The organism is Thioalkalivibrio sp. ALMg9 (assembly GCF_000380625.1).
Classification (GTDB): domain Bacteria; phylum Pseudomonadota; class Gammaproteobacteria; order Ectothiorhodospirales; family Ectothiorhodospiraceae; genus Thioalkalivibrio; species Thioalkalivibrio versutus.
This window is the reverse complement of the sequence record NZ_AQYC01000008.1, coordinates 1-55899: the sequence shown is the minus strand read 5'-3', so window position 1 is coordinate 55899 and position 55899 is coordinate 1. Positions and strand designations below refer to the sequence as shown.

The following is a 55899-nucleotide window of genomic DNA, read 5'->3' as shown; positions in this document are numbered from 1 at the left end:
CCTGTGTCAGTTCAGCGCCGTGGCTGGCTTCGGCGGGGCCAGTGAACTGTGCTAGCAGTTTGCCGATGGTGGAGGTTTTCTTGGCTTTGGTAGCGTCTTCGGCGGCATCCTCCATGGCACCGACGGTGATTGGTTCCGGAAAGAGATTCTTCAGGGCCTCAGGAATCCCGCCAGGATGGTCCCTCCACGAAGAAACGCTTCCATCGGCTTCGATTTTATCCGGCACCTGAAGCTTTATCTGCCTGGTCGAAACGTTCGGTTCGTACTGGATGCGACGAAGTACAAGTTCACCCTCACCAATCAGAGGCTCGATTCTGCGGCGATGTTCGTCCTCGAGTTGGTTTAGGATTCCGCCATCAAGCCCCGCTATGATGCCGTCCACGGTTACAGGTTGGCTCGAGTCGTGGAAATCGGTTTCCCGGAGTGACGATGGCGCTACAAACCACTCAATAGCAGTTAGAAGATTGGACTTTCCGGCATTGTTATAGCCCACGATGGGGGTGCAGTCGCCCAGCGAAAGTCCTACATCGCGGCACGAGCGGAAGTTCCGTATGTGTACTGAGCTCAAACGATGCATGACCTATTCCTTGTCGTTCACGAATTGATGCTCCTCAAGGGGCCGCTTCGGCCAACTGTCGAAACAACGCGTTTAGCTGAGATTCCGGTGCGCCGCCGCGCCCGCTGCGACTGATTGGTGACGACTCATCGCTGTCTTCCGGCTCCTGTTGCAGGAGTTCCTCCAGCCGCTCTGTAAGGATCTGATGGGAGTCCCTTAGGTCATGCTTCGTCAGGTGTTCCATGGCACTCAGGTTCTCCAAGGCTTCATCCAATTGCCCAGGTTCGTCGGCGCTCTCGAGCTCGCTATCGACAGCCTCATCGATAGCCTGAAGAAGGAGTGCTTTCTCCTCCTGCAGGTAGTGCGCAAGCTCCGAGCAATGCTCCATGGCTTCGGCCACCGCCAATACGTCATCGGTAAATACAGCCGTTTCTAGAGCAGCCTTCCACACACCGTACCGCTGAGCTCGATCCGGAAACCCACATGTGAGGCCCAACAATGGTCGATGCGAATTGTTGGAGAAAGCATTTAGCCAAGCCTCCTCGTCGGGGAGGTATGTCGCGGCCAAGGCGGACAGCGTTTCACCGAATGTGGAGGACGACTGCTTAGATTTAGCAGTTGGATATTGCGCTTGTGTTCCCTTCGCGTTCCACGCATGCCATAGACGGATAATTCTACTGGACATTTTAGGGATGGTGATCTTACTACGGAGTCCCTGATGATCACGAAAACTTTGCCTTTCTAGAGCTGGCTGCTCCAGGCAGGCACGATGTTGTTCAAAAAGTTGCGTTCGCAACTGGGCGTCCGTCTTGACCGGCCGCACATCGCCTTCGAAAAGCTGGAACAAGCGAAGGCCATGCTGAAAGCGCCGCAGGTGCGCGATCAATCTTCCTTTGAGGTGAGCATCTCGGTTGATGAGGGCCTGAATGAGGTCTCCGATTGCCGGTGTCGTATAGCGTAGCCATATCTTGTCTTCGATGCGTTTGGTAATGGCAAAGTTGGGTTCAAGCTCCTGCAACGCATCGTGTAGTGCATTGGCCTGTGCCCGTCCGAGCGCAAGATCATGGTGCAGAGCGTGGAATGTTTCTGTGAGGTCATCCACCGCGCCGTCTCCACCGGCAACAGCGAGAACGTAGAGCAGGTGTTGTGCGGCTGGGCTCAGATGGCGAAACGCCTTGCCCCAGTATTCCGTCGGATCGTCGAATTGCGCCTTCAGCCATTCTGGGTAGCCGGTTTCCGGTTGCTGATGGGCATCTTCGGCGGTCTCGGCGGCCAGGCGGGGCGTGAAATTGTCGTGCTTGACGATGTGCAGGTGGGTGCTATTTCTCATGAGGGACCGGATATGACCGCTGCTAACGCCGGCATAGTCGAGCTGCGCAACAAGAATGTGGGCCCTCTCCCATTCGTCGAGTGCTTCCACCTCCAAAGTAACTCGATCGAGGCGATCAGCGTCGCGATGGAAGCGTTCAAGACGCTGACGGGCTTGCTGGAGGATGTAATCGCGGGTTGTCATCAGGAGCTTGTGCTCGCCATCGCCGTTTTGGATGCGCCGGATAAGGCTAAGGAGTGAACCTTCCATGGCCAGGCCCCGCTCCGACTCCAGAAATTGAGCCCCCAGGAAGTCGTCGAGGATCAGGACCTGGCGGCGACCTTCTTGAAGCAGGCAGCGGGCACTTTGGATTTCTCGATCTCGAACAAAGAGTGCCTCGTAGCCTTCTTCAGCGGCCCATTGGAGGGCCAGATATCCCGCCAAGGCCGTTTTCCCGGCCCCTGGGGCGCCGGTAATCAGGCAACAGTGACTTTTTTCTAGTAACCGTGCTGCATCGTCGGCTCGGCGGTGGCGAACAAAGGCGCGGGCGCGCTCGCAAAGGTCATCCATGGCGTCACGGGAAGTGCTCTCCTCTGCACGGTGCAGGATCGTCCGCAACTGCTCTCCGTCTTGTAGCCAGAGTTTGACATGGCTGCGAACCAGATCTGGATTTTCCCGGAGTGTGGCGTCGAGTTCGTCGCGGCCGATTATGTCCGAGGGGTTCTGGGCCCAGGGCTGCAATTCGTTTTGAAGCTTTCGTTTTCGCTCAGGATTCAGGCGAGCGCACGTAATCAGCCTATAACCGGAAGGCTGTAGCCGATCGAGATTATCGCGCTCAGCCACAACCGCTCGCTTCAGCCTGGAGAAATCGGCAATCCGCTTTGCCTGGCCAATGATGGTGGTGCCGTCCGCTGCAACATGGCGCAGGTCGATGCCGCCGTCCGGGCCCTCGGAGAACTGTTCGAAGGTCGCGCGTTCTCGCGATTTCAGAACATCCGCGGCGAGTCTTTCGAAATCCTGAGGACCAAGGCGCTCGTAGTCAAAAGTCATGACTGGAGTTTCTGCTGGAAAGCGCGCTGTGGGGGCCTGAGGCGATCGGCTGCTGGTGTTGTGTTGTCGCCTGCTTGGGGTGTCGATCGAGAATCCATCCGAATGCAATCATGCGCGTCATTGTAGCGGTTGTCCCTTAACTACAGGGATCGGTTGTACTCAGGGGGCGATCGCCCGCGTAGTGGGTTGAATTTATGGATAAATCGGTGCAAGTAGGCTCTTTTCTTCTGTACGGAAAGTCTTGCTGGCGCCTCGATGCTTCTTACTGAAGGGAATGCTGACTGCCTAGAACCGGACGGCCGGCGACCGGCTCGAGGAAGACGGCCCCGTAGGGCCCCGGGAGACGCCTAGAAGGATTCCAGGGCGTGATACGCGAATACCGCTGGCCCCTGGCAGAGGATGAGTCGGCCGGAGTCTGTGGTCAGGGCGTAGAGCCCGTGATCCATCAGTGAGATGTCGCCGAGGATTGAATGGTTTCGTTGTTCCATGATCGGTCTCCTGGTGGGGCGGGACCGCCCCATGGGGAACGGTTGTCCCCGTGGTGGGTAAAGGAAATGGATCGACCGGAGAAGCCGGCACACTTCTGCCCGATCCGGGGGTGCTTCAGGGGCCTGATACGCTCAGGCGGGCGGTAAAGCCGTCATTCCCCAGGATCGCGCGCGACCCTGGGGAATGACGCCCCCGAAGGGGGGCGTGTGGTCAAGCGGCTTGCTTGCCGGTCGCAACCGCCAAAGCCAGCGATTCGATCGGCTCGATTTCGGCGAGAAACGCCAGGTGTTCGAGTGCCTGAGCGCGTAGGGCGCCGGGCGACGTGTCCATCGGCTCCAGTGCGTGCGAGTTGAGCAGGAATACGCCCGGGCCATGGCAGACCATGATCCGGGTCGCGTCCGAGCCAAGGGCGTACAGCCCTCGGTCCATGGGGACCAGGTCCCCAAGAATGGAGTGATGTCGAGATTCCACGGTCAGTCTCCTGTGCCGAGGGGCGACCGACCCCCAAAGGGGCCGGCGCCCCTTTAGGGAATGGAATGCCGTTGGCTAGTCGATCGCGCGAAGGATCTCGCCGGACTCGTCGTGGTCCAGGGCGTAATCCCTCAACCAGTGGTACAGGTTGACGTGCCGATCTTCGCGAAAGCGCCAGGCCATCGCGTTGAAGGCGAACAGACAGGCAACAATGCCCGCCGCGTCCGCACTCAATTCGCCCTCGTAGCCGTTACCGGGCACCACGATCCGCAGGTTCCGTTCCTGTTCGGGTGCCATGTAGAAACCGCCGTTGGAAAGCTCGTAGAACTCCCAAAAGCCGCCCCTGTAGGCTTCCGCCAGGGTTCCCAGCGAATCGAAGACGCTATTTTCAAATGCCAGGGCATGTGCCCCGAGATACCTCGGCAGGATCCGGATCCGTTCGAGGTCGGGGACGCGGTGGCGGTGAATCGCAAGATCCGTCTCAGTGCAAAACGTCATGGTCTATCTCCTGCAAGGAGGGGACAGACCGCCCCCACGGGGGACGGTGTCCCCGTGGTGGGTGAAGGAATGGATCGACCGGCGGAGCCGGCGCACCCCTGCCCGATCCGGGGGTGCTTTCAGGGGCCTGATACGCTCAGGCGGGCGGTAAAGCCGTCATTCCCCAGGGCCGCCCGCGACCCTCGGGAATGACGGCCTGAAGGCCGTCAAGGTTGAGAGTGGATTCACCCGGTTGCTTCGGACTGTACCTCGGCCTCCGGCCGCAGGTGCTCAGCGGCTTTCCGGGCCTGGCTTGCGGCCCGGAAAATGGCCCGCTTGTCCTCTTTGAGCTTCCGGACCCAGGAGCCGATGTAGCCTTCGTGACGCAGATCCCCCTGGATACCGATCTCGGCACACAGGAAGGCGGCACCCAACTCGGCGACCAGCTCCTCGAACGCATAGCGCTCGGATCCGAAGTGATCAAACTCCACGATCCCCTCGCGCGCGAGGCGGGACTCGTGTCCCGTCCAGTGCGTGAGTTCGTGGAGTGCCGTGGCGTAATAACCGGCCTCTTCCCGAAACGACGCCTTCGGGGGCAACTGGATGTAATCCGGACCGGGCGCATAGAACGCCCGGTCGCCCCCGTGTCGGATCAAAGCCCCGGAGGACTCCAACACCGATTCCGCGGCCTCGATGGGCGTGAAGCTCGGTTCCGGGGCGTCCCCGGTGGGACCCACGCGATACCGGTCCTCCAGATCATCGATCTGGTCCACGTTGAATAGCTTGAAGGCCCGAAGGATGGGCACGGTTTTCATTACCGGCTCGCCCTTCTCGTCCGTCACCGGCTTGCCATCGCGGTCGGTCTTCTGCCGCTGGATTGGCTTGAAGAACACGGCCAGCGTGCTTTTCTCGCCCTTGCGCACCGATCCGCCGGCATCCTTCGCCTGCTTGAAGGTCATCCACCGACTGGTGGAATACCCGTGTGCCACCTCCCGCATCCACAGGAGCATGACGTTGACCCCGTGGTAGGGGCGATTGGTCGCGGCATTGACGGGCATTCCACTCGCCAGCGCCGCCTTGTCGCCATCCCAGGGCTTGACCCAGGGCACGACACCGTTTTCCAGGGCCGTAACGATCTGATCGGTCACTTCCTGGTACAGGTCCTTGGAGGCTTCTTTCTTGGACATGGTCTGTCTCCTGCGCATGAAAATGGGGACAGACCGACCCCGTGGGATCCGACTGCCCCACGGGGGTTGAAATGGTATGTTGACCGTTCGCACCCGAGCAGCGAGGCGCCGGTGATGAAGGTCATTGAAGGTCAACGTTCCACCCTGGAACAGGCGCTGACGCGCGCCTTGTTCAGGGGCGAAACCGAGCGGTTCGAGCAGATCAACGATCAACTCAAACCGCGCGCGGTAAAGCTCAGTGCGATTGCGACTTCAGATCGAGACGTGCCAGCAGCTCCTCGTCGATCAGACGAAGCGCAAGATTGATGTCGGCACGTCCCTCCCGAGTGCTCACCTGAGCGTTCAATGCTTGCTGACGCCGATCCAGGATCTCCTGTTCGGTCGCCGCTTCCAGCCAGGCGATAAACGCCTTGATGGTTTCCTTGTCCATCGATGCTCTCCTGTCTGTGAACGGAGAGCGCCCCACAGGGGAGTGCTCTCCCCGTGGTGGGTGAAGGAATGGATCGACCGGCGAAGCCGGCGCACCCCTGCCCGATCCGGGGATGCTTCAGGGGCCTGATGCGCTCAGGCGGGCGGTAAAGCCGTCATTCCCGAGGGTCGCCCGCGACCCTCGGGAATGACGGCCCGCAAAACAGCCGAACCCCAGGACAATGTCCCGGGGTTCGACGCACACAGCGGTCAGCAGGGTGCTTCGAGGCACCAGTGACGCGGAGGTGGAGTCACCCGTGCCGGTTGGCGCTTGGTGTATTCGGGCTGAGTGAACCGAAGGTCCACGCGCTCGCCCGCGCGCTTGAATGCCATGCCTTCGTGTTTCCGACTGATGTGAAGTCCTCGCATGAGTCTGTCTCCGAGTATTGGGGACAGACCGCCCCCACAGGGGTCGGTTGTCCCCGTGGTGGGTGAAGGAAATGGATCGACCGGCAGTGCCGGCACCCTTCTTCCCGATCCGGAAGGGTTTTAAGGGGCCTGATACGCTCAGGCGGGCGGTAAAGCCGTCATTCCCCAGGATCGCGCGCGACCCTCGGGAATGACGCCCCCGAAGGGGCGTCGGCACGATCAACCGATCCGCATTTCCAGATGGTGAAGATCGGACGTGGAAAGCTGTTCCAGATCGGCATCCGTAATGGGCTCCAGGGTGCGGCTATCCAGTACCTGGAAACCGCACTTGAGGGCCTCGGAAACCGAGTCGAGCGAACGAAAGAGCTTGGTGATGGTGGTGCGAGCTTTCATAGGGCTTCTCCGTCAGTTGTGGGACACCCCGATCCCTCCTGCCGCAACAAGAGGGATCGGTGGTGTCCCACAACGGAGACGCCCCGCAGCCAGGGGGGGAGGACCCCCTGGCGAACGGTCGGTCGGATTCAGGCGGCCGAGCTTTCCGGTTCCTGAGTCGAGTCCGCAGATGCGGTGTAGACGGTTTCGCCATCCACCTTGACCCAGGCGATCCGGAGCAGTCGAGCCTTCAGCGAAACGCCGGTCTGACCGGCTTTCTCGCCTTTCTGATACTCGAACAGATCCGGGTACAGATCACCCAGCTTGAACCCGATGAGGACCTTCCGGTCTTCATCGACATAGGTCTTGGCGGTCTTGATCAGACGCTCGGCTTCAGCCCCGCTGACCCGGCAATCGAACCGGGTCTTGTCGGGAGCGTCGGCGGAACCATGCAGCGCGACGATGTCGCACGCATAGAAGGCCGCCCCCTTCTTGGGGCTCACCTCGCGCACCCGATTCAGGTAGCCAAGGCCGGTGATGTGCAGATCGAAGTATTTGTTCTCAGACATGGTGGCTCTCCTGTTTCAGTGAAATCCGGAGAAACCATGCCCGTCCGGGGATTGGTTTCCCCGGGAGGGTGAAGGTAGCGCGAGGCGCTACTTTTTCTTGCTGCGACGTTCCTGACGCCAGGCAATGACGTTCAGGATGACAAAGACGATGAAAATCAGAGTGGCGATCAGCGCGAACGGCTCCATCACGACTCCTCCTCGTTGAGCTGGATGTTTCCGATGACCAGGAGCATCACTCCGAGCGTGATCACGTAGAGCACGCTGGCCAGCGGCACCGCCTCCAGGAATAACGCGACGATACTGGCGACGATCATGCCGACGCCCATTTTCCGCGAATCTTCCTTGACGGTCTGGATGTAGATAAGGGGTCTTTTCACAAAGGCGCCTCCTTCGAGAATAGCCAAAGGAGACGCGCCCAACCGGGGGGAGGCTCTCCCCGGCGTGGGTGGATGGAATACAGCAGGACCGACTGGCTGGGCCAGCGCACCGCTACCCGGTCCGGGCGGTGCTTTCAGGGGCCTGATGCGCTCAGGCGGGCGGTAAAGCCGTGTGACGCTTCTAGTTTTATCCTTCCCAATAATCGTCTGTCAATTCATGCGGTTCGAGCGGGCGCTCGATCTGGCGCAGCTCCCGCACATTGGCCTCCACCCACGCGTGATCCCGCTCCCGGTAGAGCAGGCGTTGCATCGGGGCGTCGTCCGGAATATCCAGGACTTCGCAGATCCCGTGCTCGGGGTGTTCCACGGTCGCGCCGGAGGCGCAGTGATCGCGGCGCTCGATGGGGAATCGGATGATCGCCATGGGCTCTCCTGTAGTCTGGCGCAGTCAGTCGAACTGCAGCTGCACCTTGCCTTCCGTTAGTTTCGCACCGGCATCAAAGGTTTTGCCAGTACGTTTGCTCTTGAGACCCTTGAGCTGTACTAGGTCCCCCGCGAACAGCGTGAGCGCCTGGGTCTCGGTCAGCTTCTTGCCACTGACCTGCTTCCAGACAATGGCGTTGCACGCTTCGCACTGCCAGGCCTTGGGTGATTCCTTGATGCTGCCCTGCTGGGCGCAGCCGCACTGCCCGACCGGCCCCTGTTTCGGGGCCTTGCCGGGTTTCCCGCCCTGGTCGGGCAACGTGGTCGTGCAGTCCGGGTAGCGGGTACAGCCCCAAAACGCCCCGGACCCGCCCTTGCGGCGGCGCATGGGCGAACCGCATGCGGGGCAGGGGTGCTGGACCTGCGCCTCGACCTGAACCGCGTCGGCGCCCTGCTGTTGAACGTTCTGCACCAGTCGCTTGACCCATTCGGACTGCCGCTGCAGGAACCCGTCGATCTCACCTTCTCCCTTGGCGATCTGGTCCAGTGCCTGTTCCCACAGAGCCGTGGTGGACGGGTCCTTCACCGGATCCGGAAGCGCATCGATCAGTGACCGGGCGGCGGACGTGGAGGTGAGTTTCTTCTTGCGCTCCTCCAGGTAACCGCGATCCATGAGGGTCTGGATGATCCCGGCGCGCGTCGCCTCCGTGCCGATGCCCGTGTTCTCTTTCAGGACGCGCCGCAGCCGCTCGTCCGCGATCTCGCGGGCGACGTTCTTCATGGCGGCGAGCAGCGTGCCCTGGGTAAAGCGTTCCGGCGGGGTGGTTTCCTTGTCGCGGATCTGCGCGCCGGCCAGCGAGACGGGGTCGCCTTTCTGTACGTTGGGAAGGGCCTGGTCGCTTTCGGCGCGCTCCTCGGCTGAAGCGTCCGTCTGGATCAGTACACGCCAACCGGTTCGGCGCTTGACGCGTCCCTGCGTGCGGAAGGTTTCGCCTTCGGCCGCGACTTCCAGTCGCGTCTGGTCGTACTCGTAGGCGGGATAGAACTGCGCAATGAAACGGCGTCGGATCAGGTCGTAGACCGCCTGTTCCCGCGACGACATCGCGTGGACATCCGCGACGGCGGTGGTCGGGATGATGGCGTGGTGCGCCGTGATCTTCGCGTCATTCCAGCAGCGTCCCTGTACGGCGGCATCCGCGCCTTCGACCAGGTGTTCGATGGTCGAGTCGCTCTGCATCAGTCCCTGCAGGACGTCGCGTGCCTCGCCGTGCTGGCTGACGGGCAGGTAGCGGCAGTCGGTCCGGGGATAGGAGGTGGCTTTGTGCTTCTCGTACAACGACTGTGCGGTATCGAGGACCTCCTGCGCCCCCATCCCCAGCCGTTTCGATGCCTCCTGTTGCAGCGTCGAGAGATCGTAGGGCAGCGGCGCGTTCTCGCGCTTGCGCTCGGTCTGCGCCAGGGTCACGGTGCCTTGCACCCCCTGTACACGCTGCGCCACAGAGGCGGCCGCCTGTTGACTGGTACAGCGGCCTTCGGAGTCACTCACTCCCTCGGGTGGCACCCATCGGGCCTCCCAGGAGCCGTTCGTGTGGCCGCAGCGGACCGAAACCTCGTAGTACGGGACTGGCTTGAACTGTTCGATCGCGCGGTCACGATCGACCACGAGCTTGAGGGTGGGCGTCTGGACGCGCCCGACCGAGAGCACGCCGTCATACCCGCGTGCCTGCGCCGCGAGGGTGTAGGCCCGCGTGAGGTTCATGCCCACGAGCCAGTCGGCACGGGCGCGCGCCACGCCGGCGCGGTACAAGGGGAAGGTTTGATCCCCCGGTAGCAGGTTGGCGAGGGCCTTGCGCACGCTGGCCTCGTCCAGCGCGGCGAGCCAGAGCCGCTGGATGGGCCCCCGGTAGCCGCACAGATCCAGCACCTCGCGCGCAATCGTCTCGCCTTCCCGGTCGGCGTCCGTCGCGACGACGACTTCAGAGGCCTGTTTCAGCAGGGACCGGATGCTGGAAAAGTGCCCCTTCACCTTGGGTCGCACGTTCATCCGCCACTGGTCCGGCAGGATGGGAAGCGTCTCCACGCGCCACTGCTTGAGCGCCGGGTCATAGTCTTGTGGCGGGGCCATTTCCAGCAGGTGCCCGAAGCACCAGGTGACTGTCACCCCATCCCCGCGAATGCACACATTTTCCTTGCGCGATGCGCCGAGTACGCGCGCAATATCGCGGGCTTGTGAGGGCTTTTCCGCAATAAACAGTCGCACGACCGGACCTACTCGACCGTGGAGCGCACTTTCGCGCGGAAGCGGTCCATGAACGCGTCCGTGGCGGGGAAGCCGTCTACCTGGTCCGTACCTTCGTAATACTCCACGGCGATGTGACTGCCGTTGCCGTCACGGGAAATGTCCATCTGGACCACGCCGGCGTGACCGAGGATTTCGCGGTAGTCCCGCACGGAGTAGAAGGATCCGGGGTTTTCATGGAAATGGTACGCATCCGAGGCCTCCAGCCACGCCTGTCCGGCGCGATTGGTGCGCTGTTCCAGCGGCAGATACCCGAACTCGCGGCGGATGCGATTGAAGGCGGTATCGACGTCGGTCGCGGTGGCGACCTCGAAGTTGAGGACCTCGTTCGCGTACTGCTGTTGGCCGGAGGCCTGGTTGTTGGATCCAGCCGTGGAGCTGCTGGATGTCGTCGGCCGCGTCTCCTCAATCACGATGCAGCCGGACAGGGCCGCGATTGCGGCACCGGCGAGGAGGGTGCGGGTGATCGTGCCGTTCGTCATGGAGTGTCTCCTTCTTCCTTGGTTGGGTCATCGGCGGTGACGCGCGAGGCGACCGTGGGTTCTGGCTCCGTGGGTACACGGGTGACCGCCGCCCATTGCCCTCTGCGCCAGTCGGCGCTTTCGTCGGCTTCCTTCCCGGCCGCCTGGTCGCTGTGCGCCTCGAAACGGGTCGTGGCGACCACGCGACCGAGTTCCACCAGTTGGGCCTGATACAAGGGCATGCCTCAGCGGGCCTCGTCGGGATGCGTCCACTCGCCGCACCAGTGGATCGCCTTCGTCAGGGGGAACGGTCCGTCGCTCTCGCCTACGGGTTGCAGCAGTCCCGGGGGGTGGCGTCGGCAGGAGCCTTCATTGGTGCTCAGGCGGTGCCAGTAGATGCAGGCATCGCAGCGTGCACGGGCGAACGGGGTCTCAGGCATCGGTCGCTCCCGCGCTCTCGTTCCGTCGCCGGAACGTCACGTCCTCGACGCGCGCAAGGTCGAGATCGACAGCGGACGCGCGGACTTCGAGGCGGGATCGTTCCTCGCCGGTCTCGCGGTCACTCCATGTGGACTCGAACAGCTCTCCCTCGACGTGGACCCGAGCGCCCTTCGGCAGCAGGCGCGCGGCCTGCTCGGCACGGGGGCCCCACAGGGCTACGTCCAGCCAGAACCCGCCCTTGTCTTCAAAGTCGCCGTTGCCGTCGGGCTTCGGTCGATCAAAGAAGATGCGGAGGTTGGTGACGGGGGTCGATTCGCCGCTTCGCTCGGCATGGCGGAGCGTGGGCGCCGCGCCCAGGTTGCCGCGGCCGAAAAAGGTGTTGGACATGATTCGCACCTAGCGTGGGTTCGGTGTCAGAGTGCGGTGCGCCAGTCGAGGGATCTAGTGGAAATCCTCACTGATGGACAAGGGGTTTAACGCAGTCCATGCAGTGAGCCACTTAGCCCGAAAGGGCGGATTCGCTGACTGTGGAGGTGTCATTGCGGGAAGACAGGTGACCCTCCCTCTTAACGCTCCGCCCGGCGAGAAGACCCATCCCGAAGTATGACGCTGGTCAAAATGCAGTCGGTAAAGCGACGACCACAATAGCGATCTCGAAGATCCGTTCGTTCAGCGTATAGCACCCGTCGCCTAGCCTCGGGGATGCCTGATTGGTTCAGATCTCGCTTGTTGCAGCCTTAAGTTTCTGCGAGTCTCGAAGTGTCGTTTCCCGACCGCATGACCCAGGCTTGGAGTGGCACGGCGGTCATTGGCTTCGCAATGGAGGGAGATTACTCGCCCAGGGGTGGGCATCTTCGGCTGAAGTTGCCCACTCTGCACCAGGACTCTTCCACGACCCGAAGGAACCACAAGGAACCGCGATGAGTGAGCCGAGTCATTTGCCAAGGACTCCACCCTTGGTGGACCAAGTTCTTGATCATTCAAGCGTTTGGGGTGTGAGCAGCGCGGACGAGCTCTTAGAAGAGGCCCTACATGCCGTACGTACGCATATGGGGATGGAAGTGGCCTTCATATCGGAGGTCAAGGATGATCGCCGTTTCTTCCGGTACATCGAGCAGCAGAATGGTGCTCTGGAACTGAACGTTGGAGACTCGGATCCAGCGGAGGAAAGTTACTGTAAACGTGTACTCGACGGGCGGCTTCCGGAACTGATCCAGAATGCGGTGGAACTACCCGAGGCGCGCAAGATCCAGGCTACGCAAGATATACCCGTTGGCGCGCACATCAGCGTGCCGATTTGTTTTTCCGATGGCCGTGTCTTCGGCACGCTCTGCTGTTTCGATCGCGAGGCCGACGAAACCCTAAGTGAACGCGACCTGGGCCTGATGCGCACGTTCGCGAGCTTCGTGAGTAAACAGATAGAGCGAGAGGAGGCTCGTCACGAGCAGTGGCTCAAAGGACGAAAACGCATTGAGCAGGTACTGGATAGGCAGGAGTTCCACGTCGTCCTTCAACCGATCTACGACCTGAAGACCAAACAAGCCTTGGGGTTCGAAGCCCTCGCACGCTTCGGCGGTGAACCGCGGCGCGGACCAGACCAGTGGCTGGATGAGGCCCACACCGTGGGTTTAAGGGAGGAGCTCGAACTCGCTTTGATAGCGCAGGCGCTTCGCCATCTAAAGGATATCCCTGCAGAGCATTACCTTTCACTCAACGCTTCGCCGCGGGTCATCCAGTCGGGGCGATTGTACGACCTGCTGTGCCAGTACCCGCTGAATCGGATCATGCTGGAAGTCACGGAGGAAGCTGCGGTGGAGGACTATGACCTGCTCCACAAGGCGCTCTCGGGGCTGCGTGACGGTGGTGTCCGTTTGGCCATCGACGATGCCGGCGCTGGGTACGCCAGTTTTCGCCACATCGTTCGATTGCGCCCCGACATGATCAAACTCGATCGAACTCTGATCGATGGCATTGCCACCAATGCCGAACTGCGAGCACTGGCAGTGGCCATGGCTCGCTTCGCGGACGAGATAGGGGCGAAGGTTGTCGCGGAAGGGATCGAGAACGAACACGACCTGGAGGCGCTGTTATGCATTGGTGTTCATGCGGCGCAAGGCTACTACCTAGGTGAACCCGAGCGTGCCGATACCTACGATTTCTCGGCCTTCGTGCCCTAACTGTGGAGCGCGTCTTGTTCTGTGACCATAGGGGTAGGTTCGGAACCCCAAGCGAGGCGCACGCAGTTAGCTGAGGTTCGAGCGGTTCGGACTATTAGTCTGTGCCGTTCGTCGAACCTTGACCGGTTATATGGCTCCATCGGTCTTCCAGCGCGTTCAAGCCCTGTAGCTGGGTGACCAGGTCCTTGAGGCGCAGCCGCTCGTAGTTCCGCCGACGGTGCTCGAACGTGAGGGTCCGCCCTCGACGTTCGATCTTCAGCCACGCCAGACGCGTTCGCAGGGGTACGCCCTCGCGGGAAAGTGCCTCCTGCAGCATGTCCGACGTAAACATCAGCCAGGACTGGCCGATGCCGTCGAATCCACGTAGACGCCACCGGAACACGGACCCGCCTTCGCGCCGGGAGCGATGGATCGCAGGATGCGCGACCCAGGGCCGCTGGTACGTGTTCTTGAACTCCTGCACCAGCTGGTCCATCTGATGATCGATCTGCCGTAGCTCGGTTTCGAGAACCTGCATTCGCTTACGTGCGTCAGCGAGTTTCATGTATCCCTCTCCAGTGGCCCCGCGCCCCCCTTACCCTTAAAGGGCCCTTTAGGGCGTAACTACATGGCAGGCCTTCGGCTATAACTACTCTCCGTGCATCTGAGCCAGGCGATCCATCAAGGTCCATCACGTTCCGGTCTCCTGAGCCACGGGCGAGTCGTAGGACTCGGCGCGCTCGCCTGCCGGGGCATCGGTTTCATCCTCGTCCTCGTCGTCATAGAGCCCCGGGGGCGGTTCACTGCGCGCCTTCGGGTCCCGAATGTCGGGTGCCACCGGCGCTCGCAGTTTCCCCTCCAGGACTTCCTTCGGCGGCAGGCCGAGGGTCTCGATCGCCTGTCGGGCTTTCGCTGTGCCAGCGGCCACGTCGTCTCGGGTCACGCCCTGATACTGGAATCCCTGCGGTGCATTGAACGCACTGCGAACCAGCCGGCCACCCTGATACAGCATCCGCTCGCTCTTGTCCCGGCCCATGAGCCCGACGTGGCGTGCGGTCAGGATGGCGCGTGCGGTTCGATCGAAGTCGGCGATCAGGTAGGCCCCCATGAAGCCGTAGGGGTTCGAGAACTCCAACGGGACGGTACACGGGCTCTGGCTCTGAGCCACATCGATGTCGATACCGGGCATCGAGGCCAGGAGTCGCTCGGTCTGTTCCCGGAGGGCATTGATGCCCTCGCGGTTCTCTGTGAGCGACTCATAGGTCTGGAGCAGTTTCCAGTCGGCCCACGGATCATCCAGGGCGGCGGCTCGCCAGATCCGCCGCATCGTGGTCGCGAAGCGCACGAGTCCGATGATGGGTGCCTTCTTGTCGGTTGCTCCGCGTCCGTGCACCAGCCGCTGCGCCTGGCGCGTCTGGATCTCCATCGCGGCGGACCCGCGCAGGCCTCCGGGTGACGAACTGGCGGTACGCCAGTCCACGATGGGGTCGGCCTCGTTGGGCATGGGTTTCGTGTCGGCCATGGTCGCCTCCTAATGTCGTGAGTCCCGGGAGATCCCGGTCAGCGTGTTCTATCACCGCCCTCGGATTCCTGGCAGGCCAAATCCCAAATCGCCTGCCAGGGGGCTTCCGGGCGGTATTCGTACAGATCGGAGCCAGCGATATAGAGTCCGATTGCCGTGAGCGCGGACGCCTGGAGATCCGGATCGAGTCCTCGTAGATCGGACAGGTCGAGCGGCCATTCCGGCGCGTTGTAGCAGGCCAGCAGCACGCGACGGACGGAGCGCGACTGCCCGCTGCGGTTCAGTGCAACGTCCAGCAGTCGATCCAGGGCCTGATCTGCGTCTACTGTGGCAATCCTCGGCACGGCCGTTCCCCTCTGGTCTGGCTCAGGGGTGTAACGGGGTTACACCCCTCCCTGGTCTGGCTCAGCGATCCCAAACCGCGTCCACGCGCCGTTGGATCTCCTCCTTCACCTCCAGCGGTCGTCTCACGCCATGCAGCCGGATCTCGCCGGTTTCGCCGCCGCCCGCCGAGGACACTCGGACCTCGCCGATTCCGATCAGGCGATCAATGACTCCCTGTTCCAGGGTCGGGATCCGGGCATTGGCATAGCGCAACGTGCGCCGGTGGCGCGCGATGATCCCGGTCTGCACCGTCACGCGGTCGGGGTCGAGGGTGAATCGGTAGTAGTAGATCGCGAACACGATGCGGATCGCGGTGAGCACCATCCAGATACCGAGGACCATCGACAGTGCTGCCTGCACGATGGGCAGCTCGCCAATGCCCGGGATGGTCATGCGCCACTCGGCAATGCTCGCGCCTACTGGATCGGGCAACTGCCCCAGCCAAGCCACGATCTCCGGCGTCCAGGCCAGTACGGCGAGGAGCAGCACAAACTTGAGCACCGTGGGCCATACGCTGCGCAGCGCCGGCCGCAAGGTGTAGGTCGGCACCTCGGCGTCCGCGTCGGCGGGGTGGTCCCGGGGTGGCTCCCCGGCCGACGCCGGCGCGCGATACTCCCGTGCGGCCTGTCGCAGTGATTCGCTCGGTTCTTCGTCGTCAGGTGGCCGGGGCGGGGGCTCGGGTGGTGCGTCGGGATCGACCTGCTCCACGCCATAGCCCGCCTGCTGGCCGCCCCAATGCACTGGCACCAGCTCGTATCGCTTATCCGTCTCGCGATTCAGCGCGTCCCGGACCACGCGAGCGCGGCCGTGGCTGAACGGCATGTCATGTTCGTCGAGGATCATGCCCCTGGCTCCTTGGATCGGTGGGTGCTGCGGCTGCGGGCCTTCTCCAATCGCTGCACCAGTTCGTTGTTCGCGTCGGGCTCGACCGTGACCACCTGCGCCTCGGCCTGCTGGACGCTCGCCTGGTCGATCCGTCGTTCGCGCTCCGCCTGCTCGGCCTTGCGCCGGCGTCGTTCGGCCGCGTCCACGGCGTAGCTCGGCAGGAAATCGCCGCTGCGCGCCCGCTTGGCGACGGCACTCAGGTAGCGCAAGGGGTTGCGGATCGGATCCGTTTGAGCGCGATCCCGGATGGCACCGGCGACCTCGTCCAGGACCTGCTGGGCCTGGTCGGCGGGCAATCCCTGCAGACACCGATCAGCCAGTTTGCGGTGATCGGAGCCGAAGCTCTCGGGATAGTGCAGCGCGTCGGCCGACTCCTCACTGCCGCGCGCGCCCGGTTGTTCCAATACCTCAGAGGTAGGTTTTGTAGTAGTAGGTTTATATAAACTACTACTACCCTCGCGTGCGTGAGCCGAGTTAAGATTCTTTACTCGGCATGAAATTACTGTTTTTGAAGGCTTTTCTTCGGGAGGTTCCACCGAGTTAAGATTCTTTACTTGGTGATCAGCGACCGAGTTAAGATTCTTTACTTGGCTCTCACCCGAGTTAGCCTCGTTGACTTGGCCGCTCCCGGCGCGACCCCTGGGGCTCGCGGCGGCTCGCACGGCCGGTTCGGCGCTCAGGGTGGCGAGGCGGCGCTCAAAGCGATCCCCGGTGTCCACGGGATCGGTGAGGTCGCGGTCGGCATCGAGGCGATGCTGGATCGTGGACACGACCTGCTGCGCGGTCTCGCGTACCCGTCGATGGCCGTGATCGGTCAGGCTTTCGAGGTAGGTGATGTACTCCGGATCGAGGTACATCGCCTCGGTGACGGATACCGCCTCGTCGTGGATCGCGTAGACGCTCCCCCGGTATCGGCCCTGACCGTCACGGACGCGATCGCACAGCGAGATCCATCGAGTGATGCGCAGCATGGCGATCGCGGCGGCGATGGTGGGCCGGGACCCAAGCCCCGCACGCTCGAACTCGTCATACGACGGGAATCCGGCGGGGGCCTTGGGATCGGAGTTCGCCTGGATCACCATCCAGGCGAGCTTGTCCGTCGGCCCCAGCTCGTCCGCGTATAGCAGTGCCCGGGGGTGGGAGTCATGCCAGTTCCCGAAATACAGGACTGCGCCTTCCTCCTCGCCGCCGGGGTCCGGCGGCCGATCCCGTAGCTGGCGCGCGGCGTCCTCCAGGTACGCCTTGAGCCCTCGGATGCGGGGTGTGATCTCCTCAGTCATGACGAGCCCCCGGCGGAATAGAGGTGGGTCCCGAACTGGTGATGCACCAGGTCGACCACGGGCCGCGCCGTCTTGGCGGGATACGTTGGGGCCCGATCAGCGAGCGTGTGCTGACACTCCGCGACGAGCCGGTAGACCGCAGAGGCCGAGGCCCCCGTGCTGCGCGCGACGTGGAGATAGCGATCCGGATCGGGTAGGTCCTTCGGGGCGGCCCGCCATGCGTCCCACATCGCCTGAGCCTGTTCGGACGTGGGTGATCGCGGCCGACCGGGCTGCGAGGGCAGTCCGAGCACTCGCCGACGTCGGGCCACATCCGTCGTGGTCATGCCAAATAGCGCCTCCATCATCCGGGCGTCTGCCTGGTGCCTAAGCAGCTCGTCCTGGACCTGCCGCGACTGGACCTCGTCCCGCGCGCGTTCGAGGAGCTGATCGAACCGATCAGCGTCGATCTGGAGGTCGATGAACAGATGCCCGAGTCGCGAGATTTCGACCAGCTCGTCGAAGGTCATGTCAGCGAGGGTCGAGGCTTGGTCGGGTGTGAGGCCCAATACGCTGAGGGCGTTCATGTCGGCGTCCTGCAGCCGGGACATGGCGTAGCGCAGGACATGGAGGGTGAGATCCGTTGTGCTGCTCATGGCTCAGCCCTCCCACGGATCGAGATCGTCCGCGTCCGCCTGGTGCTGCAGGTCCCGGCAGGCCTGGACGAGGGCGACGAAGTCGGCGAAATCGCGCTCGCGTAGGCACGAACTGACCATCCAGCCCAGCCCGCGCCAGGGTGGCTCGGCGATGTGCCGCGCGATGACCTCCTCCTCGTCGCCTCGGTGAATGGCTGAGGCCAGGCGATGGGTGGGGGCTGTCTGCAGGACGCGGTCCGGGTGCAGGCCGATCTGCGACCAGCTGACCAGCAGCCACCAGGTCCAGTGCCGATAGTCGTTCTCCACCGCGTTCATCCGGGCATCCGCCTCCTCGGCCGTCTCGCCCGGCAGGTCGAGGACGTAGCCATAGCCGATGTCTACGGGCTGGATCTGATCGGCGTAGTGGTAGCGAGCGGCGATCTGCTCGGCCAACGTGTAGATCCGACGCCTCAGATCCGCCACGGTTGGCGCGGCTGCGGGCGTGGGCGCGGGCTCAGTCGGTGCCGCGGCCGGTGGGCTGGAAGGAGGTGGGTCACCCGCACCGGCCCCATCACCGATCACTGGATCCGTTGCGGCCCCGGAACGTCCGGGGGACGCTCCGGGTGTCCCGGTAGGTGAGGCATCGTGGGCGGGCGGTGTCTGTTGGACCATTGCGCCGGGATCGGCGTCCGAGGGCATGTCGGCTGGGTCCGTCGTCCCCTCGGGGTCCTGCGTCGGCGGCGTATCGAGTTCCATGCGCACGGTGCGCAGATCGAGGGACAGTTCTTCGGCCAGACGCCGCTCCAGTTCCTGGCGCGCTGCACCGGGGTCCCAATCGGGGGCATCGGTGGCGGCGAGGGACTCCTCAAACACCATGTCCACCGCATCCTGGGTGTGCCCATGGGACTCGCCTACGGCATGAGCCGACCGATGGAGCTTGCGGAGTTTCTCGACTCCGTCGTTGCCGAGCCCTCCGTGGAGGGCCTGCGGGATGCAGTGCAGGAGAGCCTTCGCCGCGTACTCAAACCGAATAAGCAGTGTTCGTGATGCGGTGTAGCCAATGTCCTGTAGCCGTCTTTGTAGTCCGCTGCGGCTCAGACTCTCGCCGGCCTCCGACTCGAACATTTCGCGCAGCCGATCGACCGCGAGGGCGCGATCGATCAGGGTCATCGTCCCGCGCATTTCGTTCTCGATCAGGTGCGCACCCAACACATCCTGGTCCGAGGTCCAGGGATGGAACAGCACATGGACCTTGCGGTACGCCTCGTCGCCGGTCTCTTCGTACAGCTCCTGCAGGATCTGAAGCCGCGTGTTCCCGCCGGCGCGTACCATGTAGAGGTCGTCGTCCGGCCGCCGGGTGACTTCAATGGCGTTGTTCAGACGCTTCTGCGCCCGGATGGAGGCCTTGATCTCGTCGTACTGCGGGTTGCGCTGCCGCCGGGGGTTTCCGTCATACGGCCGGATCCGGTCGATCTCCAACACCATCTGTGTGACGGTCAGAGGGTCGCCTGGCGGCAGATCCTGCGCCGCCGAATCACCGAAATGGCCGACGGTCAGGCGGCTGCGCAACTCCTCGGAACTCAGCTGTTTCTTACCCATGTTGTGCCCCTCCCCGGATCAGGTGAGGCAACAGCTCCTCGGTGAGGCGGCGCATGGTCTCGGCACCGGACAGGGTGGGCCCTTGCCGGTGGGGCTCCCATCGATGGACGGGCACCTGCTGGGTGGCCGCCTCTCGGTAGGCCACGGCGGAGGGAATGAACGTATCGAGGATGGTGATCTGGCCTCGGCTTTCGCCGCAGGCCTCGCGCCGGAGTTCGTCCGCGATCGCGCGGCCGTCTCCGGTTCGGTCTACCCGATAGAGGAGGCCGCGAAGTGGACCGACCGGTGCGCCCATGGCCGCCATCGGTCGCAGCCGATCAAGCATCGACACGGTCCCGCGCGCGAACTCGCGGGCGGAGAGGATTTCCGGGGGAATAGGGGAGAGCAGGAAGTCTGCCGCCAGGACGGCGGCATCCTGCAGGGGGCCGACAGCCCCCTGGGTATCCAGCAGGACGACGTCATAGAGGTCGTCGTAATCCGCGAGGATGTGTTTGAGTCGCACGCGGCCGTCCGGCGTGTGCAGGATCCATTGCTGCAGCCGACCCTGGGGGTCGTTGGACAGCACAATGTCGAGGGCCCCGTCGTGCTCGCCGTCGAGCGGGATGTCGATCGGAGTGACCGTGCCGTCGGTGTCGCCGTTGGTAATGAGTTCCGTGAGTCCCCCGGCGGCGATCAGGGCCGGGTCCACCGGGAAGTAGCTGGACAGGGTGGGCTGGATGTCGGCGTCGATTAGCAGGACCTTGTAGCCGAGGTCCGCGAGGTAGGCGCCGAGGTTGGCCGTGACGGTGGTCTTGCCGACACCGCCCTTGGTTGATGTGGTCGTGATTCGGACTGTCATAATGGTTCCCCGTAGTGCTGGTGTGTTTACCAGTCCTCACGGGTCACCTGACGTAACGCCCTCTACATTGTTTGGTCACCGGCACCGATTCGTAATCGATAGGTCGGAGGTTCGACTCCTCTCGCCGGCACCATCTTTTTCTGTGGTTTTCCCGCGTCCGCTTAGCCCCGGTTGCCGCTGCGCTGCGGGCGGCTGCCTCCGGGGCGGCCGCCTCCGCCGGAGCGCGGGCCACCGCGGCGATCGTCGCGCGGCTTGCGCGGGCGCGGTTTCGGCTTGACCGCATCCTGGAACAGGCGTGCCGGGTCCACGCTCGCGGTGGGGATGCGCTCGCCCAGATAGCTCTCGATATCCGGCAGGTAGAAGGCCGAGTCCTCGCAGCCGAAGCTGATCGCGTCACCTTCGGCGCCCGCACGTGCGGTACGCCCGATACGGTGCACGTAGTCCTCGCCGGACTGCGGCAGATCGAAGTTGAAGACATGCGTGACCGCCGGGATGTGCAGCCCGCGGGCGGCCACGTCGGTCGCCACCAGGTAGGTGTATTCGCCAGCGGCGAAGTGTTCCAGCAGCTGCGAGCGCTTGTTCTGCGGCACGTCGCCGGACAGCAGCGCGGCCTTCTGGTCGTTCACGTTCAGCCAGTCGCAGACCTTCTCGGCGCCGTGCTTGGTGTTCACGAACACGATGGCGCGCTCCGGCTTGAGGTCGCGTGCGAGCCCGAGGAGCAGCGGGATCTTTTCGTCGTTGGCCGGGTAGTAGATCACCTGGCGCACGCGGTCGGCAGTCAGGGTCTCGGCCTCGACCTGGACCTTTTCCGGATTGTTCATGTGCTCGTACGCCAGCTCCATCACGCGGAAGGACAGCGTGGCGGAGAACAGCATCGACAGGCGTTCGCTGGCCGGCGCGCAGCCACGCATCAGAAAGCGCACATCCTTGATGAAGCCGAGATCGAACATGCGATCCGCCTCGTCCAGCACCACCACCTCCGTATGCTTGAGGCCGAAGACCTTCTGCTTGAAGTAGTCGATGATGCGTCCGGGCGTGCCGATCAGGATGTCGGCGCCGGCCTCCAGCTGTTCGCGCTGGCTGTCGTAGCCGGTGCCGCCGTAGGCCAGCGCGAGCTTCAGCCCGGTCTCGGCGCCCAGCGATTCGGCATCCTTGTGGATCTGGATCGCCAGTTCGCGGGTCGGGGCCAGGATCAGGGCGCGCACCTCCGTGGGCCGCCGGTTGGGCGAAGGCTGCTGGCGCAGCAGGCGGTTGAAGGTCGCGATCAGGAAGGCGGCCGTCTTGCCGGTCCCGGTCTGGGCCTGGCCGGCGACGTCGTGGCCGGCCAGCGCGATCGGCAGGGTCTGTGCCTGGATCGGGGTGCAGGTTTCGAAACCGGTGGCGCGGATGCCCGCCTGGACGGGTTCGGGCAGATCGAGCTGGTCGAAGCGGGGTGTGTCCTGCACGGTTTCGGTCATGGGGTTCCTCGGTTCCTGCGTATTACTTGAACTGTCCGGCGTTGATCGTCGATAGTAAGGGCCGTGCAGCCGGCGGTGCGGGCTGCTCCCCCAACCCAAGTCATGAGGGCTCGGAGTGAGCGACAAAATTGTGTACACATCGGACGCCGGTTTCGACGAGGACGTCCTGAAGGCGGATCAGCCGGTGCTGGTGGACTACTGGGCCGAGTGGTGCGGGCCCTGCAAGATGATCGCCCCCATTCTGGACGAAATCGCCGAAGAATACGCCGGCAAGGTCAAGGTCGCCAAGCTGAACATCGACGAGAACCCGTCCACGCCGCCAAAGTACGGCATCCGCGGGATCCCGACGCTGATGCTGTTCAAGAACGGCGATGTCGAGGCCACCAAGGTCGGTGCCCTGTCCAAGTCGCAGCTGACTGCGTTCCTGGATCAGCACCTGTAACACCCGGGCCTGGCGGTTAACCGCCAGGCCTCGCAGGCGCCCGGCTTCACCGGGGTTGCCCCGCGCCGCCGCCTCGCTTACCATCGAACCAGTTCGAGTGGCCGCCAGGCCATTCCCTGCCTCCTTCCAGTCAATCCGAGTGACCACCCCCGGTCGCCGATCATCCACGTTGAACACAGCATCCCACGCATGAATCTGACCGAATTGAAGCGGATGTCCGCTGCCGATCTCGTGGCCTTTGCCGAAGAAAAAGGCATCGAGAACATGTCCCGTGCCCGCAAGCAGGAGATCATCTTCGCCCTGCTCAAGGCTCACGCGAAGAGCGGCGAAGCCATCTTTGGCGACGGTGTCCTCGAGATCCTCTCCGACGGCTTCGGCTTTCTCCGCAGTGCCGACAGCTCCTATCAGGCCGGGCCGGACGACGTCTATGTCTCGCCCAGCCAGATCCGACGCTTCGGACTGCGCACCGGCGACACCATCTCCGGCAAGATCCGCCCGCCCAAGGACAACGAGCGCTACTTCGCGTTGTTGAAGGTCTCGGAGATCAACTTCGAGCCGCCGGAGAACGCCAAGCACAAGGTGCTGTTCGAGAACCTCACCCCGCTGCATGCCAACAAGCGCATGCGCATGGAGCGCGGCAATGGCTCCACCGAGGACATCACCGCGCGGATCATCGACATCGTCTCGCCGTTCGGCAAGGGCCAGCGCGGCCTGATCGTCTCCCCGCCCAAGGCGGGCAAGACGCTGATGCTGCAGAACATTGCCCAGAGCATCGCCGGCAACTACCCCGAGTGCTATCTGATTGTCCTGTTGATCGACGAGCGCCCGGAAGAGGTCACCGAGATGGACCGCATGGTCCAGGGCGAGGTCGTCTCCTCCACCTTCGACGAGCCGGCCCAGCGCCACGTGCAGGTCGCCGAGATGGTGATCGAGAAGGCCAAGCGCCTGGTCGAGCACAAGCGCGACGTGGTGATCCTGCTGGATTCCATCACCCGCCTGGCGCGCGCCTACAACACCGTCTCGCCCAGCTCCGGCAAGGTGCTCACCGGTGGTGTGGATGCCAACGCCCTGCATCGCCCGAAGCGCTTCTTCGGTGCCGCGCGCAACGTGGAAGAGGGCGGCAGCCTGACCATCATCGCCACCGCACTGGTCGAGACCGGGTCGAAGATGGACGAGGTGATCTACGAGGAGTTCAAGGGCACCGGCAACATGGAGCTCCAGCTGGAGCGCCGCATCGCGGAGAAGCGCATTTATCCTGCGATCAACGTGAACCGTTCCGGTACCCGTCGCGAGGAACTGCTGACCGCACCCGACGAGCTGCAAAAGCTCTGGATCCTGCGCAAGTTCCTGCACGGCATGGATGACATCGAGGCCATGGAATTCCTGCTTGGCCGCATGCAGTCGTCCAAGACCAATTCCGAGTTCTTCGACCAGATGAAGCGCAGCTGACAGGGGGCGGGCTGCGCCCGCCCCCTGTCAGCGCGAGCGCCAGCGAAGCGATCGCGCCCCACGCAGCCCCGGTCCCTTCCCGGGCTGGCGCTCCGAGCCCTCCTGGTTGCCCCGCAGAGGGCACGGAGCGCATAGAGGATGAACAAGGCCCATTCTGGTCCAGCGGGATTGCAGGGCTGTTGATTCGCAGGGGATGGCAAGTTGCCGGAAGCCCGGTTACGGGCGTACCCCAAAGGGTCCACGCCTTCTGCGTTGTGCATGATCCAGCGGTGTCTACCGCCCCCGACAACCCCTGCGCCTTTCTCCGTGTCCGCTGTGCCCTATGTGGTGCGGCGATCAGACGAGCCACCTCGCCGGTCGCAGCCCGGATGGCGTTCAGCCCGGGACCGGCTCGAAGCTGATCAGCCGGTCCAGGCGCCACCATTGCCGCCGGCCCTCGGCGTCACGCAGGATCAGGTACTCCGCGCTGCGCCGGGTGCGCAAGTCCAGCGGCCGCACGATCGCGATGCGGTCCATCTCCCCGCGGCGCCAGTGCGTGCGCAGGGACTGACCGCGCAGGATGGCCAGCTCCAGCTCGGAATAGCGCTCGCAGTCGATCGGGGTATACGGTGGCGCCGCGCTCACTCGCCCTCCCGCTGGGCAGCGACGCGCGGAATCTCCTCGTCGCCGGCATCCTCGCGGCGGAACACGATGGGGGCACAGCACACCGCGCAGTCCTCGACCCATTCGCGGTCATTGCTGACCATGTCCACCGTGATCTCGCCGGGCTCGCCGCACCAGGGGCAGGCGAAACCAACAAACTCGACGGGACGCATTATCGACCCTCCTCCCGGCCCGCGGGCCAGGCTATCGGCGTGGCGATCGAGTCCTGCGGAGTCCCTTCCGGAAGAAAACGCTCCAGCACGTCATTGAGAAACGCCAGGCCCCGTTCCGTGGCCTGCAGGCGCTCCGTATCCGCCCCCAGCAGCCCGTCCGCGCGCAGTTCGGAAAGCGCCGGCTCGAGCGCCGCCAGCGGCAGGCCGCAATGCGCCTCGAAGCTCGCGGCCGGAACACCTTCCACCAGTCGCAGCGCGTTCAGCATGAACTCGAAGGGTCGCTCCGCCGTCGGCACGGTCTGATCGTTGTGCTGCTGCGGCCCGGCGAGATAGGCCTCCGGCTGGCGCGGCTTCACCCGCCGCAGGATCGTGCCATCGTGCACCTGCGTCAGCTTGCCGTGGGCCCCGGCGCCAATGCCGAGATAGTCGCCGAAGGTCCAGTAATTGCGGTTGTGGCGACATTCCTGCCCCGCGCGTGCATAGGCGGATATCTCGTATCGAGTATAGCCAGCCGCCGCCAGATGGGACTGGCCGCGGTTGAACAATTCCTCGATTGTGACGTCCTCCGGCAGTTCGGGTGGGCGCGCCGCGAACAGGGTGTTCGGCTCGAGGGTCAGCTGATACCAGGAGATGTGCCCCGGGTCCTGTTCGATGGCCGCCTGCAGGTCCGCCAGCCCGGTCGCCACCGACTGACCCGGCAGGCCGAACATCAGATCCAGATTGATCGCCTCGAAGCCGGCGGCGCGGGCGTGCGCCACCGCGTCGCGGGCCTCGGTGGCGCCGTGGATGCGGCCCAGCCGGGCGAGCATCGCATCGTCGAAGCTCTGGACACCTAGCGACAGCCGATTGACCCCGGCCTCGCGGTAGCCGCGAAAGTAGGCGCGATCGGCGGTGCCAGGGTTGGCCTCCAGGGTCACCTCGCAGTCCGGGCGCAGCGGCAGCCGGGCACGCAGACCGGACATGAGAGCGTCCAGCGCCTCCGGCGGGAACAGGCTCGGGGTCCCGCCGCCGATGAACACACTCTCCAGCCGCCGCCCCCAGACATCCGGGAGCTGGCCCTCAAGATCCCGCAGCAGCGCCGCCACGTAGTCGTCGAACGGCGCCTCGCCGCGGGGCTCGTGGGAGTTGAAGTCGCAGTACGGGCACTTGCGCACGCACCAGGGCAGGTGCACGTACAGCGCCAGTGGCGGCGGATGGATCAGGGCGGAGTTCATGTGCGGAGCATAGGCGAGCCCCCGGGTGGCGTCGAAAGCACCCAGTCCCGTCATTGCGGCCCCCGACGTCTGGGTTTTCGCGCCGATCGCCACGGCGCTGCGCGCCTCGCGATCTCCTGGGCCTGGCCCCGACGCGGGCCCGAACATGCGCCGGGGGGGGGGGGGGGGCGTCGGGCGGTTGCCATGGCCCCTACGGGCCTCGCAACGACGGGCACAAAGACACCGTCATCGCGAGGGGCGCAGCGCCGTGGCGATCTCCCTGGATACGCCCGGGAGCCAGGCAGGAGCGGGTGTCAGGCCGTCGGGTTGCCCATTCGGTTGCGCAGGCTGGCCACAAGCTGTTGCAGGGCCTGGCCGCGGTGGCTCAGGCGGTTCTTGGTCGCCGGGTCCAGTTCGGCCGAGGTGCAGCCTTCCTCCGGAACGAAGAACAACGGGTCGTAGCCGAAGCCCTCGGCGCCGCTGGCCTGCTCGGCGATGCGTCCGGGCCATACGCCCTCGGCGATGATCGGGGCCGGGTCCTCGGCGTGTTCCAGGTACACCACCACGGCGCGGAAACGCGCACCCCGCTGTTCCGGTGGCACGCCTTGCAATGCCTCCATCAGCCGCGCGTTGTTGGCGGCATCGTCGGCGTCCGTACCGGCGTAGCGCGAGGAGTAGATCCCCGGCTGGCCGTGCAGGGCCTCCACCTCCAGCCCGGAGTCGTCGGCGATCGCCGGCAGTCCGGTGTGCCGGGCGGCGTTGCGCGCCTTCAGGATGGCGTTCTCCACGAACGTCAGGCCGGTCTCCTCGGCCTCGGGCACGTCATGCTCCGATTGCGGCTCGACCGCGAGGCCCAGCGGCTCCAGCAGGGTGCGGATCTCGCGCAGCTTGCCGGGGTTGCCGGTGGCCAGCACAACGCGTTGGGGTTCGCCGACCATGGCCCAAATCAGCCTTCGGCCAGAACGGCGCGCTGGGCGTCGCAGATCTCGCGGATGCCCTTCTCGCCCAGATCCAGCATCTGGTCCAGCTCGTCGCGGCGGAAGGCGTGGCCCTCGGCCGTGCCCTGGATCTCGATCACCCCGCCGGCCTCGTTCATCACCAGGTTCAGGTCGGTCTCGGCCTGGGAGTCCTCGTCGTAATCGAGGTCCAGCACCGGCGTGCCATTGAAGATGCCCACGGAGACCGCTGCCAGGTGCCCGTGCAGCGGGTCCTTGCGGATCAGGCCCTGTTCGCGTGCCTTGCGGATGGCATCGCGCAGCGCGACGTAGGCCCCGCTAATCGCGGCCGTGCGGGTGCCGCCATCGGCCTGGATCACGTCGCAGTCGACGATGATCTGGCGTTCGCCGAGGGCCTCGAGATCGACCGCGGCACGCAGCGAGCGCCCGATCAGGCGCTGGATCTCCATGGTGCGACCGCCCAGCTTGCCCCGGGCGGCCTCGCGCACCATGCGCTCGTGGGTGGAGCGCGGCAGCATGCTGTATTCGGCGGTGACCCAGCCGCGGCCCTTGTTCTTCAACCACGGCGGCACGCGCGACTCCACCGTGGCGTTGCACAGCACGCGCGTGTCCCCGAATTCCACCAGTACGGAACCCTCCGCGTGACGGGTGAAATGGCGGGTAAAACGCACGGCGCGCATCGCGTCGGCTGCTCGGCCACTGGGTCGCATGCTGTGATCCTTGCTAGATTTGAGAGGGGCGCAGTATACGGGCCATGAGTGTAGTGCGTCGCCCAGTGGGGTAACGCACTACACTCATGCCTTGCGCAGCAGGGACCGCAACGGGGGAATAATGATTACCAGCATGACCGGATTTTCCCGGCACGCCATCACCCTGGACGGGGGCGTGTTCGACTGGGAGCTCAAGAGCGTCAATCACCGCTACCTGGAGCTGCGGATCCACCTGCCGCATCACCTGCGCTCGCTGGAGGCCGAGGTGCGTAAGCGCCTCAAGGGCCACTTGGCGCGCGGCAAGGTGGACGTGGTGCTGCGCGACCGAGGCCAGGCGGACAACGCCCCGGAGGCCTTCGATCAGGAGCGCGCGCAGGCACTGATCGATGCCTGCGCGGCGATCGAGCGAAGGATGCGCAATCCGGCCCCGGTCTCGCCGCTGGACGTGCTGAGCTGGCCCGGCGTCCTGCAGGGCGCCTCGGATGCCGGCGAGGTCCTGGCGGAGCCGCTACTGGCCGGCTTCGACACCGCGCTGGAGGCCCTGGTCGCGATGCGTACGACGGAGGGGGCGGCCCTGGCCGATGGCATGCGCACGCGCCTGGAGGCCCTGGCGGAGCATGCCCGGACGGTCCACTCGCGGCGTCAGCCGATGCTCGACGAGCAGCGCGAACGCATCCTGGCGCGTATCCGCGAACTGGACCTGCACCTGGACCCGAAACGCCTGGAACAGGAGGTCGCGTTGCTGGCCCAGCGCATGGATATTGCCGAGGAGCTGGATCGCATTGACGGTCACGTGGCGGCCGTGCGCGAGATCCTGGACCAGGGCGGGCCCAGCGGTCGGCGGCTCGACTTCCTGATGCAGGAGTTCAACCGCGAGGCCAACACCATCTCCTCCAAGTCGCACGATCTGGAGATCACGCGTGCCACAGTGGAGATGAAGGTCCTGATCGAGCAGCTGCGCGAGCAGGTGCAAAACCTGGAATAGCGCGATGCGCCGGTTTCGCCTGCGCCTGGCGATCTCGCGCCAGGAGATGGAGGACTACTACACTGGCCGCGCCGCAGTGGTCTTTGCGCAGGCCGACAGCGGCGAAAGCGTGCAATTCCCGGCGCGGCTGCTGCGCAGCCATCTGGATCAGCGCGGCGTGCATGGCGTGTTCGAACTGATCACCGACGATGACTACAAGCTGAGGGAGTTTCGGCGCCTGTAGCGGAGACACTGATCACTGTGCACAATCGACTCGAGCGCGAGCGGGTGCCGTGATCCGCGTCTTCCTCAGGCCCTTGAAAACGCGGGAAGTGTCCCCTATTGCTATGGGTGAGTCAGATGACGCCCACACAGGAGGGAACACCATGACCATGACCCGCTACGAACCGTTCAGCCTGCTCGGTCAACTGTCGCGCGAACTCGGTCGCATGCCGGACATGCCCGGCGCCGAGGACTCTTCCGCGACCTCAGACTGGGCCCCCGCGGTAGATATCCGCGAAGAGACCGATGCCTACGTGCTGCATGCCGATATCCCCGGGGTAGACCCGAAGGACATCGAACTGAACATGGAGAATGGCGTGTTGACCCTGCGCGGCGAGCGCAAGCACGAAAGCGAGGAAGAGAAGGATGGCTACAAGCGCATCGAACGCGTGCGTGGCACGTTCTTCCGCCGCTTCTCGCTGCCGGATACGGCGGATGCCGAAAACATCTCCGCGCGCAGCGAGAACGGCGTGCTGGAGGTGCGCATCCCGAAGCAGGCCCGCGTGCAGCCGCGCCGGATCCAGATCGAGAACTGATCCGGCCTCACGTGCCCGGTGGGGATGCTCGCCCACCGGGCGAGACACGGGCGCTGCCCCGGGTTCCACCCGCGGTGGCGCCCGTTTTTTTGAACCTAGGGAGGCACGGATCTTTTTCTGCGGCTCGTGTTTCCCGGGGTGACAGCCGCATCCCGGCTATCATGTGGCGGGATCCGGGTGTCACCCGAGGACTCAGCCGCAATCGCTCGAGGAACGCAATGGAATACAAGGATTACTACAAGGTCCTCGGTGTGAGCCGCGACGCGAGCCAGGACGAGATCAAGAAGGCCTACCGCAAGCTGGCGCGCAAGTACCACCCGGATGTCAGCAAGGACCCGGACGCCGAGACCCGCATCAAGGAGGTCAACGAGGCCTACGAGGCCCTGGGCGACGCGGAAAAGCGCAAGGCCTATGACCAGCTGGGCTCTAACTGGCGCCAGGGACAGGACTTTCGTCCGCCACCCGGCTGGGACGGCCGGGCGCAATACGGCGGTGCCCGCGGGGGCGCCGATGCCGGCGGCTTTTCGGACTTCTTCGACTCGATCTTCGGCGGTGGCGGCATGGGTGGGGGGCGTCGCCGTGGCGGCGCCGGCTTCAACATGCGCGGCGCCGACCGCGAGGGGCGCGTGGACATCAGCCTGGATCAGGCGCTCAAGGGCACCGAGGTCTCGGTTCAGGATGCCGAGGGCCGGGTGCAGCGCGTGCGCATCCCCGCCGGGGCCAAGGATGGCTCGCGCCTGCGGGTGCGCGGCCAGGGCGACCCGGGCGTTGGCAGTGGTGGCGCCGGCGACCTGCTGCTGGAGATCCGGGTCAAGCCAGATAACCGCTACACGCTGGACGGTCGCAACCTCTACCGCGACATCCCGATCACCCCGTGGGAGGCCGCGCTGGGCGCGACGATCGAGGTGCCCACGCCGCATGGCTGGGTCAACCTGAAGGTCCCGGCCGGTACCCAGTCGGGCAAGCAGATGCGCCTGAAGGGCAAGGGACTGCCGGGCAAGCCACCGGGTGATCTCTACCTGAAGCTGTTGGTGCAGGTCCCGCCGGAGGACGAGGCCGGTGACTGGTACCGCAAGATGGCCAAGGAGTCGTCCTTCGCCCCGCGCGCCAACCTGGCGCCCTGATCGAGGATCGTCCATGCGTCGGCTGGTTCCCCTTCTGATCCTGGCCCTGGCCCTGCTCGGGGCCGCACCGGCCGCCGCCCAGCTCCCGGCCGCGGTGGACGGTCAGCCCCTGCCCTCCCTGGCGCCGATGCTCGAGCGCACCATCCCCGGAGTGGTGAACATTGCCACCCGCGCGCGGGTGGTGGAGTCGGTTAGCCCGCTGTTCGACGACCCCTTCTTCCGCCGGTTCTTCGATGTCCCCGAGCGTTCGCGTGAACGCGAACGCCAGGGTCTGGGCTCCGGCGTGATCGTGGACGCCAAGGCCGGCACCATCCTGACCAACAGCCACGTGATCGCGCGCGCCGACGCGATCCTGGTCACGCTCTACGATGGCCGCCAGTACGAGGCCGAGGTGGTGGGGACCGACCCGGCCACCGACGTCGCCGTGATCCGCATCGACGCGGAGGACCTGCAGGCGATCCCGCTGGCGGACTCCGACGCCCTGCGCGTGGGCGACTTCGTGGTCGCCATCGGCAACCCCTTCGGCCTCGGCCAGACGGTGACCAGCGGCATCGTCAGTGCCCTGGGCCGCAGCGGACTGGGTGGTGACGGCTTCGAGGACTTCATCCAGACCGATGCCTCCATCAACCCCGGCAACTCCGGCGGGGCGCTGGTCAACCTGCGTGGCGAGCTGGTTGGAATCAATACCGCCATTCTCGCGCGCGGCGGGGGCAACATTGGTATCGGCTTCGCGATCCCCGCCAACATGGCCAGCCAGATTCGCGACCATTTGCTGGCGGAGGGTCGCGTCGAACGCGGCGCGCTGGGCGTGGAGATGCAGGATCTGACCCCGGCGCTGGCCCAGGCCTTTGAGTTGGATATTTCCCAGGGCGCCGTGATCACGCGCGTGGTGCGTGGATCCGCGGCCGAACGCGCCGGCCTCCAGAGCGGAGACATCGTGCTGCGGGCGGACGACCAGCCGGTGCGCAGCGCCGGCGACCTGCGCAACCGGCTCGGCCTGCTGCGCGCCGGTTCCGATGTGCGTCTGGATGTCCTGCGTGACGGGGCCGAACAGCGGATCGTGGCCCGTCTGGATCGCCCCGAAGAGCGGCGCATCGAGGGCGCGGCCGTGCATCCGCGGCTGGAGGGTGTTCGCTTGTCCGAGGCCACCGGGCGTGACGGGGGCAGTCGCGTGGCGGTGATCGCGGTGGAGCCCGGCACCCCGGGGGCGCGCGCCGGCCTGCGCGCGGGCGACGTGCTGCTGGCCATCAACCGCCAGCGCATCCAGCGCCTGTCCGACCTGCCGCAACAACTGGCCGCACACCAGACCCTGGAGCTGCAACTGCGTCGCGGCAACCAGACCCTCTTCCTCACCCTGCGCTGAGGACCGGCCGTGTTCCATTGCGCCCAAGTCCGCGCGCAACTCCGTCACCCGGCGCACCCCCGTGTCCACTGTTAAGCCGGCCTTATCCTCCGGCCCACCCCGTCATCCCGGCCGGAGCGAAGCGGAGAGCCGGGATCTCCCGCGCTGGAGCCTCCGCGGACGCCCGGCTCATCTCCGGCGGTGGCGATCCCGGATAACCGCTGTGCGGTTTTCGGGATGGCGTGTTGCGGTGGCTTGGGTCGGACATGCCCGGAGGGGGCGGGTTTTGTGGGAGCGGGCTTGCCCGCGAATGCTCCTGCCAAAGCTGGACGCGGGCGGGGGCTTCGCGGGCAAGCCCGCTCCCACAAGGGCACACCCACAATGCCCACTCTGACCCGTCGGCTCAGAAGCCGGGGGTGTTCTTCTCTACCCAGCGGTCGGTGCCGTCGGCCAGGGTCTCGCGTTTCCAGAACGGGGCCTCGTGCTTCAGGCGTTCGAGGATGTCACTGCAGGCGTCGCGGGCGGCGATGCGGTGGGCGGACCAGGTGGCCACCAGCACCAGGGCATCGCCGGGACGCACATCGCCGACGCGGTGGGCCACATGGCAGCCCAGCAGCGGCCAGCGCGCCTCGGCCTCGGCGACGATGCGCTCCAGCTCGCGCTCGGTCATCCCCGGATAGTGCTCCAGAAACAGGCCGGTCACGTCCTCATCTTCGTTGAAGTCGCGCATGCGGCCGACGAACACGCTGGCCGCGCCGCGGGCGTTCGCCGGGATGGACTGCTCGGCCTGGCGGATGACCTCCCAGGGGTCGAAATCGTTGGTGTGGATCTCGACCGCCACCCTAGCCCCCGGTGACCGGCGGGAAGTAGGCGACCTCGTCGCCATCGCGCACCGGGGTCTCCAGGCTCGCCTGCTCCTGGTTGACCGCGGCCATCAGGCGTTCCGGGGGGGCATCCTGGTGCAGGTGCCGCCACAGCTCGCCGACGGTCAGGCCTTCTCCGGGCAGGGCCACTTCTTCGCCCTGGCGGCCCAGTTCCTCGCGCAATCGCGCGAAATAGTGAACGCTTACGGTCATTCCGGCCCCTGTAAAGATAACTGCGAGTCAAGCATTATAGCCGGCATGAACGAATTCACTCACTTCGATGCCGAAGGCCATGCGCACATGGTCGATGTTGGCGAAAAGTCCGTCACCCATCGCGTGGCGATCGCCGAGGGCCGGATCCACATGCAGGGGGACACCCTGCAGCGCATCCGCGAAGGCCGCCATGCGAAAGGGGACGTCCTGGGTATTGCCCGCGTGGCTGGCATCATGGGGGCCAAGAAGACCGGCGACCTGATCCCGCTTTGTCACCCGATCGGACTGACCCGGGTGGCCCTGGATCTGGAGACGGAAGACACCGCCGTGCGCGTGCAGGCCACCTGCGAGGTGCACGCTCGGACCGGGGTGGAGATGGAGGCGCTGACCGCCGTGTCCACCGCGCTGCTGACGGTCTACGACATGTGCAAGGCCGTGGATCGCGGCATGCAAATTGATGGTGTTCGCCTGCTCGAGAAACGCGGGGGTCGCAGTGGCACCTGGCGGGCCGAACCGAAAGGAGATTCCGAATGAAATGGATCAAGCGCCTGCTGGGCCTGATCGCCGTACTGATCCTGCTGGCCATCATCGTGGCCGCCTACCTGCTGATCACCTTCGATGCCAATGATTACAAGGAGCGCATCGAGGCCGAGGTACAGGAAGCGACCGGTCGCGAGCTGACCCTCTCCGGGCCGATCGGCCTGACCTTGTTCCCCAGCCTTGGACTGCGTCTGGAAGAGGTGCGCTTCGGCAATGCCGAGGGCTTTGGCGACGAGCCGTTCGCCGAGGTCGACGTGGTGGATGTCGCGGTGGCGGTGATGCCGCTGCTGCGCCGCGAGCTGGAGGTCCAGCGCGTGCAGGCCGACGGTGTGCGCCTGAACCTGGCACGCGACGAGCAGGGCCGCAACAACTGGGACGACCTGCTGGATCACGCGGGCGCCGCCCGCGACGAGGCCGTGGGTGCGGATGACGACGAGCGCACCACGACCGAGACGCGGCTGGCCCTGCAGCGCATCGACGTGGCCGGGATCTCCCTGACCAATGCCCGGGTGCACTGGGATGATCGCGAGACCGGCATGCAGGCCACCCTGGACCCGTTCGAGCTGCAGATTGGGCGCTTCCGCCCGGGCGTCGAGACGCGGCTGGATCTGGAAGCGGTCGTGCGCGCCGAGGGCGGCGATCTGGCCGAACCCGTGGAGCTCGCGCTCGACCTCGGCGGGCTGATGAACGTCGACCTGCTCAACGAGCGCTACTCCGTGCGTCGTCTGAACGCCACCCTGGGCCTCGACGGTGGTGGCTTGCCGCGCGCCGTGGGCATGACCCTGGAAACCGATGTCGCCCTGGAAATGGCCGACGCGATGTCCCTGCGCCTGGAGCGTCTGACGCTGGGTGTCGCCGGCGTGCGCATGACCGGGTTTGCCGAGCTGTCCGAGCTGGATGGCGAGCAGCCGCAGATCCGCAGCGAGATGCGCACCAACACCTTCAACCTCAAGGACGTGTTGACCGACCTGGGAATGGACGCCCCCAAGACCAGCGATCCGGATGCCCTGGCCCGGGTTGCCCTGGACCTGTCCGCCCACGGCAGCTTCCAGGCGTTGAACATGGACCCGTTCCTGATCACCGTGGATGACGCCATGCTGAGCGGTTCCGCGGGCTGGGATGGTCGCGGGGAACGCCCGCTGATCACCTTCGATGTCTCCGGCGAGCGCCTGAATCTCGACCGCTACCTGCCGCCGGAAGTGGAAGAGGCGCGCACGGAAAACGGCAATGGCAATGGCGAAGCCGACGAGGATATCGCCATCGAACTGCCGCTGGAGGCCCTGCGCAGCGTCGATGTGGATGGCAGCGCGGCGCTGGGCCGCCTCGACGTGATGGGCATGGTCCTGCGCAACATCGAGCTGCAGATCCGCGCCGAAGCCGGTGACTGGAATATCCAGCCCCTGAATGCCGAGGCCTACGACGGCGAGCTGAGCAGCCGCCTGCGCCTGGATGCGCGCCACGATGCCCCGCGCTACGAGCTGGCGGCCGACCTGCAGGCCCTGGATATCGGGGCCCTGCTGGAAGACTTTCAGGGTGACGATGCGCGCCTGATGGGTACTGGCAACCTGGAGCTGGACATCGCCACCCGGGGCGAGCTCCTGAGCGAGCTGAAGGGTGCCCTGAACGGCTCCGGCAACATGCGCTTCGAGGATGGCGCGGTTCGCGGCATCAACGTGGCCCAGATCATTCGCCGGGCCGAGGCGCGCCTGCGCGGCGAGCAGCTGGAAGAAGACGAGCCCAACCAGACCGATTTCAGCGAACTGACCGGCAGCTTCACCATTCGCGACGGCATCGTGCGCAACGAGGACCTGGCGGCCAGCTCGCCCCTGCTGCGGGTGAGCGGCGAAGGCCAGGCCGACCTGAACGACGACACCCTCGACTACCGCGTGAACAGCACCGTGGTGGGTACGCTGGAGGGCCAGGGCGGCCGGGAACTCGACGATCTGCGCGGCGTGACGCTGCCGATCCGCATCAGCGGCACGTTCACCGACCCGAGCTTCCGTCTCGATCTGGAGGATGCCCTGCGGGACCGCTACGAGGACGAGGTCCGCGAACGCGTGCAAGAGGAAGAGGATCGTGTCCGCGAACGCCTGGACGAGGAAGAAGAGCGTGCCCGCGAGCGCATTGAGCAGGAGTCCGACCGGCTCCTGGATCGCTTCCGCAGTCGCTGATCACCCGCGGCGCCCGCCCCCGGTGCGGGTGCCGCCATGTTCGATTCGCCCATGAACGCCTTCGCCGAGCGGCTGCTCGTCTGGTTCGATCGCCACGGTCGCCAGGACCTGCCGTGGCAGCATCCGCGCACGCCCTATCGGGTGTGGGTCTCCGAGATCATGCTGCAGCAGACCCGAGTGGAGACCGTCGTCCCCTACTTCTTGCGCTTCATGGAGCGGTTCCCTGACGTGCAAAGCCTTGCCGCGGCCCCGCAGGACGCCGTGCTGCACCAGTGGTCGGGGCTTGGCTATTACGCCCGTGCGCGCAACCTGCACCGCGCCGCACAGGTGGTGGTCGAGGAACACGGGGGCGTGTTCCCCGCCGAGCGCGCGGGCCTGGAACAACTGCCGGGCATCGGGCGCTCCACCGCCGCGGCCATCATCGCCCAGGCGCACGACGTGCCCGAGGCCGTCCTGGACGGCAATGCCAAGCGCGTACTCGCCCGTCACGCGGCGATCCACGGCTGGCCGGGCAGTACCGCCGTCCAGCGCGAGTTGTGGCGCGAAGCCGAGGCGCGTACCCCTGCCGCACGCTGCGCGGATTACACCCAGGCGATCATGGACCTGGGCGCCCTGCTCTGTTCTCGCAGCCGCCCCGCCTGTGAGGCCTGCCCGGTGCACGCGGACTGCGGCGCCGCGCAGCAGGGCCTGACCGGCACGCTGCCTTCGCCCCGGCCGCGCCGCGATCTGCCCACACGCACGCGTTGGGCCGCCTGTCTGCGGGCACCGGAGGGTATCGCGTTGATCCAGCGCGAACAGGACGGCATCTGGGGCGGGCTCTACAGCCTGCCCGAGGCCGAAACCGCCGAGGCCCTGGAAGACTGGGTGCTCGTTCAGTGGCCCGGTGCCACCCCGTCCGGTGCCGATCACGGGCTCCAGCACAGCTTCAGCCACTACCGCCTGGATCTGCGCATTCGGCCCTTCGACCTCCCGGCTGGCGCGTGTGGGATCATGGAAGGCAACAGGGTGATTTGGTATAAACCCGGCACATCACGGGCGGTCGGCATCCCGGCCCCCATCCAGCGTTATCTGCACGACGACAAGGATCCCGGCAATGGCACGAACCGTTAACTGCGTGAAACTCGGCAAAGAGGCGGACGGGCTCGACTTCCCGCCCTATCCCGGCGAGATGGGCAAGAAGATCTACCTGAACGTGTCCAAGGAGGCCTGGCAGGCCTGGCTGAGCCACCAGACCATGCTGATCAACGAATACCGCCTGACCCCGGTCGACCCCAAGGCGCGCAAGTTCCTCGAAGAGGAAATGGAGAAGTTCCTGTTCGGCGACGGTTCGGAAAAGCCGGAAGGTTTCGTCGACCCGAACGCCTCCTGAGTCGCAGTTTTCCGCGGCTCGTATCGATCTGGCGGCCCCGCGCGCTTGACGTGGGGCCGCCGGACGGCTTTAATACCGCCCTTCGTCCGCAGGACGATTCCCCCGAAGTATGGCCGGGTAGCTCAGTCGGTAGAGCAGGGGATTGAAAATCCCCGTGTCGGCGGTTCGATTCCGTCCCCGGCCACCATTATTTCCCCCTTGTGGCACCATCTTTCCCATGAGCGTTCGCCATATCCTGCGCATGGGACACCCCGACCTGCGTCGCGTCTGCGACCCGGTACCCGAATCCGATTTTGACAGGCCCGACCTGCACGCCTTGGTGGACGACCTGGTCGACACCATGCACGCCAACGAAGGGCTCGGCCTGGCCGCCGCCCAGATCGGTGTGCCGCAACGCATTGCCGTGATCGAGATCGAGCCCGGTAACAGCCGCTACCCCGATGCCGTGCCCACCGGCCGCCTGGTCCTCGTCAACCCGGCCGTGACCGTGCTCGACCCGACGCCGCAGCGCTACTGGGAAGGCTGCCTCTCCGTACCCGGCCTGCGTGGCGAAGTCGCGCGACCGCGGCACATTGCCGTGGACTACCGCGAGCCGGACGGAACGCCGCGCCATCTGGAGCCCGAAGGCTTTCTCGCCACCGTCTTCCAGCACGAGATCGACCACCTCGACGGCAAGCTCTACATCGACCGCGTCACCGACACCACGCGGCTCGCCTTCCTCGACGAATACCGCGAGTTTCACGCCGAAGCGTAGGCCTCACGCCCGGTGGAGGCACGGCCAGGCGTTGCGCACTACCTCCACCCCCAGCGCGTCCAGCAGCGGGTGGGCAGCCAGGCCGAGCAGGCCGTAGGTCAGGGGATTATCGTCGCCGCAGCGCACGCCCAGCTCCAGATGCGTGCCGCGCGCGCTCGGCGTCAGCCGGTAGCAGCCCTCGCAGGACAACCCGGCCAGCGCGCGCCAGCCGAGCAGGCGCGGCGGGACCACGACCAGCACATCCACATCGAAGACCAGCGGCACCCCGGCCACCCGCACACGCCAGCGGTAGCGCTCGGGCCCGACACGTGTGATCGACTCGATGGCCTCGCTGTAGGCGGCGAACGCCTCCATCCGGGCCATCAGATCGAACACCGCCTCCGGAGCGGCGTCGATCTCCATCTCGTGGTGGATCACCGACATCGGCCACCGCTCCAGGTTGCAGGGTCACCGCCGGGCGGTCCCGGCGGCGCAGCCCCGATCAGTCGTGCACGATGATGCGGGAGCCTGCGGCGTCGATATCCACGCGGGAGCTGGAGTAGGCACAGGCCTTCGCGATGTCCTCCAGTCCCGGCATGTCATTAAGCTCCGCCAGACGTTGCAGCAGGCTGCCGCCTTCGCAGTCGCGCGGCATGCCGTTTTCGTCCAGCGTGCAGCCGAATTCGCCCCTGTTCACCGACCAGTCCATGTCGGCCGGCATCTTCAGCACCACCGGTTCCTCGTGCATCACCTGAAACTTCGCCCGCATCGCGTTCTTGCCGTCCTGCCAGTCGAGGACCGGCATGTTGTCTACGCTGCGCATGGTATGCCTCCTTCGCGATTCCGCGAGGTTGCAACGGATTTCGCCCGGCTTTCCCTGAGCCTACCGTTTGACGCTAGACCCCGCCCTTGCAGCGGTCAAAGGTCACTCGGGTAGCGATGGGGGAGTGCTCGTGCGGTCGCTCATCAACGGCATGGTGGAATGCGTGAGCAGGTGGGGCCGCGCAGGGCAAAAGGCAAGGTCCGACCCCGAAGTTCCGACGATAAGCTGCGGAGTACCAGACGTCCCAGTGAACATAGCGAGCGACTTGAACACCTTGTTATGCGCTTGTTCCATAATGTGCTTTTCTGTGGCAATTTGGACACAACGCGATTGCGTTGTTGACTGAATCTGGACATTTTTCTGCTAAAGGCAGTTTATGGTGCACTTCCAAGTATGGAGCGCCATCACTGTTTTTGGTGAACGGCGCATCTTCACCACAGCTCTCACAAACTCCTTGTGCGCGCCTAAGAACAGCTTCCACGACGAAAGGATTGCGAACATACACCGTTGTTGTGACCGTACGTTGTTCTGGTGGATGATCTGATTGTGGTAGGCGTTTACTCAGTTCTTCATCGCTTAATTGCGCCGCATCATCTACGGACCGTTTAAATGCCGCTTGCTCTTCTTCGAGTGTGTTCGGAGCTTTTCTTTTCTTTTCTTTGTGCGAATTTCCTGTAAGACCTTTTGTAGCTCACCTTCTATCTGGATATTGCGCACTAACCAGCCGTTGCTCATGCCCTGATTGTTGGTAAGAGGCTTCATGCGAACTGTGCATTCTTTTGGGAGCTGCCCAGCACCAAGGCGATCCACAAACTCTTGGATCGAAATTCCTATGTATGAGTCGCTTCTTCCTGAAAGCGAGACATCGAACATCCTTTCTTTGCTTCCGCGTTTCTTGACCAAATACGGGAAGATTTTGCGCGGCGGACTTTCTTTGTTGTACTGCCAAGCGCCAACGAGAAAGCCGTCTTCAACCAATCGATCACTCATTCAATGTTCCTTTTGCGCATAACGCAAAGCTGAGTGGCGGGCTTGGAGCGGAGCGGAAAGCCCGTCCGGCGGAGGCCCGACTTGGGCCGAAGCGTACTCGAGCGACTGGTTAAGACGCTAGTGACCATCGCCGATTCTTCCCCAGGCTTCACTGAATTCGTCCACACAATATGATCTCGGCTGGAGCCAATAACTGACCCGACCGTCCTTCTCGCCCCTATGAGCCAAATGCCGCACTTCGCTTGGTCGAAGGATATAGGTCGATGGCTCCTTGCCAATATTATTAACGACTACCCACCAGTCACCCATAAGTTTGCCCAGACTCGAACCTAACGGCACGGGGGCTCGCTTTGTTAGCGCTTTCACCTGGACCCCAATGAACTCGGTCCCAGTCGTGTCATAAGCAATAAGGTCAATTCCACGTGCATTTCGAGAGGTTGGCATCACATTCCAGCCCATTCGGGACAAGTGATAGCACACATAATACAAACCAATATTGCCAGTAACCTGTGTCTCGAGTTTCACATGACCTCTCTTCGCGTCTTAACAGTAGGTTAGACAGAATATTTGATATTTATGATACGCACATTCTGCATATTGTCCGGGCGTTCGCTCGTCGCTGGTAGAGCGTTAAATGCAAACCAAGCTTTTATCATGGTCACATTCGTCGCGTCGAGTGGCGGAGCGCCCCACCCGCTTGGACGAGCATCAACCGGCTCTTGGTCAACGACTTACATCCGTCCTCCGGCCCAACGTGGGTGAGACGCAGGGGCTGGCGTTGAACGCTTGCGGGTGGACTGGGTTGGGTCGAGACGAGGAGATTGGCGGCACGGGCGTGACAGAGCCCGGTGCTAGACAGAATCGGGATATCACGGTTATCCCGGAATTGGCGTGGCGGGAGGAGCGACCAGGCGTGGCCTGAGAGTTGGGTTCCCGGCAGGAGCCGTGGCGGTGTTCCCTGGTAGGATCTGACCAGGGGAAATGGAGAGTCAGTGTTGGAAACGCTCATAGAAGCGAATAGGGCTTTGGTGGTCTGCGGCATTCTGGAGGACGCGCAGGGGCGGATCTTTCTCGCGCGTCGCGGGGCCGATCAGGCTCTGGCCGGGTATTGGGAATTCCCCGGGGGCAAGGCGGAGCCGGGCGAGAGGCTGCAGGCGGCGTTGTGCCGCGAATTCCGTGAAGAGCTGGCGATGGAGGTCCGGGTGGGGGAAGAGATCGGGCGCACACCGATTCCGGGTAACGGAAGCCTTGAGTTGGTGGCGCTGCGGGCGTGGACGGATGACGAGAGCCCGGTGCTGACGGTGCATGATCGCTGGCGCTGGGTGTCGCCATTGGAGGCTCAAGGGCTCGAGCTTGCGCCTGCGGACATCCCCTTGCTTGAAGCCTTTATTGCTGCATGTTCCGAATGAGCCGAGATAGCGCCGCCAAATCCCTGTCCGATGTCCAATGGGTCGGCCTGCATGAGCGGCTGGATACGCCGCGGGTCCGGCGGGCGCTGGAAGCCCTGGGGCTGGAAGACCATGCCCGCTGGAGCCAGGTTTTGGAGGGCGACGGTCTGGCGATGAGCCTGGTCGCCGAGCTGGCCCAGCGGCTCGCGGAGCGCGCGGGTGAGTTGCGCGAAAAGGGGCACGAGGACTGGACCCGGGCCGTGCAGGGGCTTGCGGATGCGCTGGCGGCGGCGGGACATCCGCTTTCGGGGATCGAGGAAGACCTTCCGCAGCCGCCGTTTCGGCAGTTGCTGGAGGTGCGCTCCCCGGCGGCTGACCGGGTAGGGCAGCAGGAGACGCCACGGCCGGATGTGCCGCTGGCTCTTTCCAGCCTGCTCACTGGTTCGGATCGCACACCCAGCCTGGTCACGCAGATCGAGAAAGAACTGGCCAGTGCGGAGCGCGCCGACTGGCTGGTGTCCTTCATCAAGTGGAGCGGGATTCGCGCCCTGCGCGAAACGCTGAAGCGCTTTACCGAAACCCCGACCGCTGATGGCGCACCCAGGCTGCGGATCGCGACGACCTCGTACCTCGGGGCCACCGATCTCAAAGCGATCGAGTTTCTGCTAAGCCTGCCGAACACGGAGATTCGGGTCTCGTACGACACGCACCGCACGCGCCTGCATGCCAAGGCCTACCTGTTCCATCGGAGCACGGGGTTCGGTAGTGCCTACATCGGCTCGGCGAATGTCTCGCGCGTCGCGATGGATGAGGGGCTGGAGTGGACGGCCAAGGTCAGCGAGTACGAGCTGCCGCATATGTGGCGCCAGATCCAGACCTCGTTCGAGGCACATTGGGCCGACCCGGCGGAGTTCGAACCGCTCACGACGGATGACCTTCCGCGCCTGCAACAGGCGCTGGAGTCGGAATCCAGCTCAGGGCCCGGGGCGCAGAAAGACGCCACCGCGTTCTTCGACCTGCGGCCTTACGCTTTTCAGCAGGAGATCCTGGAGGACATCCAGCGCGAACGCCGTTCGGGCATCGACCGCCATCTGGTGATCGCCGCCACCGGGACCGGCAAGACCATGATCGCCGCGTTCGACTATCGGCGCTTTGCGCGTGAGCAGGCGGATAAAGGGCGCCCGTCGTTGCTGTTCATCGCCCACCGCGAGGAGATCCTGCGTCAGGCAATGGCGAGCTTCCGCCAAGTGCTGCAGGACCACGAATTCGGTGACTTGCTGGTGGGCGGGGCGCGCCCGAGTCAGGACCGCCATCTGTTCTGTACGGTGGCGAGCTGGAATGCGCGAGACCTCGACCGGCTGGCCCCGGAGCATTTCGATTACGTGGTGCTGGATGAGGCGCACCACAGTACCGCCGGCAGCTACCAGCGCATCCTCGACCATGTGCGGCCCAAGTGCCTGCTGGGCCTGACGGCGACGCCGGAGCGCACGGACGCCGACGACATCCGCAAACACTTCGGCCACCGCTACACCCACGAGATCCGCCTGCCGGATGCGATCGAGCGTCGGTTGCTGGTGCCGTTCCACTACTTCGGCGTGGCCGACCACGAATCCGTGGACCTGAGCCGGGTGAGCTGGCGGCGCGGGGGCTATGACGCCGAAGAGCTGGAAGGGGTGTTCACCGGCAACCGGGCGCGCGCCGATTGGGTCCTGCAGCAGGCCCATGAACACGCGACGGATCTCGGCTCGGTTCGCGGGTTGGGCTTTTGTATCAGTCGCGCCCATGCGCGGTTTATGGCGGAGCATTTTTCGGCCAAGCAGGTGCCCAGCGCGGTGCTGACCGGCGAGAGCTCGGACCACGAGCGGCAGTCGGTACAGCGCGACCTGCGCGAGGGGCGCATCCGCTTCATCTTTACGGTGGACCTCTACAACGAGGGCGTGGACCTGCCCGAGGTGGACACCATTTTGCTGCTGCGCCCGACCGAGAGTCTCACGGTCTACCTGCAGCAGATTGGCCGCGGCCTGCGTTTGCACGAGGGCAAGCCGCACCTGACCGTGCTGGATTTCGTCGCACCGCAGGATCGGCGTTTTCGTTATGCCGATCGGTTCCGGGCCTTGAGTGCGCGGCCGGAGAAGCGGGTGGATCACCAAATCCAGGAGGGCTTCCCGTGGCTGCCCAGCGGTTGCCTGATTCACCTCGACCGCCTGGCCACCCAGCGGGTCCTCGACAACATCCGTGCACAGATCAACCGCCAGCGCCCGCAGATCGTGCGCGAGCTGAAGGCCTGTTTCCAGGGGGACATCGACTCCGCGAGCCTGCCCAAGATGCTCGACTGCCTGCATATGGATGATGCCGAAGACCTGCTGCGCAAGGACTTGCCCTCCCGGCTGCGCGCGGACTGCGGAGGGGAATCGGCGGCGGCGCTGGGGCCCTATGCCAGCAGCCTCAAACGCGGGCTGCAGCGCCTGGCGCGGTGTGACGACCGGCAGTTGCTGGAAACCCTGCAGACCCATCTGGCGCAGCCGGCGGCGAACGTGGAGCAGCTTGCCGAAGAGGATCAGCTCCGACTGGCCCTCGTCCACAGCACGCTATGGGGCAAGACACGGCCGGGGGATGGGGACCTCTCGGCCGTGGACGGTTTCGTCCGCGAACAGCGCCCCCTTTACCGGGATCTCCAGGAGGTCGCCGCCTGGCGACACGAGCGCATCGTGCCCGCCAGCGGCATCACCTTCTCTGAGCAGACGGGGCCGCTGGAGCTGCATGCGTCCTACACCCGCGAGCAGATCCTGCTGGCGCTGGGGCTCGGGAGCCTGGAAAAGCCCATCACCCAGCAGGAAGGTGTCCGGCACGTACCGGAACGGCGCGTGGATGCGCTGTTCGTCACCCTGGAAAAATCCGAGCAGGAGTTCTCCCCCACCACCATGTACGAGGACTACGCCCTCAACGAGCGGCGGTTCCACTGGCAGTCGCAGTCCGCCACCTCGCCCAGCTCGGAAACCGGGCAGCGCTACATCCATCACGAAGAGCTCGGCTACACCCCCATACTGTTCATTCGGCGCGCTAAACGTGATGTGACGGGCCTCAGCGAGCCATTCACCTTCTGTGGCCCGGTTCGCTACCAGAACCACGAAGGTAGCAAGCCGATGAGCATCGTCTGGGAGCTGGATTACGAACTGCCCGCCCGGCTCCTGCACCTCGCCCGTCGGACGGTCCTGTAACGCGGTTTCGCTGGACCGCGCTCAAAGCGGGATTCCCTCGCTCTCGATTTCCTTGCGCAATTCATCGCTGACCTCGGTCATGTCAACCAGGTCGAAGGTGTAGAGGGTGCGCAGATCCTCGATGTGCCCGCGGAGCCGGCCCCAGTCGCTGATGGAAACCTCCCTGGCCGGGAGTACGGCGAGGTCGATGTCCGAGTTCCACCGTGCGGTGCCGCGCGGCCAGGACCCGAACCAGAACACCTGTGCGTCGTTGCCGAACTCTTCGCGCACGAGTTCCGCGGTCGCATGCGCGAGGTGGTTCACGCGTTCGCGGGGCGGGGGTGCCTCTGCCGTGTTTCCGGTGTTGGCGTGGAGGATCGATGCCATGTTTCGGACCGCCTTGGGCTTTGGCTCGACTATAGCATTCGGCCCTCAATGCCTGGGAGATACGGATCAGGCGGTCTCTAGTGCAGTCTTCTGCTCCCAGGCGAGGGCATGGCGGACGATGAGGTCGAGGTCGGCGTATTGCGGTTCCCAGGCGAGGGTCTGGCGGATGCGGCGCGCGTCGGCCATCAGGGCGGGCGGGTCGCCTTCGCGGCGCGGGCCGAGGGTGACGGGGAAGTCCACGCCGCTGGCGCGTTTTACGGCGTCGATGACCTCGAGCACGCTGTAGGCGTGGCCGTAGCCGCAGTTGAGCACCTGCGAGTTGCCGCCACCGTCGAGGTGTTCCAGGGCGCGGACGTGGGCGGCGGCGAGGTCCTCGACGTGGATGTAGTCGCGTTCGCAGGTGCCGTCGCGGGTGGCGTAGTCGGTGCCGAATACGGTGATGCCGTCGCGCTGGCCGGTGGCGGCCTGGCAGGCGACCTTGATCAGGTGGGTGGCGTCGGGGGTGGCCTGGCCCCGGCGGCCTTCGGGGTCGGCGCCGGCCACGTTGAAGTAGCGCAGGCTGATGTAGCGCAGGTCGGAGGCGGCGCCCAGGTCCATCAGCATGCGCTCGGACATCATCTTGGAGGCGCCGTAGGGGTTGATCGGCTGTAGGGGGGCGTCCTCCGCGACCGAGACGGTGTCGGGGATGCCGTAGACGGCGGCGGTGGAGGAGAACACGAAGTAGCGCACGCCGGTGGCGGCACAGGCCTCCAGCAGGTTGAAGGTGTTGCGGGTGTTGTTGCCGTAGTACTTGAGCGGGTCGGTGACCGATTCCGGCACGATGATGTGCGCGGCAAAGTGCAGCACGCCGTCGAAGCCGCGTTCGAGCGTTTCTCGCAGGCGCCCGGTATCCGCCAGATCGCCGACGACCAGCTCGGCATCCCCCACGGCCCATGCGTGCCCGGTGCTGAGGTTGTCGTACACGGTGACGTCGTGCCCGCCCCTGCGCAGATGCTGCAGGACATGGCTGCCGATGTATCCGGCGCCGCCCGTTACCAGCAGATTCATCCGTCGCCCCTCGGTTGTGATGGGTTGGTGCTGGCGGGGCGCGTCAGGGGTCCGGCGGTGCCGGGCGACGGCCGTATTGCCAGCGATACCACAGAATACCGAGGTACTCGTGCAGGGCGAGCCAGCTGGTGCGCATGGCGTTAGCCTGGGGTTTGAAGGCGCCTAACGAGAGCCTCGTGTCGTGGGCGACGAAGGCGCCGGTCGGGGCCGGGATGGCCTCCAGCCCGGCGCGCTCGAATGCCGCAGTGGCGCGCGGCAGGTGGTGCGCATGGGTGACGAGCAGGACGCGTTGCATGCCGCGTTCGTGCAACAGCGCGGCCGAGTGCCGGGCATTGCCTTCCGTGTCGCGCGCACGGGTTTCCTGCCACACCGGACTGACGCCGAACTCCTCCAGGACCTCGGCCATCCAGCGGGCTTCCGGTTCCCGGTCCTGCGGGCCGCCACCGGTGGCGACCACGGGGAGTCCGGTTTGCCGGTGCAGGGCGGCGGCGTAGCGCAGTCGCACCAGGGCCAGGTCGTTGACCGTTTCGCCGGAGAATTCCGCCGCACCACTGCGATACCCGGCGCCGAGCACGACGATGGCCTCGGCGTGTTCCAGCGCGGCCGTGTCGGGCGGCGAGTAGGCGGCCTGCAGCGGGGCCATGAGGGCGTGACTGACGGGCGGGATGCTGAATGCGTAGGTCAGGAGCAGCCCGCCGGTCAACAGGGCCTTGCCCGCCAGGGTCCGGTACAGGAGCAGGCCCGCCAGGGCCAGCAGGAGCGGTCCGCTGGGCGGGAGCAGAAACCAGTCGGCAAGGAAACGGAGAGACAGAAACTCCACGGGACACTCCTGTTCGGTGGAGGTAGATGGCCCGACGTCTCCGTAACACGAACGTTAGTCCTGGAGCGCCGGGAATGAAGACCTTACGTGGACTCTGTTCATACCCGAGGCCTAACATCAAGTTGCTTGTGGAATCCGGTATTCCCGGTAAGCGTAGCCAGTTTCCGCGACCTTTGAGGCGCGGTGCGGGCCCCGTTCCCGGTCGGGTGAAGCCTCTAACAACCGCCAGAATCTCCAAGGGGGAGTCGTGATGTCCCTGATCAATGCTCCAAAGGCCGGGTCGAAGTCCGGGCCAAGGTTCGGCTTCGTCATCCTACTGCCGGCCTTGTTGCTGGCAGGCTGTGCCACGACGGATTACCCGGAGGCCCCGACCTCCATCGAGCGCACGGTGATCGAGCAGTACATCATCGGTCCCGGCGATTCCCTGCAGGTATCCGTGCGCGGCAACCCGGATCTCTCCACTGGCGTGTCGGTACGCCCCGACGGGCAAATTACGACCCCGCTGGTCGAGGATGTCCAGGCGAGCGGGCAGACGCCCACGGAGCTGGCTCGTGTGATGGAGGAGGAGCTGTCCCGCTTCCTGCGTGACCCGATCGTCACGGTGATGGTGACCGGTTTTGCCGGGCCCTATAGTCGCCAGATTCGCGTGATCGGGCAGGCCGCCGCGCCGCAGGCGCTGCAATATCGCGAGGAGATGAGCGTGATGGACGTGATGATCGCGGTGGGCGGCATCACCGAATTTGCCGCTGGCAATCGCGCAGTGATCGTGCGTAACGAGAATGGCGAGCGCAAGCAATATGGGGTGCGCCTGGACGACCTGGTCAACGGTGGCGATATCTCGGCCAACGTGGACATGCTGCCCGGTGACACGCTGATCATTCCTGAACGACGCTTCTGACGAACCCGGAACGGGGGGCCGGTTTCCGGGTGGGTGGGCCTTTGAGGCGCCACCCGGGAACGACCGCCCCCATTGATCGGGCTCGGGGACGGTAGCCATGGACCCCCTGAAAAGGACGAACAACTCTTCTGTGTACGCGCCTCGGCGAGGCGGCTAGTCATGCGCATCTTTGGCCACTACATCCGCCGCCGCGTCCTGATGCTCGCGGGCGCGGAGTTGCTCGTGGCGTATCTGTGCCTGTATGCGGTGCTGACCCTGCCGCCCTTCCAGCCGGAGGCTCTCAGCCTGCTGGACCCCCAGCTGATGGTGGCGACGCTGGTCGTCCTGGTGGTCCTGACTCTGGCCGGCCTGTACGAATCCGACTACCTCGCGACCCGCAGCACGCTGCGGTCGCTGCTGCGCCTGGTTCCGGCCATCCTGGTTGTGGGTGGGTTGCTGCTGGCCTATGGCGCCATGGTCCCGGCTGCGCTGTTTTCGCCGACCGCAGTCGGCGGCGGCGTGCTGCTCCTGCTGACCGGTCTGGTCGCCGAAAGGACCCTCTGGCGCAACTTTTCCGAGGCGGATGCCTTCAAGCGCCGGGTTCTGGTGCTGGGCACCGGCAGCCGGGCCTGCGCGATCGACACGATCCATCCGGACAAGTATTCGGAAGAGCTGCCATATCGGGTCCTCGGGTACATCGCTACCCAGGGCGAGAAGGATTGCGCGCGGGATCCGGGACGCCATTTCCAGCTCGGGAGCGATGCCAGCCTGCTGGACATGGCGCGCGAGCACCGAGTACACGAGATCGTGGTCGCGATCCGCGACCGACGCCACAACCTGCCGATCGGGCAGCTGCTTGAGTGCAAGCTCAACGGGGTTGCCGTTACCGACGTCTCGAGCTTCTTCGAGCGCGAACTGCAGAAGGTTCAGCTGGACTCGCTGAACGCCAGCTGGTTGATCTTCGGCGAAGGCTTCCGGCAGCACTGGACGCGCAACGCGGTGAAACGGACGTTCGATGTGCTGGCCAGCGCCACACTGCTGGCGGCGACCCTGCCGGTGATGCTGGCCACCGCCCTGGCGATCAAGCTGGAGAGTCGCGGCCCGGTGTTCTACTGGCAGACCCGGGTGGGTCAGGGGAACGTCCCGTTCGAGGTCTGCAAGTTCCGCAGCATGCGCGAGGACGCCGAGGTCGATGGCGTCGCGCGCTGGGCGGTGCATGACGACGACCGCATCACCCGTGTCGGGCGCATTATTCGCAAGCTGCGCATCGACGAACTGCCGCAGGTCATCAATGTCTTCCAGGGCAGCATGTCGTTCGTCGGACCGCGCCCGGAGCGGCCGGTGTTCGTCGGACAGCTCACCGAGCAGATCCCCTATTTCCCCGCGCGCCACACCATCCGTCCGGGGATCACCGGCTGGGCTCAGGTGCGGTATCCCTACGGGGCCTCGGTCGAGGATGCGCGGCAGAAGCTGCAGTACGACCTGTATTACGTGAAGAATCACACCCTGTTTCTGGACATCCTGATCCTGTTCGAGACCGTCAAGGTTGTGCTGTTCGGCCGCGGGGCCCGCTGAATCCGCGATGCTGATGCCCCTGGCCGCGACGAGCTATCTGACGGCGGCACTTGCGTTCCTGGTCCTGGCCGTTGTGACCGTGGTGCGCTGGCGCAATCGCCCCTCGGCCCTGTGGATGGTGCTGGCCTCGCTGCTGTCGGTGGGATGGGCGGGATATCTGGGCTTTCTGGCCTGGCACTACGGGACCAGTGCCGCGATCTCCGGTGGGGTGATGGAGGTGGCGCGCAATGCCGGTTGGTTTGCGGTGTTGCTGGCGCTGCTCGCCGGCAGTGGCAGCCGCCCCGGGGTCGAGCCGCGTGCGTTGCGCTGGTGGGGGGCGGCCACCACGGCGTTCCTGCTGTTCATCCTGGTGCCGATGCTGTGGCCACAGTTGCTGGGCGCCATCTGGCCGGGGCTGGCAACCCTGTTGATGGCGATTGCCGGACTGGTGCTGGTGGAGCAGGTCTACCGCAACACGCCGCCGCAGAATCGCTGGGAGATCAAGTTCCTCTGCCTGGGCCTGGGTGGCCTGTTCGCGTTCGACCTGTTCCTGTTTGCGGATCTGGTGCTGTTCCAGACGATCGACAGCCCGTCCTGGCAGGCCCGCGGGTTCGTCAACGCGCTAGTGGTCCCGTTGCTCGCGGTCGCGGTGAGCCGGCGCCTGCCGCACCGCGAGGGGCCCACGGTGTCCCGCCATCTGCTGTTTCACACCGCGTCGCTGTTCGGGGCCGGGCTGTATCTGCTGGCGGTCGGGGGCGCGGGGTATTACCTGCGCCACCACGGGGGCGATCTGGGCGCGCTGCTGCAGGTCACCCTGCTGTTCGGGGCCGTGCTGCTCCTGGCGATCGTGCTCTTTTCCGGCAGCGTCCGCGCCCAGTTGCGCGTCTGGCTGGCCAAGCACTTCTTCAACTATCGCTACGACTACCGCCAGGAGTGGCTGCGGTTTACCGGCACCCTGGCGCAGACGGACCACGAGACCCCGTTTCGCCAGCGGGCCATCCAGGCCATTGGCGAGCTGGTCGAGAGTCCGGGGGGATTGTTGTGGGTTCGTCGGGACGACAGCACCTTCGCCCTCGACGGGGTCCTGAATCTGGGCCAGCCGGACTATCCGTCAATGGAACCGGACGACCCGCTGGTGGCGTTTCTGACGCACTCCGGCTGGGTGATCGATATTGACGAGTTCCGCCGCGATCCGGCGTTCTATCACGGGCTCGATCTGCCGCAGTGGCTGGTCGACAATCCGCGCCACTGGGCCGTGGTGCCGCTCCTGAAAAGCGATGGTCTGGAGGGCTTTGTCGTGCTCGCCCAGCCGCGGGCACGGCACCGTATCGACTGGGAGGAGCGCGACCTGCTGAAGACCGCGGGCCGTCAGCTGGCGGTCTACGTGGCCCTGGTGCAGACCGACGAGGCGCTGCTGGAGGCGCGTCAATTCGAGACCTTCCACCGGCTGGCGGCGTTTCTGGTCCACGACCTCAAGAACGTATCGGCCCAGCTGTCCCTGATCAGCTCCAACGCCGAGCGTCACCGTGACAACCCCGAGTTCGTGGCGGACGCCTTCCGCACCGTCGGCAATGCACGCGAGCGTCTGGAACGCACCCTCGCCCAGTTGCGCAAGGCGCAACCGGGTGCCGACAGCCCGCGTCAGGCGATCGACATGGACGCCCTGCTGCGCGAGGTCGCCGGCGATAGCCGCGAGATCCATCCGCTGCCCCGAGTGGCGATCGACACATCCGCGGAGGTCCTCGGAAACCGTGACGCCCTGCGGAATGTGCTGCTCCACCTGGTGCGGAATGCGCAGGAGGCCACACCGGATAACGGCGATATAACCTTGACCCTGAAAACCCGGGATCAATGGGTCATTATCGGAATCGAGGATAACGGGTCCGGCATGGACGAGGACTTCGTTCGTCGGCGGCTCTTCCGTCCGTTTCAGACCACCAAGGGAAACGCCGGCATGGGTATTGGGCTGTATGAGGCCCGCGACCTGGTGGTCCGGATGGGCGGGCGGATCGATGTTTCCAGCCGCATCGGCGAGGGGACCACCTTCACGTTGCGCCTGCCGCAGCACGGCGCATGACAACCCTCCCCGCCGTCCACCATCACGTCCTCCCCGGGCCGGGTGCAATGTAATGGAGTCGATGCTCAAGCTTCTGATTGTCGAGGATGACACCGGCCTGCAAAGCCAGTTGCGCTGGTGTCTGGACGGCTACGAGATCCTCCAGGCCCAGGATCGTGCCAGCGCGATGTCCCACATGCGCCGTCACGAGCCCGAGCTGGTCACGCTGGACCTGGGTCTGCCCCCGGACCCCGCAAACGCCACCGAGGGCCTGGCACTCCTGGAGGAGATCCTGGCGTTCAATCCCGGGGTCAAGGTGATCGTGGTCACCGGCAACGATGATCGCGAGAACGCCCTGAAGGCCGTTGCCCTGGGGGCCTACGATTTCTATATCAAGCCCGTAGACGCCGAACTCCTGCGTCTGATCGTGGACCGCGCCGCGCGGCTGTACGAGCTCGAGGAGGAGAATCGGCGCCTGGCCCGTGGCGGCGTCTCTTCGCTGTCCGGGCTCATCACCGCGGATCCGCGCATGCTTCAGGTCTGCCGCATGGTGGAACGCGTGGCGCCCTCCGACGCGACGGTGCTGTTGCTGGGTGACAGCGGCACCGGCAAAGAGGTCCTGGCGCGCGCCGTCCATGATCTGAGTAACCGCGCCAAGGAGCGCTTCGTTGCGATCAACTGCGCCGCGATCCCCGAGAACCTTCTGGAAAGCGAGCTGTTCGGCTACGAGAAGGGCGCCTTCACCGGTGCTACCCGTCAGACCATCGGCAAGATCGAACACGCCGACAAGGGCACGTTGTTCCTGGACGAGATCGGCGATCTTCCGCAGAGCCTGCAGGCCAAGCTCCTGCGCTTTCTGCAGGAGCGCACGGTCGAGCGCCTGGGCGGGCGCAACGAGATCCCGGTGGATGTGCGCATCATCGGTGCGACCAATCAGGACCTCCAGGCGCTGATCCGCTCGGGCGATTTTCGCGAGGACCTGTTCTATCGCATTAGCGAGATCGCCATCGACATCCCCCCGGTCCGCGAACGTCAGGGTGACGCAACCCTGTTGGCGCATGCGCTTCTGGAACGCTTCGCCCGCGAGCAGGGCAAACCCCGCCGCGGCTTCACTGCCGATGCGCTGCGGGCGATCGAGGGCCACAGCTGGCCCGGCAACGTGCGCGAGATGGAGAACCTGATCCGGCGCGCCGTAATCATGGCCGACGGCAATCTGGTGACCGCGGAAGACCTCGGCTTGCAGGACCGGGATCAGGATCCGCCGCCGGAGCGCCTGCGCGAGGCCCGTGACCGGGCCGAATATCAATCCGTAATCAAGGCGATGGGGCGCACGAACGGCAACATCGCCCAGGCAGCCGACACTCTCGGCATTACCCGTCCAACGCTCTACGGCCTGCTCGACAAGTACGGGCTCAGATGAGGAGCACCATAGTGACTACCCGATACATGCAAGAAGACGCCGGGCTTGCCCGGCCCCGCTCCAACCGGATACCGAACGGGCGGCTGAAGCCCCTGGCCCTGGCCGTGGTGCTGGCCACCGGTGTGGGTCTGGCCGGCTGCGACCAGATCGGGGCGGGCAGCGAACAGGACTACCTCGAACGCGCCCAGGCCCTGCAGGAGAAGGGCGACTACCAGGGCGCGCGCATCGAGTACCGCAATGCCCTGCAGCTGAATACCGATGCCCCCGCCACTCGGCAAAGGCTCGGGGTGGTGTACCTGCAGTTGAACAACCCCGAGGAGGCGCTGCGTCAGCTGGGGCGGGCGCAGTCGCTCGGGATCCCGGACGCTCAGGTGGCGTTGCCGCTGGCCGAGGCGTGGTTCGCGACCGATCGTCTTGTGCGCATCCGTGAGCAGGAGGTGCCAGAGGACCTGGCGGCGGAGGAACGGCCGCGGCTGCACGCCTTGCGGGCCGTCGCCTTCGCGGCCGTCGGCGAGCGCGAGGCGGCGGAAGGCGAGCTGGCGCAGATTGGAGAGCGCGAGCAGGAGCCGTTACAGGCCCTGGCGCATGCCCACCTGTCGATGGCCCAGGGCGATGCCGAGCACGCGATCGCATCCCTGGAGCAGGCCCTTGACCTGCAGCCCGAGCTGGGACAGGCCTGGAGTCTCCTGGGCGAGTATCGGCGCATCACCGGCGACCCCGAGGGTGCGGAAGAGGCCTTCAGCCGGGCCATCGAAGTGCGCCCGGCCTCGGGGCGCGATCACATGGCGCGGGCGATGGTGCGTCTGAATGCCGGTGATTACGAGGGTGCACGGGCGGATGTCGACGGCCTGAAGCAAGGCGGCTCGTCGCATCCGGGCGTGCATTATCTGGACGGGATGCTCCTGATGGAGCAGGAGCGGCATAGCGAAGCGCGGGCGAGTTTCGAGCAGGCCCTGGCCGGGAATCGCTCCTACAGCCCGGCGCTTCTGGGCCTCGGCCTGGCTCATCGCAGTCTCGGCAACATGGAGCAGGCCGAACACAACCTCAATCGTCATGTTCAGGAGAGCCCCGGATCGCTGCAGGGTATTCGTACGCTGACGGCGATCTATCTGGAACAGGATCGCGTGGAGGATGCCCTGCAGTTCGTGGAGCGGGCAAGCCGCGACTACACCGGCGAGCCGGCCGACATGGCCGAGCTGCGCGGGCGACTGCTGCTGGTTGCCGGCGATTCCGAAGCCGGCATCGATGCGTTGCGCGACGCGGCTGCGTCGAGCCCGGGTTCGCAGGATCTCCAGGAATTGCTGGCGGTGGCGCTGCTCCGGGGCGGGGAGACGGAAGAAGGTCTGGATGCGCTGCGCGCCGCCGGAGGCGGCGAGGCCTCGGCCCAGCAGGTGGATACCACGCTGGTGCTGTACCTGTTGCAGACAGGACGCTACGACGAGGCACTCGAGCGGGCACAGCGTCTGCAGGAGCTCCAGCCGGAAGCGGCCGGTCCGCTGAGCCTGCAGGGCGCTGCCCTGATGGGGCTGGGGCGAACCGACGAGGCCCGGGCGGCCTTCCGCGAGGGCGTCGCGCTGGACCCGGACGATATATCCGTGGCGATGAACCTCGCTGGCCTGGAACTCCAGGTCGGCAATCGCGGGGCGGCGCGCGAGGTGCTGGAAGCGATCCAGGAGCGCGACCCGGGGCATGCCCGTTCGGCCCAGCGCCTGGCCAACATGAGCCTGCAGGATGGCGACCACCAGGGGGCGGCGCGCTGGCTGCAAACGGCCATCGATTCGCAGCCCGAGTTGCTGCCGCCGCATCTCACCCTGGCCCAGATCCAGCTTCAGAGCGGCCAACCGGAGCAGGCCCTGCAGACGCTCCTGGCCGCGCGTGAACATCACCCCGGGAATCCGGACCTGCTGTATGCGCTGGCGGACGTCCAGCAGAGTCTCAATCGTCCGGATGCCGCGGTGACAAGTCTCGCGGAGGCCGTCGAACAGGCGCCGGACAACGTGAACCTGCGCCTCGCCCTGGCCCGCGCGCATGCGCAGGCCGGTGACGATGCCGCGATCGAGAGCACGCTTCGCGAGCTCCTGGAGCAGCAGCCGGACCACTACCGGGCCCGCCTGCTTCTGGCCCGGGGCCTGCTCAATCAGGAACGCATGAGCGATGCCGAGCCCCATCTGGCGCGCCTGGAGGAGCTCTACGAGAACCGCAGCGAGGTCCAGGCCTTGCTGGGCCGCGCGGCCATGCAGCGGGACGACCCAGCCGCCGCCGTGCGGCATTACCGGGCCGCACTGGCGGACCCGGGTTCGCAACGTCGGGACTGGGTGCATGCACTGGCGGAGGCGCAGCGCGAAGCCGGGGATGGCGATGCGGGACGGGCCACGCTGGCCGCCTGGCTGGATGAAAATCCGCAGGACCTGGCGACATGGCATATCCACGCGGCGCAGCAGATGGCGGCGGACGACCGGTCCGGAGCGGTGGATTCGTACCGTCGGATCGTCGAGCAGGATGGCGACGACGTGATTGCGCTCAACAACCTCGCATGGTCGTTGCGCGAGAGTGATACCCGGCAGGCGCTGGAGCATGCGCGCCGGGCCGCCGAGCTGGCACCGGAGGCGGCTCCGGTGCTGGACACCCTGGGCGCGGTGCTGATCCACGCCGGTGAGCCTGTAGAGGCCGCAGACATCCTTGGCCGTGCCAGCGAGCTTGCCCCGGATGATCCGGGCATTCAGTACCACCTGGCCTGGGCGGAAAGCGAACGGGGCGAGCGCGACGCCGCTGCTGAACGCTTGCGTCGCGTGCTGGACAGGCACGACCAGTTCCCCCAGCGGGCGGATGCCGAAGCGCTGCTCGATCGCCTGTAGACCCGGCACGAACCGGTCGATCAAGGGGGCTGCCGAGAGCAGCCCCTTTGTTGTGTGCGACAGCCTGGTCGCCGCACATCCATCCGTCCGGCCGGTCCTGTAATCCCGGGTCGGCCCGGACATTACTTCGTTGTCTGGTATCTGACGGCTGCGCTCGGCCGGGGGGCCGCTCGCGGCGGCCGGCACGGCCCGCGACCGGATGTCGGCGGGGATGAGCCAATGCCACGGTTTCGGGGCCGGGTTATCCGTCCCCTCGACTACGGCCCACTGCCATGCTCCTGGTGTCTTCGCAGGTGCCTGGGAGACGCTGATGAATGTGCCGGCATCGCGGTGATGCCCCGTGTATCCCGAGACCCGGCGCGGCGCGCAGTCCGGTCGTGGTGCTACCGGCCCGTTCGCATCTTGGTCGGGGTGCAGCGGGGGCTCGGGCATACGGGGCGCTAGCCTCACACGCCTCCGAAGGACGGGGCTCGAGTTCGAGTGGTGCATTGATAGTCTTGCGCTGGCAGGCCAGGCGGACATCCGAAGGGCGGGCGAGCGTCGGTCCGGGGTGGTGGTGCGAGTCCGAACAGGGGCAGTCGCCGGATGATTGCCGGGGGTGGCGGGAGAGGGGTTGGCCGGTTCGCACGAGGGTCCATGACCGCTGTAGTACCGGGCCCGGATCGCGGAACAAAAAAAGGGCTCCCCGAAGGGAGCCCTCAACTCGATGCCCCGGGGGGAGGGCCATCAA

At 65.3% G+C, this 55899-nt stretch carries 59 protein-coding genes and 1 tRNA gene (1 of these 60 only partly in view); 21 read left to right on the top strand and 39 right to left on the bottom strand.

Going from position 1 to position 55899, the window contains the following annotated elements; translation table 11 throughout:
- The 16 genes from F792_RS0105465 to ssb all read right to left on the bottom strand — a co-directional run.
- A protein-coding gene (locus F792_RS0105465; RefSeq protein WP_026305909.1) for an ATP-dependent endonuclease crosses the window boundary here: on the bottom strand, window positions 1–577 show its 5' end (the start). 1238 nt of this gene lie to the left of the window's left edge; only the first 577 of its 1815 coding nucleotides appear in the window; the start codon lies at window positions 575–577; the stop codon falls past the left edge of the window.
- Between the two features lie 34 nt (window positions 578–611).
- Window positions 612–2915, bottom strand: coding sequence for a hypothetical protein (locus F792_RS0105460; protein ID WP_018168706.1), 2304 nt, complete (start codon window positions 2913–2915; stop codon window positions 612–614).
- 347 nt (window positions 2916–3262) lie between these two features.
- Entirely contained in the window at window positions 3263–3403 is a 141-nt protein-coding gene (locus F792_RS14795) for a hypothetical protein (RefSeq protein WP_018168705.1), read from the bottom strand.
- A gap of 211 nt (window positions 3404–3614) precedes the next feature.
- Complete coding sequence (locus F792_RS0105450) at window positions 3615–3875, bottom strand: hypothetical protein (RefSeq protein ID WP_018168704.1); 261 nt, start codon at window positions 3873–3875, stop codon at window positions 3615–3617.
- Window positions 3876–3950: 75 nt separating this feature from the next.
- Complete coding sequence (locus tag F792_RS0105445; RefSeq protein WP_018168703.1) at window positions 3951–4373, bottom strand: antirestriction protein; 423 nt, start codon at window positions 4371–4373, stop codon at window positions 3951–3953.
- Between the two features lie 224 nt (window positions 4374–4597).
- Window positions 4598–5539, bottom strand: coding sequence for an ArdC family protein (locus tag F792_RS0105440; RefSeq protein WP_018168702.1), 942 nt, complete (start codon window positions 5537–5539; stop codon window positions 4598–4600).
- A 235-nt stretch (window positions 5540–5774) separates the two neighbouring features.
- On the bottom strand, window positions 5775–5969 hold the full coding sequence (locus F792_RS0105435) for a hypothetical protein (RefSeq protein WP_017926593.1): 195 nt from the start codon (window positions 5967–5969) through the stop codon (window positions 5775–5777).
- Between the two features lie 626 nt (window positions 5970–6595).
- Entirely contained in the window at window positions 6596–6769 is a 174-nt protein-coding gene (locus tag F792_RS14880) for a hypothetical protein (RefSeq protein ID WP_018158376.1), read from the bottom strand.
- 128 nt (window positions 6770–6897) lie between these two features.
- The gene (locus F792_RS0105425; RefSeq protein WP_018168701.1) at window positions 6898–7317 is read right to left on the bottom strand and encodes an STY4534 family ICE replication protein; all 420 of its coding nucleotides are present in this window, start codon (window positions 7315–7317) and stop codon (window positions 6898–6900) included.
- 185 nt (window positions 7318–7502) lie between these two features.
- Window positions 7503–7694: a hypothetical protein gene (locus F792_RS0105415; protein WP_018168699.1), complete on the bottom strand. Its 192-nt coding sequence runs from the start codon at window positions 7692–7694 to the stop codon at window positions 7503–7505.
- Between the two features lie 187 nt (window positions 7695–7881).
- Window positions 7882–8118, bottom strand: a complete 237-nt coding sequence (locus F792_RS0105410) for a hypothetical protein (RefSeq protein ID WP_018168698.1) — start codon at window positions 8116–8118, stop codon at window positions 7882–7884.
- 24 nt (window positions 8119–8142) lie between these two features.
- A complete protein-coding gene (locus F792_RS0105405; RefSeq protein WP_081620118.1) occupies window positions 8143–10377 on the bottom strand; it encodes a DNA topoisomerase III in 2235 nt (744 codons plus the stop codon).
- Window positions 10378–10385: 8 nt separating this feature from the next.
- Window positions 10386–10898: a hypothetical protein gene (locus tag F792_RS0105400; protein ID WP_018168696.1), complete on the bottom strand. Its 513-nt coding sequence runs from the start codon at window positions 10896–10898 to the stop codon at window positions 10386–10388.
- Window positions 10895–11119: a hypothetical protein gene (locus tag F792_RS0105395; protein ID WP_018168695.1), complete on the bottom strand. Its 225-nt coding sequence runs from the start codon at window positions 11117–11119 to the stop codon at window positions 10895–10897. The genes F792_RS0105400 and F792_RS0105395 overlap by 4 nt, the downstream gene beginning before the upstream one ends.
- Before the next feature lie 3 nt (window positions 11120–11122).
- Complete coding sequence (locus F792_RS0105390) at window positions 11123–11317, bottom strand: hypothetical protein (protein ID WP_018168694.1); 195 nt, start codon at window positions 11315–11317, stop codon at window positions 11123–11125.
- Window positions 11310–11705, bottom strand: coding sequence for a single-stranded DNA-binding protein (gene ssb / locus F792_RS0105385; protein WP_018168693.1), 396 nt, complete (start codon window positions 11703–11705; stop codon window positions 11310–11312). Before ssb ends, F792_RS0105390 begins: the two co-directional genes overlap by 8 nt.
- Window positions 11706–12238: 533 nt before the next feature.
- Here ssb and F792_RS0105380 point away from each other — a divergent pair.
- On the top strand, window positions 12239–13495 hold the full coding sequence (locus F792_RS0105380; RefSeq protein WP_026305908.1) for an EAL domain-containing protein: 1257 nt from the start codon (window positions 12239–12241) through the stop codon (window positions 13493–13495).
- A gap of 94 nt (window positions 13496–13589) precedes the next feature.
- Here F792_RS0105380 and F792_RS0105375 read toward each other — a convergent pair whose 3' ends face one another.
- From F792_RS0105375 to F792_RS0105330, 9 genes are all read right to left on the bottom strand, one after another.
- The gene (locus tag F792_RS0105375; RefSeq protein WP_018168691.1) at window positions 13590–14012 is read right to left on the bottom strand and encodes a hypothetical protein; all 423 of its coding nucleotides are present in this window, start codon (window positions 14010–14012) and stop codon (window positions 13590–13592) included.
- Between the two features lie 153 nt (window positions 14013–14165).
- A complete protein-coding gene (locus tag F792_RS0105370) occupies window positions 14166–14996 on the bottom strand; it encodes a PFL_4669 family integrating conjugative element protein (protein WP_018168690.1) in 831 nt (276 codons plus the stop codon).
- A 38-nt stretch (window positions 14997–15034) separates the two neighbouring features.
- The gene (locus tag F792_RS0105365; protein ID WP_018168689.1) at window positions 15035–15340 is read right to left on the bottom strand and encodes a hypothetical protein; all 306 of its coding nucleotides are present in this window, start codon (window positions 15338–15340) and stop codon (window positions 15035–15037) included.
- Window positions 15341–15401: 61 nt separating this feature from the next.
- The gene (locus F792_RS0105360) at window positions 15402–16223 is read right to left on the bottom strand and encodes a PH domain-containing protein (protein ID WP_018168688.1); all 822 of its coding nucleotides are present in this window, start codon (window positions 16221–16223) and stop codon (window positions 15402–15404) included.
- Window positions 16220–17545 carry an STY4528 family pathogenicity island replication protein gene (locus F792_RS0105355; RefSeq protein WP_018168687.1) on the bottom strand — a complete coding sequence of 442 codons (1326 nt, stop codon included), beginning with the start codon at window positions 17543–17545 and terminating at the stop codon, window positions 16220–16222. The genes F792_RS0105360 and F792_RS0105355 overlap by 4 nt, the downstream gene beginning before the upstream one ends.
- The gene (locus F792_RS0105350; RefSeq protein ID WP_018168686.1) at window positions 17542–18180 is read right to left on the bottom strand and encodes a DUF2857 domain-containing protein; all 639 of its coding nucleotides are present in this window, start codon (window positions 18178–18180) and stop codon (window positions 17542–17544) included. The genes F792_RS0105355 and F792_RS0105350 overlap by 4 nt, the downstream gene beginning before the upstream one ends.
- Before the next feature lie 3 nt (window positions 18181–18183).
- On the bottom strand, window positions 18184–19758 hold the full coding sequence (locus F792_RS0105345) for a ParB family protein (RefSeq protein ID WP_026305907.1): 1575 nt from the start codon (window positions 19756–19758) through the stop codon (window positions 18184–18186).
- Window positions 19751–20596: a ParA family protein gene (locus F792_RS0105340; RefSeq protein ID WP_018168685.1), complete on the bottom strand. Its 846-nt coding sequence runs from the start codon at window positions 20594–20596 to the stop codon at window positions 19751–19753. The genes F792_RS0105345 and F792_RS0105340 overlap by 8 nt, the downstream gene beginning before the upstream one ends.
- Before the next feature lie 161 nt (window positions 20597–20757).
- On the bottom strand, window positions 20758–22053 hold the full coding sequence (locus F792_RS0105330) for a DEAD/DEAH box helicase (protein ID WP_018168684.1): 1296 nt from the start codon (window positions 22051–22053) through the stop codon (window positions 20758–20760).
- Between the two features lie 115 nt (window positions 22054–22168).
- Here F792_RS0105330 and trxA point away from each other — a divergent pair, with 115 nt between their 5' ends.
- Window positions 22169–22495, top strand: a complete 327-nt coding sequence (trxA, locus tag F792_RS0105325) for a thioredoxin TrxA (RefSeq protein ID WP_012983830.1) — start codon at window positions 22169–22171, stop codon at window positions 22493–22495.
- 189 nt (window positions 22496–22684) lie between these two features.
- A complete protein-coding gene (rho, locus tag F792_RS0105320) occupies window positions 22685–23944 on the top strand; it encodes a transcription termination factor Rho (protein WP_018168683.1) in 1260 nt (419 codons plus the stop codon).
- 375 nt (window positions 23945–24319) lie between these two features.
- On the opposite strand, the gene F792_RS0105315 is transcribed toward rho, so the two are convergent.
- The 5 genes from F792_RS0105315 to rph all read right to left on the bottom strand — a co-directional run bounded on the left by F792_RS0105315 (window position 24320) and on the right by rph (window position 27618).
- Window positions 24320–24568: a transcriptional antiterminator, Rof gene (locus F792_RS0105315; protein ID WP_018168682.1), complete on the bottom strand. Its 249-nt coding sequence runs from the start codon at window positions 24566–24568 to the stop codon at window positions 24320–24322.
- Window positions 24565–24759, bottom strand: coding sequence for a CPXCG motif-containing cysteine-rich protein (locus tag F792_RS0105310; protein WP_018168681.1), 195 nt, complete (start codon window positions 24757–24759; stop codon window positions 24565–24567). Before F792_RS0105310 ends, F792_RS0105315 begins: the two co-directional genes overlap by 4 nt.
- Window positions 24759–26027, bottom strand: a complete 1269-nt coding sequence (gene hemW / locus F792_RS0105305; RefSeq protein ID WP_018168680.1) for a radical SAM family heme chaperone HemW — start codon at window positions 26025–26027, stop codon at window positions 24759–24761. Before hemW ends, F792_RS0105310 begins: the two co-directional genes overlap by 1 nt.
- Window positions 26028–26266: 239 nt before the next feature.
- Window positions 26267–26890, bottom strand: a complete 624-nt coding sequence (rdgB, locus tag F792_RS0105300) for an RdgB/HAM1 family non-canonical purine NTP pyrophosphatase (RefSeq protein ID WP_018168679.1) — start codon at window positions 26888–26890, stop codon at window positions 26267–26269.
- A gap of 8 nt (window positions 26891–26898) precedes the next feature.
- Window positions 26899–27618 carry a ribonuclease PH gene (gene rph / locus F792_RS0105295; RefSeq protein WP_019568919.1) on the bottom strand — a complete coding sequence of 240 codons (720 nt, stop codon included), beginning with the start codon at window positions 27616–27618 and terminating at the stop codon, window positions 26899–26901.
- Between the two features lie 121 nt (window positions 27619–27739).
- Here rph and F792_RS0105290 point away from each other — a divergent pair, with 121 nt between their 5' ends.
- From F792_RS0105290 to F792_RS0105270, 5 genes are all read left to right on the top strand, one after another.
- Window positions 27740–28603 carry a YicC/YloC family endoribonuclease gene (locus tag F792_RS0105290; protein WP_018168677.1) on the top strand — a complete coding sequence of 288 codons (864 nt, stop codon included), beginning with the start codon at window positions 27740–27742 and terminating at the stop codon, window positions 28601–28603.
- A gap of 4 nt (window positions 28604–28607) precedes the next feature.
- Window positions 28608–28826 (top strand): DUF2835 family protein, encoded by a 219-nt coding sequence (locus tag F792_RS0105285; protein WP_018168676.1) that lies wholly within the window; start codon window positions 28608–28610, stop codon window positions 28824–28826.
- A gap of 142 nt (window positions 28827–28968) precedes the next feature.
- Window positions 28969–29400: an Hsp20/alpha crystallin family protein gene (locus F792_RS0105280; RefSeq protein ID WP_018168675.1), complete on the top strand. Its 432-nt coding sequence runs from the start codon at window positions 28969–28971 to the stop codon at window positions 29398–29400.
- A 218-nt stretch (window positions 29401–29618) separates the two neighbouring features.
- Window positions 29619–30524: a DnaJ C-terminal domain-containing protein gene (locus F792_RS0105275; protein ID WP_018144871.1), complete on the top strand. Its 906-nt coding sequence runs from the start codon at window positions 29619–29621 to the stop codon at window positions 30522–30524.
- A 13-nt stretch (window positions 30525–30537) separates the two neighbouring features.
- A complete protein-coding gene (locus tag F792_RS0105270) occupies window positions 30538–31887 on the top strand; it encodes a Do family serine endopeptidase (protein ID WP_018168674.1) in 1350 nt (449 codons plus the stop codon).
- A 382-nt stretch (window positions 31888–32269) separates the two neighbouring features.
- On the opposite strand, the gene F792_RS0105265 is transcribed toward F792_RS0105270, so the two are convergent.
- Window positions 32270–32707 (bottom strand): molybdenum cofactor biosynthesis protein MoaE, encoded by a 438-nt coding sequence (locus F792_RS0105265; protein WP_018168673.1) that lies wholly within the window; start codon window positions 32705–32707, stop codon window positions 32270–32272.
- Window position 32708: 1 nt separating this feature from the next.
- Window positions 32709–32942 (bottom strand): molybdopterin converting factor subunit 1, encoded by a 234-nt coding sequence (moaD, locus tag F792_RS0105260; RefSeq protein ID WP_018144868.1) that lies wholly within the window; start codon window positions 32940–32942, stop codon window positions 32709–32711.
- A 45-nt stretch (window positions 32943–32987) separates the two neighbouring features.
- Here moaD and moaC point away from each other — a divergent pair, with 45 nt between their 5' ends.
- From moaC to def, 6 genes are all read left to right on the top strand, one after another.
- Complete coding sequence (gene moaC / locus F792_RS0105255; protein WP_018168671.1) at window positions 32988–33476, top strand: cyclic pyranopterin monophosphate synthase MoaC; 489 nt, start codon at window positions 32988–32990, stop codon at window positions 33474–33476.
- Complete coding sequence (locus tag F792_RS0105250) at window positions 33473–35653, top strand: AsmA family protein (RefSeq protein ID WP_018168670.1); 2181 nt, start codon at window positions 33473–33475, stop codon at window positions 35651–35653. The genes moaC and F792_RS0105250 overlap by 4 nt, the downstream gene beginning before the upstream one ends.
- A gap of 51 nt (window positions 35654–35704) precedes the next feature.
- Window positions 35705–36763 (top strand): A/G-specific adenine glycosylase, encoded by a 1059-nt coding sequence (gene mutY, locus F792_RS0105245; protein ID WP_026305906.1) that lies wholly within the window; start codon window positions 35705–35707, stop codon window positions 36761–36763.
- A complete protein-coding gene (locus F792_RS0105240) occupies window positions 36747–37022 on the top strand; it encodes an oxidative damage protection protein (RefSeq protein ID WP_038032041.1) in 276 nt (91 codons plus the stop codon). The genes mutY and F792_RS0105240 overlap by 17 nt, the downstream gene beginning before the upstream one ends.
- A gap of 111 nt (window positions 37023–37133) precedes the next feature.
- Window positions 37134–37209, top strand: a tRNA-Phe gene (locus F792_RS0105235).
- A gap of 30 nt (window positions 37210–37239) precedes the next feature.
- Window positions 37240–37776 carry a peptide deformylase gene (gene def, locus F792_RS0105230; RefSeq protein WP_018168668.1) on the top strand — a complete coding sequence of 179 codons (537 nt, stop codon included), beginning with the start codon at window positions 37240–37242 and terminating at the stop codon, window positions 37774–37776.
- A 3-nt stretch (window positions 37777–37779) separates the two neighbouring features.
- Here the strand turns inward: def and F792_RS0105225 are convergent, their stop codons facing one another.
- The 4 genes from F792_RS0105225 to F792_RS14790 form a co-directional block, all read right to left on the bottom strand.
- Window positions 37780–38199, bottom strand: coding sequence for an SRPBCC family protein (locus tag F792_RS0105225; RefSeq protein ID WP_018168667.1), 420 nt, complete (start codon window positions 38197–38199; stop codon window positions 37780–37782).
- A 58-nt stretch (window positions 38200–38257) separates the two neighbouring features.
- Window positions 38258–38578 carry a hypothetical protein gene (locus tag F792_RS0105220; RefSeq protein WP_018168666.1) on the bottom strand — a complete coding sequence of 107 codons (321 nt, stop codon included), beginning with the start codon at window positions 38576–38578 and terminating at the stop codon, window positions 38258–38260.
- Window positions 38579–38855: 277 nt separating this feature from the next.
- Window positions 38856–39059 (bottom strand): HNH endonuclease, encoded by a 204-nt coding sequence (locus F792_RS15085; RefSeq protein WP_196799400.1) that lies wholly within the window; start codon window positions 39057–39059, stop codon window positions 38856–38858.
- A 113-nt stretch (window positions 39060–39172) separates the two neighbouring features.
- The gene (locus tag F792_RS14790; protein WP_156000289.1) at window positions 39173–39568 is read right to left on the bottom strand and encodes a hypothetical protein; all 396 of its coding nucleotides are present in this window, start codon (window positions 39566–39568) and stop codon (window positions 39173–39175) included.
- Window positions 39569–40563: 995 nt separating this feature from the next.
- On the opposite strand from F792_RS14790, the gene F792_RS0105215 reads away from it, so the two are divergent.
- Window positions 40564–40977 carry a (deoxy)nucleoside triphosphate pyrophosphohydrolase gene (locus tag F792_RS0105215; RefSeq protein ID WP_026305905.1) on the top strand — a complete coding sequence of 138 codons (414 nt, stop codon included), beginning with the start codon at window positions 40564–40566 and terminating at the stop codon, window positions 40975–40977.
- Window positions 40974–44174: a DUF3427 domain-containing protein gene (locus F792_RS0105210; protein WP_018168664.1), complete on the top strand. Its 3201-nt coding sequence runs from the start codon at window positions 40974–40976 to the stop codon at window positions 44172–44174. Before F792_RS0105215 ends, F792_RS0105210 begins: the two co-directional genes overlap by 4 nt.
- A gap of 21 nt (window positions 44175–44195) precedes the next feature.
- On the opposite strand, the gene F792_RS0105205 is transcribed toward F792_RS0105210, so the two are convergent.
- From F792_RS0105205 to F792_RS0105195, 3 genes are all read right to left on the bottom strand, one after another.
- A complete protein-coding gene (locus tag F792_RS0105205; protein ID WP_018168663.1) occupies window positions 44196–44540 on the bottom strand; it encodes a nucleotidyltransferase family protein in 345 nt (114 codons plus the stop codon).
- A gap of 66 nt (window positions 44541–44606) precedes the next feature.
- Complete coding sequence (gene galE / locus F792_RS0105200) at window positions 44607–45587, bottom strand: UDP-glucose 4-epimerase GalE (protein WP_018168662.1); 981 nt, start codon at window positions 45585–45587, stop codon at window positions 44607–44609.
- A gap of 43 nt (window positions 45588–45630) precedes the next feature.
- Window positions 45631–46407, bottom strand: coding sequence for a YdcF family protein (locus F792_RS0105195; protein ID WP_018168661.1), 777 nt, complete (start codon window positions 46405–46407; stop codon window positions 45631–45633).
- A gap of 250 nt (window positions 46408–46657) precedes the next feature.
- Here F792_RS0105195 and F792_RS0105190 point away from each other — a divergent pair, with 250 nt between their 5' ends.
- From F792_RS0105190 to prsT, 5 genes are all read left to right on the top strand, one after another.
- On the top strand, window positions 46658–47305 hold the full coding sequence (locus F792_RS0105190; protein ID WP_018144849.1) for an XrtA/PEP-CTERM system exopolysaccharide export protein: 648 nt from the start codon (window positions 46658–46660) through the stop codon (window positions 47303–47305).
- Between the two features lie 159 nt (window positions 47306–47464).
- On the top strand, window positions 47465–48859 hold the full coding sequence (locus F792_RS0105185) for a TIGR03013 family XrtA/PEP-CTERM system glycosyltransferase (protein WP_018168660.1): 1395 nt from the start codon (window positions 47465–47467) through the stop codon (window positions 48857–48859).
- A 7-nt stretch (window positions 48860–48866) separates the two neighbouring features.
- Complete coding sequence (gene prsK, locus F792_RS0105180) at window positions 48867–50915, top strand: XrtA/PEP-CTERM system histidine kinase PrsK (protein WP_018168659.1); 2049 nt, start codon at window positions 48867–48869, stop codon at window positions 50913–50915.
- Window positions 50916–50976: 61 nt separating this feature from the next.
- Window positions 50977–52314, top strand: coding sequence for a PEP-CTERM-box response regulator transcription factor (prsR, locus tag F792_RS0105175; RefSeq protein WP_018144846.1), 1338 nt, complete (start codon window positions 50977–50979; stop codon window positions 52312–52314).
- Window positions 52315–52325: 11 nt separating this feature from the next.
- Window positions 52326–55169: an XrtA/PEP-CTERM system TPR-repeat protein PrsT gene (gene prsT / locus F792_RS0105170; protein WP_231362631.1), complete on the top strand. Its 2844-nt coding sequence runs from the start codon at window positions 52326–52328 to the stop codon at window positions 55167–55169.
- Window positions 55170–55899 lie beyond the last annotated feature (730 nt).

Coding starts and splice junctions, on each gene's coding strand:
- F792_RS0105460 (WP_018168706.1), bottom strand. CDS start 2,915: ATGACTTTTGACTACGAGCGCCTTGGTCCTCAGGATTTCGAAAGACTC.
- F792_RS14795 (WP_018168705.1), bottom strand. CDS start 3,403: ATGGAACAACGAAACCATTCAATCCTCGGCGACATCTCACTGATGGAT.
- F792_RS0105445 (WP_018168703.1), bottom strand. CDS start 4,373: ATGACGTTTTGCACTGAGACGGATCTTGCGATTCACCGCCACCGCGTC.
- F792_RS0105440 (WP_018168702.1), bottom strand. CDS start 5,539: ATGTCCAAGAAAGAAGCCTCCAAGGACCTGTACCAGGAAGTGACCGAT.
- F792_RS0105435 (WP_017926593.1), bottom strand. CDS start 5,969: ATGGACAAGGAAACCATCAAGGCGTTTATCGCCTGGCTGGAAGCGGCG.
- F792_RS14880 (WP_018158376.1), bottom strand. CDS start 6,769: ATGAAAGCTCGCACCACCATCACCAAGCTCTTTCGTTCGCTCGACTCG.
- F792_RS0105425 (WP_018168701.1), bottom strand. CDS start 7,317: ATGTCTGAGAACAAATACTTCGATCTGCACATCACCGGCCTTGGCTAC.
- F792_RS0105410 (WP_018168698.1), bottom strand. CDS start 8,118: ATGGCGATCATCCGATTCCCCATCGAGCGCCGCGATCACTGCGCCTCC.
- F792_RS0105400 (WP_018168696.1), bottom strand. CDS start 10,898: ATGACGAACGGCACGATCACCCGCACCCTCCTCGCCGGTGCCGCAATC.
- F792_RS0105395 (WP_018168695.1), bottom strand. CDS start 11,119: ATGCCCTTGTATCAGGCCCAACTGGTGGAACTCGGTCGCGTGGTCGCC.
- F792_RS0105390 (WP_018168694.1), bottom strand. CDS start 11,317: ATGCCTGAGACCCCGTTCGCCCGTGCACGCTGCGATGCCTGCATCTAC.
- ssb (WP_018168693.1), bottom strand. CDS start 11,705: ATGTCCAACACCTTTTTCGGCCGCGGCAACCTGGGCGCGGCGCCCACG.
- F792_RS0105380 (WP_026305908.1), top strand. CDS start 12,239: ATGAGTGAGCCGAGTCATTTGCCAAGGACTCCACCCTTGGTGGACCAA.
- F792_RS0105375 (WP_018168691.1), bottom strand. CDS start 14,012: ATGCAGGTTCTCGAAACCGAGCTACGGCAGATCGATCATCAGATGGAC.
- F792_RS0105370 (WP_018168690.1), bottom strand. CDS start 14,996: ATGGCCGACACGAAACCCATGCCCAACGAGGCCGACCCCATCGTGGAC.
- F792_RS0105360 (WP_018168688.1), bottom strand. CDS start 16,223: ATGATCCTCGACGAACATGACATGCCGTTCAGCCACGGCCGCGCTCGC.
- F792_RS0105355 (WP_018168687.1), bottom strand. CDS start 17,545: ATGACTGAGGAGATCACACCCCGCATCCGAGGGCTCAAGGCGTACCTG.
- F792_RS0105350 (WP_018168686.1), bottom strand. CDS start 18,180: ATGAGCAGCACAACGGATCTCACCCTCCATGTCCTGCGCTACGCCATG.
- F792_RS0105345 (WP_026305907.1), bottom strand. CDS start 19,758: ATGGGTAAGAAACAGCTGAGTTCCGAGGAGTTGCGCAGCCGCCTGACC.
- F792_RS0105340 (WP_018168685.1), bottom strand. CDS start 20,596: ATGACAGTCCGAATCACGACCACATCAACCAAGGGCGGTGTCGGCAAG.
- F792_RS0105330 (WP_018168684.1), bottom strand. CDS start 22,053: ATGACCGAAACCGTGCAGGACACACCCCGCTTCGACCAGCTCGATCTG.
- rho (WP_018168683.1), top strand. CDS start 22,685: ATGAATCTGACCGAATTGAAGCGGATGTCCGCTGCCGATCTCGTGGCC.
- F792_RS0105310 (WP_018168681.1), bottom strand. CDS start 24,759: ATGCGTCCCGTCGAGTTTGTTGGTTTCGCCTGCCCCTGGTGCGGCGAG.
- hemW (WP_018168680.1), bottom strand. CDS start 26,027: ATGACGGGACTGGGTGCTTTCGACGCCACCCGGGGGCTCGCCTATGCT.
- rdgB (WP_018168679.1), bottom strand. CDS start 26,890: ATGGTCGGCGAACCCCAACGCGTTGTGCTGGCCACCGGCAACCCCGGC.
- rph (WP_019568919.1), bottom strand. CDS start 27,618: ATGCGACCCAGTGGCCGAGCAGCCGACGCGATGCGCGCCGTGCGTTTT.
- F792_RS0105290 (WP_018168677.1), top strand. CDS start 27,740: ATGATTACCAGCATGACCGGATTTTCCCGGCACGCCATCACCCTGGAC.
- F792_RS0105285 (WP_018168676.1), top strand. CDS start 28,608: ATGCGCCGGTTTCGCCTGCGCCTGGCGATCTCGCGCCAGGAGATGGAG.
- F792_RS0105280 (WP_018168675.1), top strand. CDS start 28,969: ATGACCATGACCCGCTACGAACCGTTCAGCCTGCTCGGTCAACTGTCG.
- F792_RS0105275 (WP_018144871.1), top strand. CDS start 29,619: ATGGAATACAAGGATTACTACAAGGTCCTCGGTGTGAGCCGCGACGCG.
- F792_RS0105270 (WP_018168674.1), top strand. CDS start 30,538: ATGCGTCGGCTGGTTCCCCTTCTGATCCTGGCCCTGGCCCTGCTCGGG.
- moaD (WP_018144868.1), bottom strand. CDS start 32,942: ATGACCGTAAGCGTTCACTATTTCGCGCGATTGCGCGAGGAACTGGGC.
- moaC (WP_018168671.1), top strand. CDS start 32,988: ATGAACGAATTCACTCACTTCGATGCCGAAGGCCATGCGCACATGGTC.
- F792_RS0105250 (WP_018168670.1), top strand. CDS start 33,473: ATGAAATGGATCAAGCGCCTGCTGGGCCTGATCGCCGTACTGATCCTG.
- mutY (WP_026305906.1), top strand. CDS start 35,705: ATGAACGCCTTCGCCGAGCGGCTGCTCGTCTGGTTCGATCGCCACGGT.
- F792_RS0105240 (WP_038032041.1), top strand. CDS start 36,747: ATGGCACGAACCGTTAACTGCGTGAAACTCGGCAAAGAGGCGGACGGG.
- def (WP_018168668.1), top strand. CDS start 37,240: ATGAGCGTTCGCCATATCCTGCGCATGGGACACCCCGACCTGCGTCGC.
- F792_RS0105225 (WP_018168667.1), bottom strand. CDS start 38,199: ATGTCGGTGATCCACCACGAGATGGAGATCGACGCCGCTCCGGAGGCG.
- F792_RS0105220 (WP_018168666.1), bottom strand. CDS start 38,578: ATGCGCAGCGTAGACAACATGCCGGTCCTCGACTGGCAGGACGGCAAG.
- F792_RS14790 (WP_156000289.1), bottom strand. CDS start 39,568: ATGAGTGATCGATTGGTTGAAGACGGCTTTCTCGTTGGCGCTTGGCAG.
- F792_RS0105210 (WP_018168664.1), top strand. CDS start 40,974: ATGAGCCGAGATAGCGCCGCCAAATCCCTGTCCGATGTCCAATGGGTC.
- F792_RS0105205 (WP_018168663.1), bottom strand. CDS start 44,540: ATGGCATCGATCCTCCACGCCAACACCGGAAACACGGCAGAGGCACCC.
- galE (WP_018168662.1), bottom strand. CDS start 45,587: ATGAATCTGCTGGTAACGGGCGGCGCCGGATACATCGGCAGCCATGTC.
- F792_RS0105190 (WP_018144849.1), top strand. CDS start 46,658: ATGTCCCTGATCAATGCTCCAAAGGCCGGGTCGAAGTCCGGGCCAAGG.
- F792_RS0105185 (WP_018168660.1), top strand. CDS start 47,465: ATGCGCATCTTTGGCCACTACATCCGCCGCCGCGTCCTGATGCTCGCG.
- prsK (WP_018168659.1), top strand. CDS start 48,867: ATGCTGATGCCCCTGGCCGCGACGAGCTATCTGACGGCGGCACTTGCG.
- prsR (WP_018144846.1), top strand. CDS start 50,977: ATGCTCAAGCTTCTGATTGTCGAGGATGACACCGGCCTGCAAAGCCAG.